The sequence below is a fragment of the Cellulosimicrobium sp. CUA-896 genome, from assembly GCF_001942335.1.
In the GTDB taxonomy this organism is placed as follows: Bacteria; Actinomycetota; Actinomycetes; order Actinomycetales; family Cellulomonadaceae; genus Cellulosimicrobium.
Genome location: NZ_MKKH01000079.1, coordinates 57,672 through 110,841 on the forward strand (window position 1 = coordinate 57,672; position 53,170 = coordinate 110,841).

A 53,170-nucleotide genomic window follows, 5' to 3' on the forward strand; every position below is an offset into this window, starting at 1 on the left:
GGTCGAGCAGGACGACGCGGCGCCCCGCCGCGGTGAGCTCGCCGGCGGCGACGAGCCCGGCGAGGCCCGCACCGACGACGACGACGTCCACCGGCCCGGCCACCTCGGTGTGATCGGTGTCACTCATGGGCGAAGACTAGAGGACGGGCGGCGGCGAGGGCAGGGGCGTCGCGGTGGACACGTAGACGCGCAGGTTCAGCGGCTCGAGCACGACGACGTCGCCCGGCCGCGCGAGCCCGTCGCCGTCGACGTCCGCGCGGTCGCCGGGATGCTCCCACGCGGAGTCCCAGGCGAGCGTCCACCGCTCCGGCTCGCCGCCGGCCGCGGCGCGGAGCCCCGGCAGCGTGACGTCGACCGGGTCGAGGCCCCCCGCCAGGACGACGAGCACGTCGCTCGCGCCGGGGGCGGGCGCGGTGCGCAGCATCTGGAGCGTGCGCACGCCCGGGTCGTGCCACGTCGCGTGGTCGAGCCCGGCGCCGTCGGCGCCGAACCAGGCGAGGTCAGGCACGCCGTCCGGGACGCCACCGGGCCCGGTCGGCCGGGGGCGCCCGGTGTAGAACGCGTCGGGGCGCAGCGCGGCGTGCTCGCGGCGCAGGGCGAGCAGGTGCCGGGCCGTGGCGAGCAGGTCCTTGCGCCACGGCGACAGGTCCCAGGACACCCACGACGTCTCGTCGTCGACCACGTAGGCGTTGTTGTTGCCGCGCTGCGTGCGGCCCATCTCGTCGCCCGCGGTGATCATCGGCGTCCCCGCGGAGAGCAGGAGCGTCGCGAGGACGTTGCGGATCGAGCGGCGCCGCAGCGGGGCGATCTCGAGGCCGGGCCCCGCGGCTCCCGGTGCGTCGTCCGGGAGCGCGTCGACGGCGTCCCCCACGGGCCCCTCGAGCCCGTGGTTCCACGACCGGTTGTCGTCCGTGCCGTCGCGGTTGCCCTCGCCGTTGGCCAGGTTGTGCTTGTGCTCGTACGCGACGAGGTCGGCGAGCGTGAAGCCGTCGTGCGCCGTCACGTAGCTGATCGAGGCGACGGGGCCGCGCAGCAGCGGGGGGTCGCTGTGCCCGAAGAGGTCCGCCGACCCGGCCAGTCGCGTCGCGAGGTCGCGCACGCCGTGCCCGGCGCGCCCGTGCGCCGCCTCGCGCGCGTCCGCGAGCCAGAACTGGCGCACCGCGTCGCGGAACCGGTCGTTCCACTCCCCGAACGGCGGCGGGAACTGCCCGGTGCGCCACCCGCCCGGCCCGACGTCCCACGGCTCGGCGACGAGCTTGAGCCCGCACAGCACGGGGTCGGTCTGGAGCGCGACGAGGAACGGGTGGTGCGCGTCGAAGCCGTCGACCCCACGCCCCAGGGTCACGGCGAGGTCGAAGCGGAACCCGTCGACGCCCACGACCTGCGCCCAGTACCGCAGCGAGTCCAGGGCGGCGCGGACCACGGCCGGGCGGCGGAAGTCCAGGCTGTTGCCCGTCCCGGTGACGTCCGCGAGCCGCGCGGGCGATCGGCCGTCGTGCAGGTAGTACAGCGGGTTGTCGAGCCCCCGCCACGACAGGTGGTAGCCGTCCGGGCCGCCCTCGCACGTGTGGTTGTGGACGACGTCGAGCAGCACCTCGATCCCCGCCTCGTGCAGCAGGTGCACCATGCCGCGCACCTCGTCGAGCACGGCCTCCGGGCCCGCCTCCCGGGCGGCGCGCGTCGCGTACGCGGCGTGCGGCGCGAAGAACCCGAGCGTCGAGTAGCCCCAGTAGTTGGTGCGCCCGGCCGCCAGCAGGTGCGGCTCGGGGACGTTCGCGTGGATCGGCAGGAGCTCGAGCGTCGTGACGCCGAGCTCGCGCAGGTGCGCGATCGTCACCGGGTGCGCGGCGCCCGCGTACGTGCCGCGCAGGTGCTCGGGGAGCGCCTCCAGGCGCTGCGTCAGGCCGCGCACGTGCGCCTCGTACACCACGGTCCGCGACCAGGGCACCCGGGGCCGCGGTGCGAGGGGAGCCGTCGGCTCCGGCACGACGACGGAGTGCGGCACGTACGGCAGCGAGTCCCGGTCGTCCGCCGGCCCGTCCGCGTCCGGGCCGGCGTGGCCGCGGATCGCCGGGTCGTCGACGAGCTCGCCCACGAGGCCGCGCGCGTACGGGTCGACGAGCAGCTTGGCCGGGTTGTGCCGCAGCCCCGCCGCCGGGTCCCACGGCCCGTGCACTCGGAACCCGTACCGCTGCCCCGGCCGCACGCCGGTCACGTGCGCGCGCCAGACCCCGTACGCCGGGCCCGACAGCGCGACGCGGCGCTCGCGGAAGCGCGCCGGGGCGCCGTCGTCCCCGGTGCCGTCGACGGCCTCGTCGACCTCGTCCAGGCGGTCGACCAGGCACAGCTCGACGGCGGTCGCGTGCGACGCGAGGACCGCGACGTCGACGCCGTCGCCCGCGAGGTGGACGCCGAGCCGCGGCTGGGGCGCGTGCCGGTCGGTCTCGGGCGGCGTCCCGGCGTCTGCGCCGGGCGCGGGGGTCGCGGGGAGGTCGGGGTCCGGGCGGTGAGGTGGAGCGTGCACGTGTCCATTGTGGCCGCAGTCACCGACCTGTCACCGACCAGGCCCCGCGCCCGCCGGTACGCTGCCCTGAGCGGACCCGGCGCGCCGCCGTTTCCGACGGCCAGGCGCACCGGCCACGTCACCGTCCACCGACCTGCCCACAGACCGCCAGCACAGGGAGCGAGCCCGATGCGGATCGTCGTCGCCGTCAAGTACGTCCCGGACATCCACGCCGACCGGGGCTTCGAGGGCGGGCGCGTGGTCCGCCGGCCCGACGAGGGGACGCTCAACGAGCTCGACGAGAACGCGGTCGAGGCGGCCCTGCGGCTCGTCGAGTCGCTGCCGGACGACGAGCGTGCGGCGAGCGAGGTCGTCGTCGTGACGGTCGCCGGCCCCGACGCCGACGCCGCGGTGAAGAAGGCCTTCCAGCTCGGTGTCGACCGCGGGGTGCGCGTGAGCGACGACGCGGTCGCGGGCTCGGACTACTTCGGCACCGCGCGCGTGCTCGCCGCCGCGGTGCGCCGCCTCGCGGAGGAGAGCCCCGTCGACCTCGTCGTGACGGGCATGGCGGCGCTCGACGGACTCGGCTCGGTCGTCCCGACGCTGCTGTCCGCCGAGCTCGGCCTGCCGCAGCTCACGCTCGCGGGCCGGCTCGAGCTCACGGGCGAGCCCGGCTCGCGCGGCGCGCGCGTCACGCGCGAGCTGGACGGCGTCGACGAGGTGCTCGAGGCACCGCTGCCCGCGGTGGTCAGCGTGACCGACCACGCGAACGACCCCCGCTTCCCGAACTTCACGCTCATCATGGCCGCACGCTCCAAGCCCGTGGAGGCGTGGAGCCTCGCGGACGTGGGCGTGGACCCGGCGGACGTCGGGGACGCGGGGGCACGCACCCGCGTGCTCGACGCCGCGCCGCGCCCGCCGCGCCCCGAGGCCGAGATCGTCGTCGACAAGGGCGAGGGCGGGCGCGCGCTCGCCGACTACCTCATCCGCAACGACCTGGTCTGAGAGGACGCGACCGTGACCAGCACCCCTGAGACCACCTCCGTGGCCACCCCGGAGAGCACCGGCAACCGCACCGTCCTCGTCCTGCTCGACACGCCCGGGACCGAGCTGCGCTCGCCCTGCTCGAGCTCATCACCCTCGCGCGCCGGGTCGGCCGCGTCGAGGCGGTCGCGCTCGAGGCCCCGAGCCTCGAGGTGCTCGCCCAGCTCGGCGCGTACGGCGTCGGGACGGTGCGCCAGGCCGAGCCCTCCGCCGACGGGCACGCCGTCACGGGCGACGCCCTCCACCTCACGCCGGTCGTCGCGGAGGCGCTCGCCGCCGCGGCGCGCACCACGGGTGCCGACGCCGCCCTGCTCACCTCGTCGTTCCCGAACAAGGAGGCCGCGGCGCGGCTCGCGCACCTCACGGGCGCGGGGCTCGTGATCGACGCCTCCGGCCTGCACGACGACGGCACGCACCTCGTCGCGGACAAGCGCGTCTTCGCCGGCTCGTGGGACGTGCGCAGCGCCGTGACGACGGAGCTCGCCGTCCTGACGGTCCGCGCGAACGCCGTCGTGCCCGAGCCGGCGCCCGAGGCGGTCGCGGTCGAGGTCGTGGGTCTCGGCGTCGAGGTCTCGGCGGCGGCGACCGCGGCGCGGGTCGTCTCTCGCACCGCGCACGAGACGTCGGGCAGCGGCCGTCCCGCGCTCGGGGAGGCCGCGATCGTCGTCACGGGCGGGCGCGGCACGAACGGCGACTTCGCCCCCGTGGTCGAGCTCGCCGACGCGCTCGGCGCCGCGGTCGGGGCCACGCGTGACGCCGTGTACGAGGGCTGGCACGACCAGTTCGTCGGGCAGACCGGCGTCACCGTGGCCCCGCGCCTGTACATCGGCGCGGGCGTCTCGGGCGCGCCGCACCACCGGGGCGGCATGCAGGCGGCGCAGGTCGTCGTCGCGGTGAACAACGACCCGGAGTGCCCGCTGTTCGAGATCTCCGACTTCGCGGTCGTGGGGGACCTCGCCGAGGTGCTGCCCCAGGCCGCGCAGGCGATCCGCGAGCACCGGTCGACGCCGCGGTAGCCGCCCTGCCGCACAGCGCGCGCCCAGAGTTCACCCGCTGGTCGCCCGGCGGCCGGGGTGGCGTCATCCGACGTCCCTAGCGTGCGGGGCAGCTCCTCGGCCGCGAGGAGTCCCCCCACCTCGTGGAGACGACCGATGACGACCACTCCCGCCCCCGAGCAGCGCTCGCTGCTGCCCCTCGCCCCCCACGCGCGCGGCAAGCGCAGCCCCGTGACGTGCCGGCTCAAGTGCGCCGACGCGTGCTCGCACGCGGCGCCGAACGCGAGCGACAACGAGTACTTCCGCGACGTCGCGGGCCGCGCGCTGTCCCGCCGCGCGCTGCTCGGCGGTCTCGCCGTGGGCGCGGCCGCGTCGTGGTCGGCGCGCAGACGGTCGCCGCACCGCCTGCCGCGGCCGAGGGGGCGGTCGCGACCGGCCGTGGCCACGGGCACGGCCACGGCCGCCCGCCCCGCGGCCTGGCCTTCGGTCCGATCGCGCCGCAGGCCGCCACGACCGACGCGCTGGTCGTGCCGGACGGCTACGCCTGGCGCCCGATCATCCGGTGGGGCGACCCGATCCTGCCCGGGGGCGAGGACTTCGACGTCGCACGTCAGACACCGGAGCGGCAGGCCCGCCAGTTCGGCTACAACAACGACTACCTCGACATCCTCCCGCTCGAGCGCTCGCACCATCTCGCCAACTGCCGCACCCCCGGGCGCGGTCCCGGCCGTGGCACGCGCGGGCTCCTCGTGACCAACCACGAGTACACGAACCCCGCGATCATGTTCGACGACTCCTACGACGCCCCGACGCGCCGCGCCATCGAGCGCGCCGCGCACGGCATGTCGGTCGTCGAGGTGCGCCGCCGCCGCACGGGCGAGCCGTGGGAGCACGAGCGCCGCAGCCGCTTCAACCGTCGCGTGCACCTGGGCACCGAGTTCCGCATGACGGGGCCGGCGGCGGGCTCGGACCTGCTGCGGACCGTCGCGGACCCGACCGGCACGCGCGTGCTCGGCACGCTGAACAACTGCGCCGGCGGCACGACCCCGTGGGGCACGGTGCTGTCGGGCGAGGAGAACTTCCACGGGTACTTCCGCACCGCAGGCCAGGCGCCGACGCGCGCTACGGCCTGCGGGACGCCCCGACGGGCTACGGCTGGGAGCTCGACGACCCGCGCTTCGACGCCCGCAACCCGGGGTACGAGAACGAGCCGCACCGCTTCGGCTGGGTCGTCGAGATCGACCCGTACGCGCCGGACGAGCCGCCGGTCAAGCACACGGCGCTCGGCCGCTTCAAGCACGAGGGCGCGAACGTCATCCTGTCGCGCCGAGGCCACGCCGTCGCGTACATGGGCGACGACGAGCGCTTCGACTACGTGTACAAGTTCGTCTCGTCGCGGACGATGCGCTCCGGCACCAGCGCGTGGGCGCGCCGGCACAACAAGGCGCTGCTCACCGAGGGCTCGCTGTACGTCGCGCGGTTCCGCGGCGACTCGCCGGCGGTGGAGATCGACGGCTCGGGCCGGCTGCCGTCCGACGGCGCGTTCGACGGTCGCGGCGAGTGGCTCCCGCTCGTCGTCGACGGGCGCAGCGCGGTCGAGGGCATGTCGGTCGAGGAGGTGCTCGTGCACACGCGCCTCGCGGCCGACCGGGTCGGGGCGACGAAGATGGACCGCCCCGAGGACGTCGAGCCGAACCCGGTGACCGGACGCGTGTACGTGGCGTGCACCAACAACACGGCGCGCGGGCCGGCGGGCGCGGAGGCCGCCACCGAGCCGAACCCCCGGAACGCCAACCGCGACGGCCACGTGGTGGAGATCGTCGAGGACCGTGACGACGCCGCCTCGCGCACGTTCTCGTGGAACCTGCTGCTCGTCGCGGGCGACCCGTCGACCAACGGCTCGACCTACTTCGCGGGCTACCCGACGGACAAGGTCTCGCCGATCTCGTGCCCCGACAACCTCGCGTTCGACGCCGAGGGAAACCTGTGGATCTCCACCGACGGCCAGCCGGGCACGATCCAGAGGTGCGACGGACTGTTCAAGGTGCCGCTCACCGGGCGCGAGCGCGGGCACGTCCAGCAGTTCCTGTCCGTGCCGCGCGACGCCGAGACGTGCGGCCCCGTCGTCGACTCGCAGGACCGCATGGTGTACGTCGCGGTCCAGCACCCGGGGGAGGACGGCACGTTCGCGGCCCAGACCTCGTACTTCCCCGACTACGTCACGCCGGGCGCGCCGGTGCCGGCGGGCGCGTTCGCCGGGCCGCGGCCCGCCGTCGTGCAGGTCTGGCAGGACTGACGGGACCGACGGGAGGCTCAGCCGTCGCAGAGCCCGATCTGCTCGAGCCACGCCACGGCGGCCGCTCCCTGGGCGCGCTGCGAGGCACGCAGGTGCGGCAGGCCCGGTGGGGCGGGCCGCCGCGCGTGGTGCAGGTAGTACCCCGCGAGGCCGGCGACGACGGACCGGACGTCGGCCGGGTGCACGCCGCGCCCGAGCGGGTGGGCGTCGAACGTCGCGGCGGCCCACGCACCACCGCGGGCGCGCCGCGCCGCGTCCGCGGTGACCGGCACCGGCTCGACGACGTCCGCGACCCCCTGCACCACGACGCCCGGCAGGAACATCGCCAGGTCGAGCCACGGAGCCCCGCGCGAGGCGTACGCCCAGTCGACGAGGAGGGCGGACGACGGCGTCAGCACGAGGGTGTCGGCGCGCACGTCGCCGTGCACGAACGACTCGCCCTCGCACGCGACGAGCACGCCGCGCTCCGCCTCGACGAGCGCGTCCAGGTGGTCCGCCGCCCACGGCACGAGCCGGGCGAGGTCGGGCTCCGGGTCGTCGCGCAGGGAGCGCCACCCGGTCGCGAGGTCGGCGAGCTCGGGGCCGGCGGGCGCCAGCCGCGCCTCGCGCGCGCCCGGGAGGGAAGCCGCCGTCTCGAGCGCCACGAGGACGAGGTCGAGCTCGTCCGGGTCCCACGGCGTGGCCGGCGCGCGTCCGTCGACGACCTCGAACGCCACCATCCCCCAGTCCTCGTCGCGCAGCGCCCACGCCAGGCGCGGGGTGGGCATGGCCCGCGGCAGGTGCCGGGCCACGTAGACCTCGGCGCGGTAGCGGGCGATGACGGCGGGGCTGTCCGTCACCCGCGTCGCCTTGACGAAGTACCGGGCGCCGTCCTCCAGCTCGAGGAGCGACGCCACCTGCGACACCGACGACGCCGGGTACGGCGTCTCCGCGACGACCCGGGCCCCGGCCGTGGCCTCGATCTCGGCGCGCACCGTGGGCGGCAGGTCGCTCCAGCGCAGCACGCGGTGGCGCGCGAGCGGGACGTCGTCGGCCTCCTCGACGGCGGTCGAGAGCTCGTCGGACATGGTGGTGGTGCTTTCCTCGGTCGATGGCTCGGCGTGCCGGCGCCCGCCGGGCGGAGCAGGTCGCGCGGCGGTCGGGCGTCGCGGCTGCCGCGGTCCCGGCGCCGTGCCCGCCGGGTCGCGGCCGGGCACAGACCCCTGACAAGGTAGCGCGTCCACGACGGATGTCCAGCACCGGTCCGGGCGCCCGGAGCGCGTCGCGCCGGGGGCTCCGTAGACTGGGTGACCGTGACCCTGCCTTCCGGCCCGTCGCGCCGTGCGACGAGCGGGCCGCGGCCCGCACCGCGCGTCGCGTACCTCGACCACGCCGCGACGACCCCCCTCACGGACGCGCCCGCGACGCCCTCGTCGAGGAGCTCTCGCGCACCGGCAACCCCTCCTCCCTGCACGCCGCCGGGCGGGCGGCGCGACGCACCGTCGAGGAGGCGCGCGAGGCGGTCGCGACCGCGCTCGGGGCGCGCCCGAGCGAGGTCGTCCTCACGGCGGGCGGGACGGAGGCGGACAACCTGGCCGTCAAGGGTCTGTTCTGGGGCCGCAGGACCACCGACCAGCGTCGCCGGCGGATCGTCGTCTCGGCGGTCGAGCACCACGCGGTGCTCGACCCGGCGTTCTGGATGGCGGAGCACGCCGGCGCCGAGATCGTCCTGCTCCCCGTCGACCACCTCGGCCGGGTGGACCTCGACGCGCTGCGGGCCGAGCTGGCCGAGCACGCCGAGGAGATCGCGCTCATCTCCGTCATGTGGGCGAACAACGAGGTCGGCACACTCCAGCCGGTGCAGGAGGTCGTGCAGCTCGCACGGCCCCACGGCATCCCCGTGCACTCCGACGCCGTGCAGGCCGTCGGGCAGGTCCCTGTCGACTTCGCCGCGAGCGGTCTCGACGCGATGACGGTCTCGGGCCACAAGCTCGGCGGCCCCGTCGGGGTCGGCGCGCTCGTCGCGCGCCGCGACGCCCCGCTCACGCCCGTGCTGCACGGCGGCGGCCAGGAGCGCGGCGTGCGCTCGGGGACGCTGGACGTCCCGGCGATCCGCGCGTTCGGCGTGGCGGTCGCGACGCGGTCGTCCACCGCGAGGAGCGTGCGCGCCACCTCGCCGCCCTGCGCGACGAGCTCGTCGCGGGCGTCCGCCGACGGGTCCCGGACGCGGTCCTCAGCGGGCCCGAGCCCGCCTCGACGGACACGGACGGCACCGCCGGCGTGCTGCCCCCGCGCCTGCCCGGCAACGCGCACTTCACGTTCGCCGGTGCCGAGGGCGACTCGCTGCTCTACCTGCTCGACTCCGCGGGGGTCCAGGCGTCCACCGGCTCGGCCTGCCAGGCCGGCGTGCCGCAGCCCTCGCACGTCCTGCTCGCCATGGGCGTGCCCGAGCCGGTCGCGCGTGGCGCGCTGCGGTTCTCGCTCGGGGTCACGTCCACGGCCGACGACGTGGCCCTCCTGCTCGAGGCGCTGCCCGCCGCCGTGGACCGCGCGCGGGCGGCCGGTCTCGCGTCGTCGGGCACGTCGCGCGCCGTCGCCGCCGGCATGGCGGGAGGTGCCGCATGAGGGTACTGGCCGCCATGTCCGGGGGCGTGGACTCGGCCGTCGCCGCGGCGCTCGCGGTGGAGGCCGGGCACGACGTCGTGGGCGTGCACATGGCCCTGTCGCGGAACCGGGACCAGTTCCGCACCGGCTCGCGCGGGTGCTGCTCGATCGAGGACGCGGGCGACGCGCGGCGCGCGGCCGACGTGCTCGGCATCCCGTACTACGTGTGGGACCTGTCGGAGCGCTTCGAGGACACCGTCGTCGCCGACTTCCTCGCGGAGTACGAGGCGGGCCGCACCCCCAACCCGTGCGTGCGGTGCAACGAGCACATCAAGTTCGAGGCGCTCCTCGACAAGGCGACCGCGCTCGGCTTCGACGCCGTCGCGACCGGGCACTACGCGCGCGTCGTCGAGCGCGACGTGCGCGAGCTGCACCGCTCGCCGAACACCGCGAAGGACCAGTCCTACGTCCTCGCCGTCATGGGGCCGGGGCGGCTCGCGCGCGCGATGTTCCCGCTCGGGGACTTCGCGTCGAAGGACGAGGTCCGCGCCGAGGCGGCGCGGCGCGGCCTGTCGGTCTCGGCGAAGCCCGACTCCTACGACATCTGCTTCGTCGCCGACGGCGACACGCAGGGCTTCCTGCGCGAGCGCCTCGGCTCCCGCCCGGGCGAGGTCGTCGACGTCGACGGCCGCGTGCTGGGCGAGCACGACGGCGCCTACGCGTACACGGTCGGCCAGCGCAAGGGCCTCGGCATCGACCGGCCCGCGCCGGACGGGCGGCCGCGCTACGTCCTGGACGTCCAGCCCGCGGCGAACCGTGTCGTCGTCGGCCCTGCCGAGCTCCTCGGCGTCGACCGGATCGAGGCCGGGGGAGCCGTCTGGTTCGACGGCGTGCTCGACGGCCCGGGTGCCGTCGCGGCCCCCGGCGAGCCGTTCGACGCGCAGGTGCAGGTGCGGGCGCACGGGAGCGCCGTCCCGGCCCGCGTGCGCGCGACCGCCGGGCCCGCCGGCGAAGCCCTCGCCGAGGTGGAGCTCACGGGCGACCCGCTGCGCGGCGTCGCCGCGGGCCAGTCCCTCGTCGTCTACGCCGGGACACGGGTGCTGGGCCAGGCCACGGTCGACCGCGCGTCCCGGGCGCGCCGGGGCGGGGCGGACGGCGGGGACGCCGCCCGCGCCCCTCAGCCGGCGCGGACGTGACCCGGCGGCGCCGCGAGCGCGCGGACGAGCGCGGCCTCGTCCCGCACGCACCAGTGCTCGGCCTCGCGCCCGTCCGCGAAGCGCAGGACGTGCATCTCGCGCACCGTGAACCGGCGACCGGTCGGCGGCACGCCCCGGTAGTAGCCGGTGTGGCGCGCGCTCAGCTCGAGGTGCAGGGCGACGAGGTCGCCCTCGGCGATCGCGTGCCGCACCTCGACGCGCTGGTCGGCGAACGCGTCGGAGTACCAGTGCATCGTCGCGAGCAGGCTCTCGACGCCGCCGGCGCGCCCGTGCGCCGGGTCGTGGTCGTGGAAGCCGGGCGCGAGCAGCGTCGTGAGGGCTTGCGCGTGGTTGCCGGGGATCGCCTGGGTGTGCACCGCGATCGCGACCGCCTTGTTGTCCGTCATGTCGACCTCGTCCGTGCGCAGGGCGAGCCGTGCGGCCCCCGGGCCCCGGCGGGGCCCCGGCGCGGCTGCGTTCCCCGAGTTCCTCAGGAGAGAGGAGAGCGGTCCGTGCTCCGTGACACCGACACCGACACCGACAGCGACACCGACGCCGACAGCGACACCGACACCGGTGCGACGCGTGCCGTCGCGGCGAGGCAGGGGGCACGATGCCCGCGGTGAGCGGGCTCGGCCCGTGGCCCGGCGGCCAGGACGCCGACGCCCTGCAGGCACAGCTCACGGTGCTCGGCGACCTCGCCGAGCTGCCCACGGGCGTGCGCGGCGTGCCGTTCCTCGTCCAGCTGCCCGCGCGCGGGCCCGGCGCCGACGCGACCGGTCGCGCCGCCGCGCTGCTCCCGGGCATGCCGGTGGAGCTCGGGCCGCACGGCTGGAAGCTCGCCGACCACGCCGGCGCGGACGAGCGCCGGGCAGAGGCGTTCCGCCGCGAGGACCTCGAGGCGCTGGCCATCGCCGCCGCCGGGTACGCGGGACCGCTCGCGCTCGCCGTCCGGGGGCCGTGGACGCTCGCGGCGGAGCTGTACCTCGCGCGCGGCGACCGCGTGCTGTCCGACCACGGCGCGGTGCGCGACCTCGTCGAGGCGTTCGCGGCCGGCGTCGCCGACCACGTCGGCGAGGTGCGCCGCCAGGTGCCGGGCGCGGACGTCGTCGTGCAGCTCGACGAGCCGCTGCTCGCCCAGGTCGCGCCGGCGTCCTGCCGACGTTCTCCGGCTACGCGCGCCTGCGCGCCGTCCCGGGCCCCGACCTCGTGGACGGGCTGCGACCCGTGCTCGACGCGGCGCGCGGTGCCGGCGCGACGACGGTCGTCCACGTGGGGCCGGCACGGGCGGGTCTGGCCCCGGCCGTCCTCGCGGGCGCCGACGCCGTCGGCCTCGCCCCGGGGGCGTGGGACGAGCGCCTGTGGGAGCTGATCGCGCGGGCGTCCGAGCGGGGCGTCGGGCTGTGGTTCGCCCTGCCGCCGGCGCGGGTCTCGCAGTGCGCCGGCCCGGCGCTCGGCGAGCTCGCCGACCTCGTCGCGTCCCGTGGCGCCGCATCGGCCTGCCCGCCGCCGCGCTCGACGACGTGACCCTCCTCACCGCGCCGCGCGACGTCGGGGCAGGTCCGGCTCGCACCGTGGCCGGGACGCCGGACGAGCACCGCGCGCTGCTCGCGAACCTCGGCCGTGTGGCCGAGGCCCTGGGGGAGCGTGCGCACGCCTGACGCGCTTTCACCGTGGGCTCCGGCGTGCGTACGCTTGTCCCGGGTCGCGAGCCGCTGCCGCGGGCCGACCTGTGTCCCGTGCGGGACCCCCGTCACCCCTCTCCACCGCGAAGGACCTCTGCCCGTGCTGCGAGCCGTGCTCTTCGACCTCGACGGCGTGCTGACGCCGACCGCCGCCCTGCACATGCGCGCCTGGGAGCGGCTCTTCGCCCCCTTCGGCGCCGCGCGCGGGCTCGCTCCCTACACGGAGGCGGACTACTTCGCCCACATCGACGGCAAGCCGCGCTACGACGGTGTCGCGACGTTCCTGGGCTCGCGCGGCGTGGAGCTGCCGTGGGGCGAGCCGACGGACGCGCCCGGCGAGGACACGGTCTGCGCGCTCGGGAACCGCAAGGACGAGATCGTCAACCGCATGTTCGCCGAGGAGGGCATCGCGCCCTACCCCGGATCCGTGCGCTTCCTCGACGACGTGACCGCGGCGGGCGTGGAGGTCGCCGTCGTCTCGTCGTCGCGCAACACGCCGACCGTCCTGGAGGCCGCGGGCCTCGCCGCGCGCTTCGAGGTCGTCGTGGACGGCAACGTCGCGGCGCGCGAGCACCTCGCCGGCAAGCCTGCCCCGGACACGTACCGGCGCGCCGCCGACCTGCTCGGCGTGCCGGCGGCCGAGGCGGTCGTCGTGGAGGACGCGATCTCGGGCGTCCAGGCCGGTGCGGCCGGCGGCTTCGGCCTCGTGGTCGGCGTGGACCGCGGCGTCGGCGCCGAGGCCCTGCGCGCGCACGGCGCGGACGTCGTGGTGAGCGACCTCGGCGAGCTGGACGTGACGGTCCTCGAGGGCGGCCGTCGCCACGAGGAGGCCGGCGCGTGATCCGCAAGACCGCCGACGAGAAGAGCACGGTCGACCGCACGCGCTTCCCCGCGGACCCGTGGCGCCTCGTCGAGGCGCGCTTCTCGGCCGACGACCTCGGCGTGACCGAGACGCTGTTCGCCGTCGCCAACGGCTACCTCGGCATGCGCGGCAACGTCGAGGAGGGGCGCGAGTCCCACACGCACGGCACGTTCGTCAACGGCTTCCACGAGACGTGGCCCATCCGCCACGCCGAGGAGGCGTACGGCTTCGCCCGCGTCGGCCAGACGATCGTCAACGTCCCGGACGCGAAGGTCATCCGGCTCTACGTCGACGACGAGCCGCTGCTGCTGCCCGTCGCGGACCTCGTCGACTACGAGCGCTCGCTCGACCTGCGCGACGGCGTGCTGCGCCGCGAGCTGCTGTGGCGCACGCCGTCGGGCAAGCGCGTGCAGGTGCGCTCCGAGCGCATGGTGTCGTTCGCCGAGCGGCACCTGGCCGTCATGACGTTCGAGGTGACGCTGCTCGACGACGCGGCCCCCGTCGCGATCTCGTCGCAGATCCTCAACCGCCAGGACGGCCAGGACGAGTACCACGTGCGGTCCGCGTCGCTGGGGGAGGGCTTCGACCCGCGCAAGTCGAACCAGTTCGCGGGGCGCGTGCTCGAGCCCCGCACCCAGTGGGGCGACGACGAGCGCCTCGTGCTGTCGTACCGGTGCCACAACTCCGGCATGACCCTGGCGGTGGCGGCCGACGACCACCTCGAGACCGAGAACGAGTGGGACGTGCGCACGCAGGTCGACGAGGACCTCGCCAAGCACGTCTTCCGGGTCCACGCCGAGCCCGGCAAGCCCGTCCGCCTGACGAAGACGGTCGCCTACCACACGTCGCGCGGCGTGCCCTCGCGCGAGCTCGTCGACCGGTGCCGCCGCACCCTCGACCGCGCGCGGACGCGGGCACGGCGGCGCAGCTCGCCGAGCAGCGCGCCTGGCTCGACGACTTCTGGGCCCGCTCCGACGTCGAGATCGGCGGCCAGCCGGAGATCCAGCAGGCGGTGCGCTGGAACCTGTTCCAGCTCGCGCAGGCCACGGCACGGGCCGAGGGCAGCGGGGTGCCGGCGAAGGGCCTCACCGGCTCCGGGTACAGCGGGCACTACTTCTGGGACACCGAGATCTACGTCCTGCCGTTCCTCACGTACACGAGCCCGCGGTACGCGCGCAACGCGCTGCGGTTCCGCTACCAGATGCTCGACGCCGCCCGCCGGCGCGCGCGCGAGCTGTCGCAGAAGGGCGCCCTGTTCCCCTGGCGCACCATCAACGGCGAGGAGGCCTCGGCCTACTACGCCGCGGGGACCGCGCAGTACCACATCGACGCGGACATCAGCTACGCGCTCGTGCAGTACGTGCGGGCGACGGACGACCGCGACTTCCTGCGCCGCGAGGCCGTCGACATCCTCGTCGAGACGGCGCGCATGTGGGAGGACCTCGGGTTCTGGCGCGCCAACGGCGACGACAACTTCCACATCCACGGCGTGACCGGGCCCGACGAGTACACGACCGTCGTCAACGACAACCTGTTCACCAACGTGATGGCCCGGTTCAACCTCCGCGCCGCCGCGTACGTCGTCGAGCGGCTGCGCGACGAGCACCCCGAGGACCACGCGGCGCTCGTCGAGCGCCTGCAGCTCGGCGTGTCCGAGGCGACGGAGTGGAGGCGCGCGGCGGACCACATGTCCATCCCGTTCGCCGAGGGCATCGGCATCCACCCGCAGGACTCGCACTTCCTCGAGCGCGAGCTGTGGGACCTCGCCCACACGCCCGCGGACAAGCGCCCGCTCCTGCTGCACTACCACCCGCTCGTGATCTACCGCTACCAGGTGCTCAAGCAGGCCGACGTCGTGCTCGCCCTCTTCCTCCAGGGGCACCACTTCACCGCCGAGGAGAAGCTCGCCGACTTCGAGTACTACGACCCGCTGACCACGGGCGACTCGACCCTGTCCGGCGTCGTGCAGTCGATCGTCGCCGCCGAGGTCGGCTACCACGAGCTCGCGCTCGAGTACTTCGTCTCGTCCCTGTACGTGGATCTCGCGAACCTCCACGCGAACGCGTCCGACGGCGTGCACGTCGCCTCCGCGGGCGGCACGTGGTCGGCGCTCGCGAGCGGGTTCGGCGGCATGCGCGACTACAACGGCGAGCTGACGTTCGACCCGCGCCTGCCGCAGTCCTGGGAGTCGCTCACGTACCGGGTCACGTGGCACGGGACGCGCCTGCGCGTCACGGTGCTGCCCGACGCGCTGGAGATCGAGGCGGAGACCGGCGAGGGCACGCACGTGGGCGTGCGCGGCGAGCAGGTCAAGGTCGTCCCGGGCGAGGTGACGCGCGTCCCGCTGGACGGCCAGGGTCCGGTGCGCCCCGGCCGCCCGAGCCTGCGCGCGCTGTCGGGCAACCGCCGCGACGACGGCACGCTCATCACCGCGACGGTCCCGCACTCCTGAAGCTCTCGCCCTGCGGTACCGGGGTCGTCGACCGCGGTACCGCAGGACTGGGACCGAGCGCGGAGCGGGGACGGGCGGGTGCGGGTCGTGGCGGGTCTGGCGGGAACCCGCGAGGGACGAGCGGGCGGATGGTAGACCCGCACCCGCCCGTCCCTGATCCGCGCGGACCGTGCGACAACCTCAGGCGAGGCGCTCGGCGAGGAAGCGGTAGTGCACCGTCGCCATGTGGGCGGCCTGGGCGTTGTTGGCGGAGCCGCCGTGGCCGCCCTCGACGTTCTCGTAGTAGGTGACGTCCTTGCCGGCCTGGAGCATGAGCGCGGCGAGCTTGCGCGCGTGGCCCGGGTGGACGCGGTCGTCCTTGGTCGACGTCGTGAACAGCACGGGCGGGTAGTCGCGCTCGGGGTCGAACAGGTGGTACGGCGAGAACGTGCGGATGAACGCCCACTGGTCCGGGTCGTCGGGGTCGCCGTACTCCGCGGCCCACGACGCCCCGGCGAGGAGCTGCGTGTAGCGGCGCATGTCGAGCAGGGGCACGCCGACGATGACGGCCGCGAAGAGCTCGGGGTACTGCGTGAGCATGTTGCCCGCCAGCAGCCCGCCGTTGGAGCGTCCCTCCATGCCGAGGTGCTCGTGCGTCGTGATGCCGCGCGCCACGAGGTCGCGCGCGACGGCGGCGAAGTCCTCGTAGGCGCGGTGGCGGTCGGCCTTGAGCGCGGCCTGGTGCCACGCCGGGCCGTACTCGCCCCCGCCGCGGATGTTCGCGACGACGTGGACGCCGCCCTGCGACAGCCACGCGCGCCCGAGGGTGCCGGAGTAGCCGGGCGTGAGGGACACCTCGAACCCGCCGTACCCGTACAGCAGGGTGGGTGCGGCGCCGGTGCCCTCCACGAGGTCCGCCCGGCCGACGACGAAGTACGGCACGCGCGTGCCGTCGTCGGACACGGCGAAGTGCTGGGCGACGGTCATCCCCGACGCGTCGAAGAAGGCCGGGTTGGACCTGAGGACCTCGGGCTCCTGCGCCTCGCCGGGACGGTCCCCGAGCCGCAGGAGCGACAGCGTCGTGGGCGTGAGGTAGTCGGTCGTGACCAGCCACAGGTCGTCGGACGCGACCGGGTCGACGGCGCTGACGCCGACGGTGCCGAGCGCGGGCAGCCCGCCGATCTCGCTGCGCACCCACGGAGCGTCGCCCGCCGTGCCCTCGGGCGGCGTGAGGACGTGGAGGCGGTTCTTCACGTCCTCGAGCACGTTGACGACGAGGTGGTGGCGCGTCCACGTGGCGCCCGCGAGCGACGTGCTCGGGGTCGGCTCGAACAGCACCGTGAAACCGCGGCCGCCGGCGAGGAAGTCGTCGAACCGGGCGGCGAGCAGCGAGCCCGCGCGGTAGGTGGTGCCCGCGGCGTCGCCCACCGTCCAGTCCTCGCGCAGCTCGACGAGCATCCACTCGCGGCGCACGCCGACCTCGGCGGAGTCGGGCACGTCGATCTTCGTCAGGCGCTGCTCCGGCGTGCCGACGTCCTCGGCGAGGTACAGCTCGTCGGAGTAGAAGGCCTTGGAGCGGTGCACGAGGTCGCGCTCGAACCCGGGCGTGTGCGAGCGCCACGCCGAGATGTACATGTCCTCGTCGGTGCCCTCGTAGACCGTGACCGCGTCCGCGAGCGGCGTGCCGCGCGTCCAGCGCTTGACCACGCGGGGGTAGCCCGACGGCGTGAGCGTGCCCGGCCCGAAGTCGGTGTAGACGTAGACGGTGTCGGCGTCGACCCAGCCGAGCGACCCCTTGGCCTCCGGGCGGTGGAAGCCGCCGTCGGCCGGGTCGACGAACCGCTTCTCCACGAGGTCGAACTCGCGCGTGACGTCGGCGTCGGACCCGCCGGGAGAGAGCTCGACGAGCGCGTGCCGCCAGGGCTCGCCCGCCGCGAGCTGCTCCGGCGTCGGGCGCAGCACGCTCGCGCCGTGCCACACCCAGCTCCGGTCCTCGGCGGCCGCGAGCGCGTCGAGGTCGAGGACGGTCTCCCACGCGGGCTCGGGCGTGCGGTAGGACTCAAGGGTGGTGCGGCGCCACAGGCCGCGCTCGTGCGTCGCGTCGCGCCAGAAGTTGTACAGGTGGTCGCCGATGCGTGAGACCTCGGGGATCTTCGCGTCGGAGTCGAGGACCTCGCGGATCGCGGACTCGGTGGCGGCGAACCCCTCGTGGGTCTCGAGGGTCGCGGCGACCTCGGCGTTGCGGGCACGCACCCAGGCCAGGGACTCGTCGCCCTCGACCTCCTCGAGCCAGAGGTACGGGTCGGTGTCGCTGGTCGCCGGGGTGAGGGCGTCCGTCACGTGCTCGGTCGTCATGGGCCCACCCTACGGGGACGGGCGACGGCCCGCGGGGCGGCCTCGTCGCCGGGGAACGAGGACCGGTGCGGCGGGGATCGCGGGGCCGGTCGGCGTGGTGGACCGGTGCACCGGTGTGCCGGTCGGCGGGTGTCGGCGGCTCACGCGATGATGGCTCGGTGACCGAGAGGACCGACGCACCCGCCGACCCGACCGCCCCCGACCGTGCTGCTGCGCCCGGTGCCGCGGCGCCCGGTGCCGCCGCGCTCGACGAGGCGGCGGCGCAGCGCCGGTGGGTCGAGCTGGTCGCGCAGGTCGAGCAGGACCAGCGCGCGTACTACGAGCAGGACCAGCCGGTCTCCTCGGACGCCGAGTACGACGCGCGGATGCACGAGCTCCAGGAGCTCGAGGCCGCCCACCCGGCGCTCGCGTCGCCCGAGTCCCCGACCCAGCGCGTCGGCGGGCGCGCCGCCGCGGGCTTCGCGACGGTGGCGCACCTCGAGCCGATGCTCTCGCTCGACAACGCCTTCGGCGCCGAGGACCTCGCGGCGTGGGCCGCGCGCGTGCACCGCGACCTGGGCGTCGCGCCGGACGCGGGCGTCGAGTACCTGTGCGAGGTGAAGATCGACGGCCTCGCGATCGCCCTGCTGTACGAGAAGGGCCGCCTCGTGCGCGCCGCGACGCGCGGCGACGGCCGCACGGGCGAGGACGTCACCGCGAACGTGCGCACCATCGGCTCGATCCCGCAGCAGCTCGCCGGCGACCCGGCCACCCACCCGGACGTCATCGAGATCCGCGGCGAGGTGTTCATGGGCGTGGAGGACTTCGCGCGCCTCAACGAGAGCCTCGTCGCCGCGGGCCAGGACCCGTACGCCAACCCCCGCAACACCGCGGCGGGCTCGCTCCGCCAGAAGGACCCGGCCGTGACCGCGAGCCGCAACCTGCGGATGTACGCGCACGGCGTCGGCGCCCTCCAGTGGCGCGAGGGCGAGCACGCCGAGCTCGGGCGGCAGTCCGACGCGTACGCGCTGTTCGAGGGGTGGGGCGTGCCGGTCTCGCCGCACAACCGGGTCGTCCCCGGCCTCGACGGCGTGACCGAGATGATCGCGTACTTCGGCGAGCACCGGCACGACATCGAGCACGAGCTCGACGGCATCGTCGTCAAGGTCGACGAGCTCGCGCACCAGCGACGGCTCGGCGCGACGAGCCGCGCGCCGCGCTGGGCGATCGCCTACAAGTACCCGCCCGAGGAGGTGAACACGCGCCTGCTCGCCATCCAGGTGGGGGTCGGGCGCACGGGCCGTGCGACGCCGTACGCCGTCATGGAGCCCGTCAAGGTCGCCGGCTCGACCGTGCGCCAGGCGACGCTGCACAACCAGGACGTCGTGCGTGCCAAGGGCGTGCGCATCGGCGACATGGTCGTGCTGCGCAAGGCCGGCGACGTCATCCCCGAGATCCTCGGCCCGGTCGCGGCGCTCGCCGACGACGGGTACCCGCGGCAGGACTTCGTCATGCCCGCCGAGTGCCCCGAGTGCGGCACCCCGCTGCGCCCCATGAAGGAGGGCGACGTCGACCTGCGCTGCCCGAACGCCGAGTCGTGCCCCGCGCAGGTGCGCGGCGCGTCGAGCACATCGGCTCGCGCGGCGGGCTCGACGTCGAGGCGCTCGGCGAGGTCACCGCGGCCGCGCTCACCCAGCCGTACGAGCCCGCCGAGCCGCCGTTGCGCACGGAGAAGGACCTGTTCGGCCTCACCGTCGACCAGCTCGCCCCCATTCGCGTCGTCGTGCGCGATCCCGAGACCGGGCTCCCGCGTCCGAGCGACGGCAGGGGAGAGGCGGCCGAGGTGACGATGTCCGACGGATCGGTGCTCAGCGCGAAGGTGGTGCGCCCGTTCCAGAAGGTCGTCAGCCGGACCTACCCGCCCGGGTACGAGGACGCGACGGCCGCCGAGCGCCGCGCGGCCGGGGTGCGCAAGGACTTCCCGGTCTACGGGCCGTCGAGCACCGCCGAGACGCTCGTCGCCGAGCTCGAGCGGGCGAGGACGAAGGAGCTGTGGCGCATCCTCGTGAGCCTCAACATCCGGCACGTCGGGCCCGTCGCGGCCCGGGCGCTCGCGGACTGGTTCGGCTCCCTGGACCGGATCCGCGCGGCGTCGCGCGAGGATCTCGCGGCCGTCGAGGGCGTGGGCCCGGTGATCGCCGACGAGCTGATCGCGTGGTTCGAGGTCCCCTGGCACCGCGAGATCGTCGAGGCCTGGGCCCGCGCGGGCGTGCGGTTCGAGACACCGGGCCATCCGGGGCCGGAGACGATGGCCGAGCAGGCGGCGGCCGGGCCGACCGGTCCGCTGGCCGGGCTGACGGTCGTGGTCACCGGTGGGCTGGAGGGCTTCAGCCGGGACGGTGCGAAGGAGGCGATCCTCGCGGCGGGCGGCAAGGCGTCGGGCTCGGTCTCGAAGAAGACGGACTACGTGGTCGTGGGGGAGAACGCCGGGTCCAAGGAGGCGAAGGCGCGCGAGCTGGGCCGGCCGATCCTCGACGAGGAGGGATTCGTCGCCCTGCTCGCGGGCGGGCCCGGGGCGGTCGCGCACCTCGTCGCCGGGGGCGACGCCGCCGGCACCGCCGCCGGCACCGCCGCCGACGACGGTGCCGCCGCTCCCGGCGGTGACGCCGGGGCGCCGGACTGACCTGCCGGACCGGGCCGGGTCAGCGCGCGGCCCAGAGGATCCCGCGCTCGACGAGGGTGCGGACGGCCGGGATCTCCAGGTCGGCGAGCTGGTGGCCCACCGTGCTCACGAAGACCCGCCCGGCGCCCCAGCGCCGCGTCCACACGGCGGGGGAGACCACGGGCTCGTGCCACGGGTCGCCCTCGCGCGCCCGGATCGTCGTCGTCGCGAGCACGTCGTTGTAGGAGTCGGCGAGCACCCAGTACTGCTCGGAGTGGAGCGAGATCGTCCCGATGCCCGCGACGACCTCGTGGTCGGCGCGCTCCGGGACCACCTCGACCGTGTGGTCCACGAGGTCGTGCGGGTGCGCGGCGAACTGCCCGCCGACGAGCTGGAGGTAGTCGGTCGCGAGCCGGAACGAGTCGACGATCCCGCCGTGCCACCCGGCCAGCCCCGTGCCGTTGGCGACGGCGGTCCGCAGGCCGCGCATCTCGTCGGGCAGGATCTCGCCCATCGTCCAGCTCTGGAGGACCAGGTCGACCTGCTCCATGAACGCCGTGTCGGCGTACGCCTCGAGCGACCCCTCGAGGGTCACCTCGAACCCGGACTCCTCCAGGAAGGGGACGAACAGCTCCGCGGCCTCCTCCGGGGCATGTCCCGGCCAGCCGCCACGGACCACGAGCGCCCGACGGCCCCGCTCGGTCATGCATCCTCCTCGTGCATCGTCACACTGGTGCGCCGTCCGGTCGCCGTGGGCGTCCGGACGGTCGGGCGACCGCCTCAGGAGATGAGGGCGTCGATCGCTGCGGGAGACAGTACGTGATCGACCGCCATGGCGCTCGCACCGAGGACGGCGGCCTGGCCCCTGGCCTGGGAGGTCACGATGCGCAGGTGCTGCGTCGCGAGGGGCAGCGAACGCTGGTAGACGATCTCGCGGATCCCGGCGATGAGGTGCTCGCCGGCCTCCGCGACGACGCCTCCGATGACGATGAGCGAGGGGTTCAGGAGACTGACGCACGCGGCGAGGACCGAGCCGATGTCCCGGCCCGCCTGCCGTACGGCCTGGCTCGCCGCGAGGTCGCCGGAGCGCACCAGGGACACGACGTCGCTGCTCGAGGTCGCGTCCAGGCCTGTCTTCGCGAGGGCGTGGGCGACGGCCTGACCGCTCGCGACGGCCTCGAGGCAGCCGACGTTGCCGCAGCGGCAGGGCACGTCGGCCGCGCTCGGCACCGCGACGTGGCCGATGCGCCCGCGGCGCCCTGCGCGCCGCGGCGGAGCTCTCCGTCGGCGATGATCCCGGAGCCGATGCCGGTCGCGACCTTGACGAAGAGCATGTCGGTGACGTTCGGCCAGGCCGTGCGGTGCTCACCGAGCGCCATGATGTTGACGTCGTTGTCCACGAGGACGGCGGCGCCCAGGCGCTTCGCGAGGATCCCGGGCACGTCGACGTCGTCCCACGTGGGCATGATCGGCGGGTTGATGGGGCGACCCGTCGAGTGCTCGACCGGACCCGGCAGTCCCACGCCGACGCTCACGAGGTCGTCCATCGTGCGGCCGGCGGTCGCGACGAGCTTCTCGCCCGTCTGCGCGACCCATGACAGGACGACGTCCGGCCCGTCCGCGATGGCGAGCGCCGCGTCCGTCTCCGCGAGGACGTTCGAGCCGAGGTCGGTGACCGCGAGGCGGGCGTGCGTGGCGCCGAGGTCGACGGCGAGGACGATGCGCGCGCCCGGGTTGAACGCGAAGGTGACCGGCGGGCGCCGCCGGTGGAGCTCGCCTCACCCGCGGGCGCGATGAGCCCGGAGGCCATCAGGAGGTCGATCCGGGCGGCGATGGTCGACCGCGCCTGCCCCGTGACGGCGGCGAGGTCCGCGCGGGTGCGCGGCTGCCCGTCCCTGAGCAGCTGGAACATGTCGCCCGCACCGGTCGGCCGCGGCGCGAACTTCAGGAGCTCCTCCATGGGCACAGTGAATCACGAAGCCTCTCGTCGATCGTCTGCTCAGCAGGGTGACAACGTCGTCTTTTGCTTGACGATCGACAAAAGGTACCACTACGCTCCCCGGTCAAGGCGACACTGCGGTCGCCTCTCCGTCCGGAGGCCGGCCAGCCGGTCTCCCGTCCGGCGCTGGACGCCCACCGAGCACGCCAGGCACTGCGAAACCTCTCCGGCCGTCGCGCATCGTCGTCGCTCCCTGATCTTCAATCTCGCACCCTCGTGACTTTTGACATCACGAACGCGTAACAGTGCGGGCGTTGCGCATCTTCTGCTTGACGTCCGTCAAAAGGTCCCCTAGGTTCACGGACATGGTCAACGCAGACCCTCCCCAGCCGCTCCTGCACATGCAGGGCATCGTCAAGGTCTTCCCCCGGCGCGCGAGCGCTCGACGGGGTCGACCTCGAGATCCTGCCCGGTGAGGTCCACTGCCTCCTCGGCCAGAACGGCGCCGGCAAGTCGACCCTCATCAAGGTCCTCGCCGGTGCTCACCAGCCGACCGAGGGGCGCATCCTCCTCGACGGCGAGCCCATCACCATTTCCAACCCCGTCGCGGCCCTGAGCCACGGCGTGGCGACGATGTACCAGGAGCTCGACGTCGTGGACGGGCTCACGGTCGCGGAGAACGTGTACCTGGGTCACGAGCTCTCGACGATGGGCTTCTCCCAGCGTCGCGAGGCGACCAAGCACACGCGCGACATCCTGCGCCGTCTCGGCCACCCCGAGATCTCCCCGCGCCAGGAGGTGGGCAACCTCTCGGCCGCGGGGAAGCAGATCGTGTCGATGGCGCGCGCCCTCTCGCACGACGCGCGCGTCATCATCATGGACGAGCCGTCCGCGGTGCTGGACTCCGAGGAGGTCGCGAACCTCTTCCGCGTGGTCAAGGAGCTGACCTCGGCGGGCGTCGCGGTCGTCTACATCTCCCACCGCCTCGAGGAGATCCGCGAGATCGGCGACCGCATCACCGTGCTCAAGGACGGCAAGACGGTCGCGCAGAACCTCCCCGTGTCCGAGACGCCCACCGCCGAGCTCATCACCCTCATGACCGGCCGCAACGTCGAGTACGTGTTCCCCGAGACGGACGGTGTGCCGGACGAGGCGCCGGTGGTGCTCGACGTGGAGGGCCTCGCGCTGCGCGGCGTGTTCGAGGACGTCAGCCTCACCGTGCGCGCGGGCGAGATCGTCGGGCTCGCCGGGCTCGTCGGCTCGGGGCGGTCCGAGATCCTCGAGACCGTCTACGGCGCGCGCAAGGCGAGCGCCGGCAAGGTCCACGTCGACGGCCGCCGGCTGCGCGCGGGCTCCGTCGCCGGCGCGGTGGGGGCCGGCATCGGCCTCGCCCCCGAGGAGCGCAAGAGCCAGGGGCTGCTGCTCGACGAGCCGGTCTACCGCAACGTCACGCTGTCGACGTTCTCCCGCTTCGCTCGCGGAGGGTTCCTCGACGAGCGTGCCGAGCGGTCGGCCGCCGACGAGCAGGCGCGGTACCTCGACCTGCGCCCGAAGGGCGTCGACCGGGCCATCCGCACCCTGTCCGGCGGCAACCAGCAGAAGGCGATGCTCGCCCGCTGGCTCGTCCACGGGTGCCGCGTGCTGCTGCTGGACGAGCCGACGCGTGGCGTGGACGTCGGTGCCCGCGCCGAGATCTACGCGCTCATCCGTCGCCTCGCCGACGAGGGCGCCGCCGTCGTCGTCGTCTCCAGCGAGATCCCCGAAGTCCTGGGTCTGGCCGACCGCGTCCTCGTCGTCTCCGAGGGCCGCGTGGTGCACGAAGGACCCGCCGCATCGATCGACGAGCACCAGGTGCTCGACATGGTCATGGAAGGAAGTGTCGCGTGAGCGAGCAGAAGGTGTCGGTCGGGGATGCGGCGCAGCAGCCGCCGGCCGGCGAGTCGCACGACGCGGGGGGCAAGGACAACGTCCCGGCGTCCTCGTCACGCCGGAGCAGGATCACTGCCGGGTCCTTCGGTCGCAACGGGGGCCTCGTCCTGGCCCTCCTGGCCCTGTTCGCGGTGGGGTACTTCACCGCGGGCGACCGGTTCCTGAGCTTCAACAACTTCACGGTGATCCTCCAGCTCGCCGCGATCACCGGCGTCGTGAGCATCGGCATGACGTTCGTCATCACCGGTGGCGGCATCGACCTGTCCGTCGGGTCGGTGCTGGGTCTCGCGTCGGTGTGGGCGACGACGCTCGCCACGCAGGACATGGCCCGGGAGCTCGGCTGGTGGATCATGGTCCTCTGCGCGCTCGCCGTCGGCCTCGGGGCAGGCCTGATCAACGGCGTGCTCGTCGCCTACGGAAAAGTGGTCGCGTTCATCGCGACGCTCGCCATGCTCGTCTCGGCGCGAGGCCTGGCGGAGCTCATCGCGAACCGCCGGACGCAGATCGTCGACGTGGACTCCTTCGACGACACGTTCAAGGGCGACTTCCTCGGCCTGCCCAAGATCGTGTGGATCTTCCTCCTCGTCGCCGTCCTGGGCTGGTTCCTCCTGAACCGCACCACGTTCGGCCGTCGCACCGTCGCGGTGGGCGGCAACCCCGAGGCGGCTCGCCTGGCGGGCATCAACGTCAAGCGCCACACGATGTTCCTGTACGGGCTCTCGGGCCTGACCGCGGGGATCGGCGGCATCATGATCCTCGCGCTCACGACCGCGGGCTCCTCGACCAACGGCACGCTGCTCGAGCTCGACGCGATCGCCGCGGTCGTCGTCGGCGGGACGCTGCTCGCCGGCGGCCGCGGGACCATCGTCGGCACGGTGCTCGGTGTCCTCATCTTCGCGACGCTGACGAACCTCTTCATCCAGAACAACCTCGACAGCTCCGTCCAGGCCATCGCCAAGGGCGCGATCATCATCCTCGCCGTCCTGCTCCAGCAGCGTCTCGCGCGGCGCAGCTAGCTGCGCTCCCGAGGTCGCCGCCAGGCGTACCCCACCTCACCCACGGCCGGCGCCCGGACGCCGGGCACCGGCCACCACCGCACGACCGTTCCACCCAGTCCGCACCTGCGGGACCAGTATCGAAGGAGATCTCATGTCCGCACGCACCAGCCTGCGCCGCCGTTTCACGGTCGCCACCGTCACCGCCGCGTCCCTCGCGCTGCTCGCCACGGCGTGCACCTCGAACACCCCCGCGGACGAGGGCGAGGGCGACAACGGCGGCGGTGGCGGGACCAACCAGGCCGCGTCCGACAACGACGCCGCCGGCGACGAGGTCGTCATCGGCTTCTCGGCGCCGGCCGCCGACCACGGCTGGATGGGCGCGATCACGACCGCGGCCGAGGCCGAGGCCGAGAACTACGAGGACGTCGAGCTGCGCGTCGCCGAGGGCACCAACGACGTCGCCGTGCAGATCAGCCAGATCCAGGGCTTCATCAACGACGGCGTGGACGCGATCGTCCTGCTGCCGTTCGACGGCGCCGCGCTGACCGACGTCGCGACCCAGGCGATGGAGGCCGGCATCCCGGTCATCAACGTCGACCGCGAGTTCACCAGCCCGTTCGCGGCGCGCACCACGGTGCTCGGCGACAACTACGGCATGGGTGTGTCCGCGGGCACGTACATCTGCGAGCAGCTCGGCGACCAGCCGGACGCGGTCGTCGCGGAGATCGCCGGCATCGACTCGCTGCCGCTGACGCAGGACCGCAGCCAGGGCTTCGCGGACGCGCTGTCCGACTGCGGCCTCGAGGTCTCCAACCGCGTCGCGGCGGACTTCACGGTCCAGGGCGGCCAGGAGGCCGCCGCGAGCCTGCTCCAGGCGGCCCCGGAGATCGACGCCATCTGGAACCACGACGACGACCAGGGCGTCGGCGTGCTCGCAGCGATCGAGAGCGCGGGCCGCGACGAGTTCTTCCTCGTCGGCGGCGCCGGCTCGGCCAACATGATGCGCGAGATCCAGGAGGGCGACTCCGTCGTCCAGGCGACCGTCATCTACCCGTCCACGCAGGCGGCCGACGGCATCAAGCTCGCGCGTCTCGTCGCGCAGGGCAAGAGCATGAGCGACCTCGCGTCCTCCACGGTGCCGCGCCAGGTGCAGCTCTACGCGCCCGTCGTGACGGCGGACAACGTCGAGGAGTTCCTGCCGCTCGCGTTCGAGTCCTGATCGCGTAGCGCACGAACCACGTCGCGTCGACGGCCCCGTTCGGGCCGGCCCACCGTGCCCGGACGGGGCCGTCGGCGCGCGTACCGGAAGGATCGAGATGGCAGAGAAGAACGGCGCCTCGCTGGGCGTCGGCATGGTCGGGTACTCGTTCATGGGGGCAGCGCACTCGCAGGCCTGGCGGACTGCCCCCCGGTTCTTCGACCTCCCCCTCGTCCCCGAGATGCGGGTCCTGGGGGGACGCAAGCCCGAGGCCGTCGCGGCGGCCGCGGACCGGCTCGGCTGGCAGTCGACCGAGACGAGCTGGCAGGCGCTCGTCGCGCGCGACGACGTCGACCTCGTCGACGTGTGCACGCCCGGTGACACGCACGCCGAGATCGCGATCGCCGCGCTCGAGGCCGGCAAGCACGTGCTGTGCGAGAAGCCGCTCGCGAACTCGGTGGCCGAGGCGGAGAAGATGGTCGCCGCGGCCGAGGCCGCGGCGCAGCGCGGCGTCGTCGCCATGGTGGGCTTCACCTACCGCCGCGTCCCGGCGATCCAGCTCGCGCGCCAGCTCGTCGCGGACGGGCGGATCGGCACGATCCGTCACGTGCGGGCCCAGTACCTGCAGGACTGGATCGCCGACGAGGACGCCCCGCTGTCCTGGCGCCTCGACAAGTCCAAGGCGGGCAGCGGCGCGCTCGGGGACATCGGCGCGCACGTCATCGACCTGGCGCAGTTCATCACCGGCGAGCGGATCACGGGCGTCAGCGGACTGCTCGAGACGTTCGTCAAGGAGCGCCCGGTCGCGACCGACTTCGCCGGCCTCTCCGGCAGCGGGGGCACGGAGCGCGGGCCGGTGACGGTCGACGACGCCGCCCTGTTCCTCGCCCGCCTGTCCGGCGGGGGCATCGGGTCCTTCGAGGCGACGCGGTTCGCGCACGGCCGCAAGAACGCGATCCGGATCGAGATCAACGGGTCGAAGGGCTCGCTGGCCTTCGACTTCGAGGACATGAACCTCCTGCACTTCTTCGACGCGTCGGAGGACCCGGCGACGGCGGGCTTCCGCCGCATCGTCGTCACCGAGCCGCAGCACGCCTACGTCGGCCACTGGTGGCCGGCAGGGCACGGGCTCGGGTACGAGCACGCGTTCACCCACCAGGTCGTGGACCTCGTCGAGGGCATCGCGGCGGGGACGCACCCGGCCCCGACCTTCGCCGACGGGCTGGCCGTGCAGCGGGTGCTCGACGCGGTCGAGCGCAGCGCGGCGACCGGCGGCTGGGTCGAGCCGTAGCCAGACCTCGGGGCGGGGCCGGAGACGGCCTCGCCCCGGTGCCCCTCCCGCTGACGTGAGGGGACGACGTCCTGAGATCGACAGGAAGGAGGCCCACGGCACGCCCGGTGACGGGTGTGGGTGCCCGGCGGAGCACGGATCGTCCGCCACGTCCGGGACGGCAGGAAGGCCGACGACGCCCGTCCCGCGGAGCGCAGCACAGTTCCTGATCTCGACGAGGAGACCTTGTGAGAAACGTGCTAGGAGGATCGCGCGCGACGAAGCGCGCGGTCGCGGCGCTCGCCGCGACAGCAGTCGCCCTCCCTCTGACCCTGGCCACCGCGGCGTCGGCCACGGCCGCCCCCGGTGACGCGCTCGCCGCGGCACCCGTGGCGGCCGCTGCGGAGACCGAGCCGTTCGACGTGCTCGTCTTCAGCAAGACGGCGGGCTTCCGCCACGGATCCATCCCCGCGGGCATCGCGGCGATCCAGCAGCTCGGCGCCGACAACGGCTTCTCCGTGACCGCCACGGAGGACGCCGGCGCCTTCACCGACGACAACCTCGCCCAGTACGAGGCCGTCGTGTGGCTCTCCACGACCGGCGACGTGCTGAACGACGACCAGCAGGCCGCGTTCGAGCGGTACGTCCAGAACGGCGGCGGGTACGCCGGCGTCCACGCCGCGTCCGACACCGAGTACGACTGGCCGTGGTACGGCGAGCTGGTCGGCGCCTACTTCAACAGCCACCCGCAGAACCAGGACGCGACCATCAAGGTCGAGGACCAGGTGCACGAGTCCACGGCGCACCTGCCGGCGCGCTGGGACCGCTACGACGAGTGGTACAACTTCCGCACGAACCCGCGCGACACCGTGCACGTGCTGGCGAGCCTCGACGAGTCCTCGTACGACGCCGGCTCGGGCGCCATGGGTGCGGACCACCCGACGGCCTGGTGCCAGTCTACGACGGCGGTCGCTCCTGGTACACCGGCGGCGGGCACACGAACGAGTCGTTCGCCGAGCCGGAGTTCCTGCAGCACCTGCTGGGCGGCATCCAGACGGCGGCCGGCGTCGTCGACTCCGACTGCACCGCGACGCAGACGTCGAGCTACGAGCAGATCCCCCTCGACACCGACACCCAGAACCCGATGATGCTCGACGTGGCGCCGGACGGTGCGGTCTTCTACGCCGAGCGCGACGGCCGCATCCGGGTGATCGACCCGGAGACGAGCACGACGAGCACGGCGACGACCCTGCCGGTGACGACGGCCAACGAGGACGGTCTCCTCGGTCTCGTGCTCGACCCGGACTTCGCCGACAACGGCTGGGTGTACGCGTACTGGGCCCCGTCCGAGACGGGCGAGGACGGTCCGCACAACCGCGTCTCGCGCTACGTCTACGACGCCGCGACCGGGACGATCGACCAGAGCACCGAGCAGAAGATCCTCACCGTCACCACGCAGCGCAACACGTGCTGCCACGCCGGCGGCGACATGGTCTTCGACGGCGACGGCAACCTCGTCCTCGTCACGGGTGACAACACCAACCCGTTCGAGTCGGGCGGCTACACGCCGATCGACGAGCGCTCCGGGCGTCAGGACTTCGACGCGCAGCGCTCCTCGGCCAACACGAACGACCTCCGCGGCAAGGTGCTGCGCATCCACCCGGAGGACGACGGGACGTACACGATCCCCGAGGGCAACCTCTTCGACGAGGCCGCGGACACGGAGGACAAGACCCGTCCGGAGATCTACGGCATGGGCTTCCGCAACCCGTTCCGCGTCGGTGTCGACCCGTACTCGGGCAACATCCTCGTGGGCGACTACGGTCCCGACGCGGGCTCGTCGAGCCCGACCCGGGGCCCGGGCAACACCGTCGAGTGGAACGTCCTGAGCGAGCCCGGGTTCTACGGGTGGCCGTACTGCACGGGGGCGAACACCAACTACATCGACTACGACTTCGCGACCGGCCAGTCGGGCAGCGCGTTCGACTGCGGCGCGGGCCAGGTCAACGACTCCCCGAACAACACCGGCCTGACGGAGCTGCCGCCCGCGATCGAGGCGGAGATCTGGTACAACTACGCCGGCAACCCGGAGTTCCCGGAGATCGGCGGCGGAGGCGCCCCCATGGGCGGCCCGGTGTACCAGTACGACCCCGAGCTCGACTCGGACGTCAAGTGGCCGGAGTACTGGGACGGCAAGGCGTTCCTGGGCGAGTGGAACCAGGGCAGGCTGTACTCGATCCAGCTCACCGGCGAGAACCGTGACGAGATCGTCGACATCAACCGTGTCCTGCCGGGGATCTTCGACCCGAGCGCCGGGTTCTACCGGGCGATGGACTTCGACTTCGGTCCGGACGGGGCGATGTACGTCGTCGACTGGGGCTCCGGCTTCGGCGGCAACAACGACTCGAGCGGCATCTACAAGGTCAGCTACGTCCAGGGCAACCCGACGCCGATCGCCCGCGCGAGCGCGGACGTGACGAGCGGGCCCGCCCCGCTCACGGTGCAGTTCTCCTCGGAGGGCACGCGCCACCCGTCGGGCGAGGAGATCGCCCTCCAGTGGACCTTCGGCGACGGGTCCGAGCCGTCCAGCGAGGCGAACCCGACCCACACCTACACGGAGAACGGCGTCTACACCGCCCAGCTCACGGCGACGGACGCCGCGGGCGAGGTCGGCGTCGCCAACGTCACCGTGGTGGTCGGCAACGAGGCCCCGACGATCTCCATCACGTTCCCGGACAACGGCGGCTTCTTCGAGTGGGGCGACCAGGTCCGCTACGAGATCCAGGTCGACGACCCGGACGGGGAGGTGGACTGCTCGAACGTCGAGCTCTCCACGTCGCTCGGGCACGACGCGCACGCCCACCCCATGGACGTGCTCGAGGGCTGCGAGGGCTCGTTCCAGACGCTGCGCGACGAGGGCCACGGCATCGAGTCGAACATCTTCTGGGTGATCGAGGCGTCGTACACCGACGACGGCGGGGAGGTCGGCTCGCCGCTCACGGCGAACGACCTGCAGATCCTGCAGCCGAAGCTGCTCCAGTCGGAGTTCTTCACGTCCACCGGGCGTCTCGAGGGCTCGACGAGCACGGGCGACCCGGGCGTGCAGACCGAGACCACGGGTGACACCGCGGGTGGCGGGCTGAACATCGGCTACATCGAGCCCGGCGACTGGTGGGCGCACGAGCCCGTCTCGCTCTACGACGTCGACTCGATCACGCTGCGCGCGGCCTCCTCGAGCGCGGGCGCGACGATCTCGCTGCGCTGGGACGACCCCGAGGGGCCGGAGATCGGCAGCGTGACGGTCCCGGTGACAGGCGACTGGCAGGTCTACACCGATGTCACGGCCGAGCTGCACGACGTCCCCGAGGGCACCGGGACGCTCTACCTCGTCCAGACCGAGGGCGGCTCGAACGTCAACTGGATGGTCGTCAACGGTCGCGGCGTGACGGACAACGTGCGTCCGACCATCGACTCCTTCGAGGTCACGCCCACGTCGGGCACGGCGCCGCTCACGGTCACCGCGACCGCGACGGCGACCGACCCGGAGGACGAGGCGGTCACCTTCGCCTGGGACGCGGGTCTCGGTGAGGGCTTCGTGGACGGCACGGACGCGTTCGAGGTCACCTACGACGAGCCGGGCACGTACCGGCTCCAGGTCCGTGCCACGGACGAGCGGGGCGCGTACGCGGTCGAGTACACGACGGTGACCGTGGAGGCGCCGGAGACGGGCCCGGGGCTGTGCTTCGCGGGTCGTTCCGACGACTTCCTCGGTGCCGAGCTCGACGAGGACCGCTGGACGGTGCTCAACCGTGACCAGAACCTCGCGACCGAGGACGGTCACCTCGTCCTGCCCACGACGACGACCGACTTCTACGGGACCGACAACACGACGGTGCCCAACCTGGTGCTCCAGGACCTGCCGGACGGCCCGTTCACGGCCACCGCGAAGCTGACGCTGCCGGCACGCCAGCAGTACCAGCAGGCGGGTCTGCTCATCTGGGAGGACCAGGACAACTACGCGAAGATGGTGATCCAGGGCCGGTCGCAGGCGGCCGACCCGGCGACGCGCATCTTCCAGTTCATCCGCGAGGAGAACGCCCAGCCGAACGAGGTCGGCGAGTCGAACAGCGCGGCGCTCGGGGCCGACTACCCCGACACCGTGTACGTGCGGTTCGTCAGCGACGGCGAGTCCCTCCAGGCGGCGTACTCGGCCGACGGCACCGACTTCACGACGATGCCGCAGACCAAGTCCATCGCCGACCTGGAGAACGCGCAGATCGGGCTCGTCTCGCTCAAGGGCAACGGCACCGCCTCGCCGGTGCTCGACGCGCAGTTCGACTGGTTCCACATCACGCCCGACGACACGGCGCCGGCCCCCGGGCCCGACGACGAGTTCGACGGCGACGCGCTCGACACGTGCCGCTGGTCGATCGTCAACGAGGACCCGACCGGGTACCGCGTGACGGACGGCTCCCTGCAGATCGACACGACCCCGACGGACATCTACGGGACGGACAACCGCCCGGTGCCGAACATCGTGCTGCAGGACCAGCCGGCCGACGAGTGGACGGTCGAGACCGTCGTCGACGGCTCGGCGTTCGACCGCCAGTACCAGCAGGGCGGTCTGATCGTCTACGGCGGCGACGACGACTACGTGAAGCTCGACTTCGTGGTCGACAACCAGGCCGGCCAGGCCCGGGCGTCGCGGATCGAGCTGCGCAGCGAGGTCGGCGGGGTCGTGCAGAACCCGCAGCCGCAGACGGGCAACCTCGAGGGCGACGTCTGGCACCTGCGCCTGACCCGCTCGGGTGACACGTTCACCGGTGCCTACAGCGCCGACGGCGAGTCCTGGACGACGTTCGACGAGGCCGTGACGAACGCGCCCGCCGCGGACGCGCCCGTGGGCCTGTTCGCGCTGGGGGCGTCCGCCGACACCGGGGCCCCGGCGTCGTTCGACCGCTTCCGGGTGGTCGAGGACGAGGTCGAGGCTCCCGCGGTGACCGTCACCGTGCAGCCGCGCTGCATGGGCGGCAAGGTCTACCTCGCCGTCCGGGCGTCCAACGACGACGAGGTCCCGCTCGCCGTCACCCTGGAGACGCCTACGGCGAGAAGTCCTTCGCGGACGTCGCCCCGGGCTCCTCGGCCTACCAGGCGTTCGCGACGCGTGCGGCCGCCGTGGAGGCAGGCTCCGTGACGGTGACCGCCACCGACGCCGAGGGGAGGACCTTCTCCGAGACGGTGGACCACGCCGCGCAGAGCTGCGCCTGACAGACCCCCGGCGGCCGGTGACGCACCGGCCCGCCGGGCAGGGCGCTCGACGCGCGGTCGGCGACGGACGGACGGCCCTCGGCCGGGCCGCCCGTCCTGAGTCCGCTCGACGAGCACCACGGCGACCGCGAGGTCGCCCGGCCCCGCGCCGGGTACCGCGCTCCGGCCGGACGCCGGGGCACACCCCGGGAACCGACGAGCTCCCCGACCTGACGACCCCGACCCCTCCGAGACGACGAGGTGACCAGCACATGACCCGACACGAGACGCCGGACCCGCGCGCGGGACGAGCGGTGGCCGGCATGCGCCCGCGCGCACGGGCGATCCACGGCCTCGTCGTCGCGGCCCTCGCCGCAGCCCTCGCGCTGCTGGGACTCGCGGCCCCGGCGGCCGCGCACGGCGGGCCGATCGTGATCTCCGTGGGCACCGACGGCGCCGGCGGCATCACGGCGAACCTGACGTACCACAACGACGGGCACCCGGTCGAGGAGTCCGCGGACGTCTCGGTCACCGCGGTGTCCGACACGGGGGAGAGCGTCGGACCGGTCGCGCTGCGGTCGGCGTCCGAGGGCGTCGGCTGGTACGTCTCCGACCCCGGCCTCCTCGCGGAGGGCCACTGGACCCTCACCGCGACCATGACGACGCCGGCCGAGGCCACCGCGACCGCCGAGGTCGACGTCGTCCCGCTGCCCGAGCCGCCCTCGGACGACACAGCCGGCTCTGGCGATCCCGCCGGCGACGCCCAGGACGCGGCCGGCGACGTCGACGACGCCGGTGCCACGGCGGGCGCGACGACGGCGGGGCGACCGCCGCCGACGCGGGCTCCGACGACGGCTCCACGACGTTGCTGTGGGTCGTCCTCGCCGTCGTGCTCGCCGCCGCGGCCGCCCTGGCTGCCGTGCTCGCGCGGCGCCGCTCCCGCACCCCCGCCGCGCGTCGGTGACGCGTACCCGCACCGTTCCTGACCCGTTCCAGAACCAGCACGTCCGCCCGGCGACCCCGGGGGAGAACCGAGATCGACGAAGGAGACCGACCATGGCACGACCGATCACCCTCTTCACCGGGCAGTGGGCCGACCTGCCCTTCGAGGAGGTGGCCCGGCTCGCCTCGGGCTGGGGCTACGACGGGCTCGAGATCGCCTGCTGGGGCGACCACCTCGACCCGTGGCGCTGGGACGACGACGCGTACGTCCAGGGCAAGCTCGACCTGCTCGCGAAGTACGACCTCAAGGTCTACGCCATCTCCAACCACCTCAAGGGCCAGGCGGTCTGCGACGACCCCATCGACCAGCGCCACCGCGACATCCTGCCCGACGTGGTCTGGGGCGACGGCGACCCGGAGGGCGTGCGCCAGCGCGCCGCCGAGGAGATGAAGCACACGGCGCGCCTCGCGGCGAAGCTCGGCGTGAAGACCGTGGTGGGCTTCACCGGGTCCGCGATCTGGAAGTACGTCGCGATGTTCCCGCCGGTGTCCCAGGAGGCGATCGACGCGGGCTACCAGGACTTCGCCGACCGCTGGAACCCGATCCTCGACGTCTTCGACGAGGTCGCGTCCGGTTCGCTCACGAGGTGCACCCGAGCGAGATCGCCTACGACTACTGGACCACGGTGCGCACGCTCGAGGCGATCGGGCACCGGGAGGCGTTCGGTCTCAACTGGGACCCGAGCCACATGGTGTGGCAGGACCTCGACCCGGTGAGCTTCCTGTGGGACTTCAAGGACCGCATCTACCACGTGGACTGCAAGGACACGAAGAAGCGGATGCACAACGGCCGCAACGGCCGCATGGGGTCGCACCTGGCCTGGGCCGACCCGCGCCGCGGCTGGGACTTCATCTCCACCGGGCACGGGGACGTGCCGTGGGAGGACGCGTTCCGCATGCTCAACACCATCGGCTACGAGGGTCCGATCTCGGTCGAGTGGGAGGACGCCGGCATGGACCGCCTCGTCGGCGCCCCCGAGGCCCTCGAGTTCGTCAAGAAGTACGCGTTCGACGCGCCCGACGCCGCGTTCGACGCCGCCTTCTCGACGAAGTAGGCGCGCCGGCCGCCCTCGCGGCCGCCACGACGTCCGACGCGGCACCGCCCTCCTCCGGGAACCGGGGGAGGGCGGTGCCGTGTTCGCTTCTGATTTGTTTTACCGGGCGCTTTATCGAAACGAGATGGTGAACTTTCGGCTTTTGCTTGACCCCCGTCAGAAGCGCCCCTACGTTGTCAGCCATGCGAGCCGATGACGACGCGCAACACCGTGCTGTCCCTGCACCGGAGCAGGACGCACACCACACCCGAGGAGCCGCCACGGCCCTCGCCGACCCCGACAGCCGACCCGCCGCGGTCACCGTGCCACCCGCGCCCGCCGGCGCTCCCGCGACCTACCGCGCCGGCATCGTCGGCGTCGGGTTCATGGGCGGCGTCCACGCCCGCGCGGTGCGGACGTCGGGCGGCACGGTGTCGCTCGTCTCGGCGTCCGACGTCGAGACCGCGCGCGACGCGGCCGGACCGCTCGGTGCGCGCGGCGTCGCCGGCTCGGTCGACGAGCTGCTCGACTCGCCGGACGTCGACGTGGTGCACGTGTGCACGCCGAACCACCTGCACGTGCCCATCGCCCGCGCAGCGCTCGCGGCGGGCAAGCACGTCGTGTGCGAGAAGCCCCTCGCGGTCGACGCCGAGGGAGCGGCCGAGCTCGCCGGGCTCGCGGCACGAGCCCGTGCGGCCGACGGTCGCGTCGCGGTCGTCCCCTTCGCCTACCGGTTCCACCCCATGGTGCGCGAGGCGCGCGAGCGGGTGCGCCGGGGCGACGTCGGCACGGTCACCCTCGTCCACGGCTCCTACCTCCAGGACTGGCTGCTGCGCGCGTCCGACGACAACTGGCGGGTCGACCCCACGCTCGGCGGCGCGAGCCGCGCCTTCGGAGACATCGGCTCGCACCTGTGCGACCTGCTCGAGTTCACGACCGGGCACCGCATCGTGCGGTTGTCCGCCCGGTCGGCGACGGTCAACCCGCGGCGCCACGGCGTCGACGGGGTCGAGCGCGCGGTCACGACCGAGGACGCCGTGACGCTGCAGTACGAGACCGACGGCGGAGCGCTGGGCGCCGCCGTCGTCTCCCAGGTCTCGCCCGGACGCAAGAACCGGCTCCACCTCGAGATCTCGGGCACCGAGTCGACGCTCGCCTTCGACCAGGAGCAGCCCGAGCGGCTCTGGGAGGGGCGTCGCGACGCGTCGCGCCTGCTCGTGCGCGACCCGGAGACGCTCTCCCCGGCCGCCGCGCGGTACTCGCGGGTCCCGGCCGGCCACCCGCAGGGGTACCAGGAGTGCTTCGACGCGCTCGTGGCCGACACGGCGGCGGCGATCCACGGGGCCGCGCCCGACGGCCTGCCGACCTTCGACGACGGCCTGCGGGCGGCGCGCCTCGTCGCCGCCGTCGGCGCGTCGGACCGCACGCGGTCCTGGGTGGAGGTGCCCGCATGACCGCCACCACGACCCACGAGCCGCGGACGCCCGCACCCGGCGGGGGCGACGGCGAGCCGGTGCTGCGCCTGCGCGGCGTCGGCAAGGAGTTCTTCGGGAACTCGGTGCTGCGCGACATCGACCTCGACGTGCGTGCGGGCGACGTGCACGCGCTCGTCGGCGAGAACGGCGCGGGCAAGTCGACGCTCATGAAGATCATCGCCGGCGTCCACCGGCCCGACGGCGGCACGATCGAGCTCGACGGGCAGGTCACGACCTTCTCCTCGCCCCTCGCCGCCCAGCACGCCGGCGTCTCCACGGTGTTCCAGGAGTTCAACCTGCTGCCGGAGCGCTCGGTCGCCGAGAACGTCTACCTCGGGCGCGAGCCGCGCCGCGGCGGCCTCGTCGACCGTCGGCGCATGAACGACGACACGGACCGGCTCCTCGCGGACCTCGGGCTGTCGTCGCTGGCGGCGACCCAGCGCGTGGGCTCCCTGTCGGTCGCGCAGCAGCAGGTCGTCGAGATCGTCAAGGCCGTGTCGTACGACGCCCGGATCATCTCGATGGACGAGCCCACGGCGGCGCTCGCCGACCAGGAGGTCGAGCTGCTCTACGAGCTCGTGCGCCGGCTCTCCGGGCGCGGCGTGGCGATCCTCTACGTCTCCCACCGGCTCAAGGAGATCTTCGACCTCTGCGACACCATCACGGTGCTCAAGGACGGCAACCACGTCCTCACCACCCCCACGGTCGACATCGACCCGGACGGCCTCGTGCGCACGATGGTGGGCCGCGAGTTCGCCGGCTACTTCCCGGACAAGGACGCGGCGGTCGTGCCGGGCGACGTGCGGCTCGCGCTCGAGGGCGTCGGCAACGGCCAGGTCGACGACGTGACGCTCGCGGTGCGCGCGGGCGAGATCGTCGCGCTCGCCGGGCTCCAGGGCTCGGGGCGCACGGAGGTGGCCCACGGCATCTTCGGCATCGACGCGTTCACGCGCGGCCGAGTGCTCGTGGGCGGGCGGCCGGTCGACGTGCGCTCGCCGCGCCAGGCGGTCCGGGCCGGACTCGCTCTCGTCACCGAGGACCGCAAGGCGGAGGGCCTCGCGCTCGGCCAGTCGATCCTCGCCACGCGCGGCTCGTCCTCGACTCCGTCCTGCCGGGGTCCGCCGACCGCCGGGCACGCCGGATCCCGGGCATCCTGTCCTCGCTCGAGCTCGTCGCGAGCTCGCAGGAGGCGGAGGTCCAGTTCCTGTCGGGCGGCAACCAGCAGAAGGTGGTCCTGGCGAAGTGGCTCGTCACCGACCCGCAGGTCATCGTCCTCGACGAGCCGACGCGCGGCATCGACGTCGGGGCCAAGCGCGCCGTGTACGACCTCATGCGCGAGCTGACCGCGAACGGTGTCGCCGTCCTCATGATCTCGTCCGAGCTGCCCGAGGTCGTCGCCATGGCCGACCGGATCCTCGTCATGCGCGACGGGCGACTCGCCGGGGAGCTGCCCCACGGCAGCGACGAGGAGACCGTCATGGCGCTCGCCACCGGGGCGGGCACGACGTCGGGGGAGCATCTCGCGGTGGACCTCGCCGCGGCCGCGCGCACCGACGACCTCCCCGGACACGACGCCCGCGCCGGCGCGCCGGACGGCACCGACCGCACCCAGGAGGACCGATGAGCACCGCGGTCGCGACCGCCCCGCCCGCCGCACGCCCCGCCTCGCGGCGCCGGCGCCGGATCGGCTCGACGGAGATCGTCTACCTCGCCCTCGTGGGCATCGTCGTGGTCGCCGGCGTGCTCGTCGCGCTCGGCGGCGGCAACCTGTTCAGCACGGCGAACACGGCCTACATGCTGACCCAGACGAGCCTGCTCGGGTTCGTCGCCATCGGCCAGACGTTCGTCATCCTGTGCCGGTCGCTCGACCTGTCCGTCGGGTACGTCGTCGCGCTGTGCTCGATCGTGGGCGCGACGACCATGGCCGGGGACCCGGCCCGCGCGTGGATCGGCGTGCTCGCGGCGCTCGGCGTGGCGGCGCTCGTCGGGCTCGTCAACGGCCTGGCGATCACGAAGCTGCGGGTCAACCCGTTCATCGCCACGCTCGGCGTCGGCCTCATCGTCAAGGGCTACCTCGACACGCAGTTCAAGGGACCCGCGGGCGACGTCCCGGCGTCGTTCCAGATGTTCGGCTACACGCGCATCGGGCCCGTGCCGGTCTCGACGGTCGTCATGCTCCTCGTGGCCGCGGCCGGCGTGGTGCTCCTCGCCCGCACCCGCTCCGGGTACCACATGTTCGCGGTCGGGGGGAACGCCGACGTCGCGCGCCTCTCGGGCATCCGGACCGACCGGACCGTGCTCCTCGCGCACGTGCTGTGCTCGATGTGCGCGGGCGTGGCCGGCCTGCTCATCGCGGCGCGCTTCGGGACGGGCAACGCGCTCGTGTACTCCTACGGCCTCGACCTCGACTCGATCGCCGCGGTGGTGCTCGGCGGCACCCTGCTCCTGGGCGGCCGCGGGTCGGTCGTCGGCACGGTCGGCGGCGTGCTCATCCTCGCGGTGCTCGACACGGTGTTCAACGTCCTCGACGTCGACCCGTTCTTCAAGGACGTGCTGCGCGGCGTGGTCATCATCGCCGCCGTCGCCCTGTACGCCCGCCGGCAGATCGACCCGGCGAGCAGCCGGACGCGGTTCGGCGCCGGTGGACGAGGAGCGGCGCCACCCGGGCCCGGGACCTCCCGGACCGACGCCCCGACGACCACCGCAGGAGGTGCGTCCGCATGACCACCGACGCCCCGCGCCGCACCATCCCCGCGCGCGCACCCCGTGCCGGCCTCCTCGAGCGGCTCACGGCCGGCGGGAGCTGGACGGTCTTCGCGCTGCTCGTGCTCGTGTTCGCCGTCATCCTCGTGATCAACCCGTCGTTCGGCGAGCCGATGTCGCTCATGGCGTTCGTCAAGAAGGCCGCGCCGCTCGTCATCCTCGCGATCGGCCAGTACTTCGTCATCGTGTCCGGCGAGTTCGACCTGTCGGTCGGGTCCCTCGTCGGTGCCCAGGTCGTCATCGCCGCCAAGCTCATGGACGGCCAGGACTCCATGACCTGGCCGGTCATGGCGCTCATGCTGCTCTTCGGTCTCGCCGTGGGCCTCGTCAACGGCCTCGTCACGACGCTCCTGCGCGTGCCGTCGTTCATCACGACGCTCGGCATGATGCTCGTGCTGTACGGCGCGATCCGTCTCTGGACCGGCGGCGCGCCGACGGGTGCGCTCACCGAGGGGTTCCGGCAGTGGGGGCGCGGGGGTCTGCCCGACACCCCGGGCCAGTTCCAGGTCCCGTGGGCGCTCATGATCGTCGTGGTGCTCGGTGTGGCGGCCGCCGTGCTCATGCGCCGACCGTTCGGCCGGACCCTCGTCGCGACGGGGGACAACGACGTCGCGGCGTCCTACTCGGGGTCGGCCGTCTGGTGGGTGCGCACCCGTGCGTTCCTCCTCTCCGGCTTCATGGCGACGGTCGCCGCCGTGCTCATCGGCGGCTACGCCGGCGTCACGGCGCAGGTCGGCCAGGGCCTGGAGTTCATGGCGATCACGGCGGTCGTGCTGGGCGGGGTCGTGCTCGGCGGGGGGCGGGGGACCGTCGTCGCGGCGATGGCCGGAGCGCTCACCCTCGAGGCGCTCTTCACGCTGTTCAACCAGCTCAGCCTGCCGTCGACCATCCGCCCCGCCGTCCAGGGGGTCATCATCATCGCCGCCGTCGCCTACGCCGCACTGCCGCGGCGGTCGCGCCGGCGTCCGTCCACGGGGGCACCGCCCGCCGCGGGACGCCCCGCCGAGCCGAAGGAGCCCGCCCCCGCGACCGTCTGACGCCAGACCCGAGATCCCTCGACAGCACCACGACCTTCCCCCGCACCCGCGGGACGACGACGTCTCACCAAGGAGAGAAGGACATGCGACGTACACGAGCACTCCTCGCCGGCGCGGCAGTGGCCTCACTGCTCGCCACGGCGGCCTGCACGACGGACACCCCCACCGACGCCCCCGAGGGCGGCGGCGAGACCTCCGCCGAGGAGACCCAGGACGGCGAGGAGACCGGCGGCGCCGACTCCGAGTGGTTCGTCCAGGCCGACTACGACCGCCAGCTCGCGCAGCGCGACGTCGAGCCCGAGGGGCCGGCCGACCAGCCCTGGCTGCAGGCCATCGAGCCCGAGTACGTCGACACTGCGGAGTTCGCGAGCGAGGGCGGCGGCAAGACGCTGTGCTTCTCCAACGCGTCGGTCTCCAACCCGTGGCGCGTGACCGGCTTCATCACCATGGAGCAGCAGGTCCAGGTCCTCCAGGACGAGGGCGTCATCGGCGAGTTCCGCGTCTCCGACGCGGCGGACGACGACAACAAGCAGATCTCCGACATCCAGGCGTTCGTCGCCGCCGGGGACTGCGACGCGATCATCGTGTCGCCGTCGACGACCGCGACCCTGACCCCGGCGGTCGAGGCCGCGTGCGAGTCGGGCAAGCCCGTCATCGTGTTCGACCGCGGCGTCAACACCGACTGCATGGTGACCTTCATCCACCCGATCGGCGGCTACGCCTACGGGGCGGACGGCGCCGAGTACCTCGTCGACAACCTGGACGAGGGCTCGACGGTCCTCGCGCTGCGCATCCTCCCGGGCGTCGACGTCCTGGAGAACCGGTGGGCCGCGGCCGACAAGATCTTCTCCGAGTCGGGCCTCGAGGTCGTCGGGCAGGAGTTCACGGGCGGCGACGCCGCGCAGATCAAGGACATCGTCACGCAGTACCTGCAGCGCGGCGACGTCGACGGGATCTGGATGGACGCGGGCGACGGCGCCGTCGCGGCCGTCGAGGCCTTCGAGGACGCCGGCAAGCCGTACCCGGTGTTCATGGGCGAGGACGAGATGAGCTTCCTGCGCAAGTGGCAGGAGACGGACATGAACGCCATCGCGGCGGTGTACTCCAACTTCCAGTGGCGCACGCCGATCCTCGCGGCGCAGATGATCTGGGCCGGCGAGCAGGTGCCCGAGGAGTGGGTCCTGCCGCAGGAGCCCATCGAGGCGGACGAGCTCGACGCCTACCTGGAGGCGAACGCCGAGATGCCGTCGCTGCACTACGCGAAGTTCGGCGGCGAGGACCTGCCCGGCTACCCGCAGGCCTGGACCGACCGCTGACGTTCGTCGGACCGCTCCCCGTCCCTGCGTGGGACCGGGGAGCGGTCCGGCCGGACCGCCGTCCCGTGGCCCGCCCGACGAGAGAGAGCGACGTGGCTCTACCCGACCGCCCCCGCCTGCGTCCGCGCGCCGTCGGCGTCAACACCTGGGTGTGGGCGTCCCCGCTGACCGACACCGCGCTGCGCGAGATCGCACCGCGTGTCGCCGCGTGGGGCTTCGACGTGATCGAGCTCCCGGTGGAGCACCCCGACGACTGGGACCCGGACCTCGCGGCGCGCGTGCTCGCGGAGCACGGCCTGACGGCGAGCGTGTCGCTCGTCATGGGCGACGGGCGCGAGCTCGTCGCCGCCGACGCGGCGACGGTGCGGTCCACGCAGGACTACCTGCGCCGCGTCGTCGACGCCGCGGCGACGGTGGGCGCACCCGTGATCGGCGGGCCGGCGTACGCGTCGGTCGGCCGCACGTGGCGTCTGCGTCCCGACGAGCGCGAGGCGGCCTACGACGAGCTCGCGGAGCACCTCGGCCCCGTCGTGGAGCACGCGGTCGCCGCCGGCGTCGTCGTGGGCCTCGAACCGCTCAACCGGTACGAGACGAGCCTCGTCAACACGGTGGACCAGGGGCTGGAGGTCGTCGGGCGCCTTCCCGCGGAGGGCATCGGCCTCATGCTCGACGTCTACCACATGAACATCGAGGAGGCGGACCTGCCGGCCGCGATCGCGCGCGCGGGCGAGCGCATCGCGCACGTCCAGGTGTGCGGCAACGACCGCGGCGCACCGGGCGCCGACCACCTCGACTGGCCCGCGATCCTCGCGGCCCTCGACGGCGCGGGCTACGACGGCCCGCTCGTCATCGAGTCGTTCACGGCCGAGAACGCGACGATCGCGACGGCCGCCTCGATCTGGCGGCCGCTGGCGCCGACCCAGGACGCCCTCGCCGTCGACGGCCTCGCCTACCTGAAGGGACTGATGCCCACGCCGGAGCCCTGACAGCCGTAGTCGTAGCACGACCGCCGGCGCCGGCACGCCGCGGGATGACGACCACCCTGCCCGGACGACGACGTCCGGGCCCGCACGTCATGCCCCTGGAGGCACCATGATGACCTCGCGACGTCCCCGCAGGGGGAGGTCCGTCGCGGCCCTGACCATCGGCGCGCTGGCGTTCACGCTCGCACCCGCCGCGATGGCCACGGCCGACGTCGTACCGAGCGAACCCGACGACGAGCACAAGGTGCTCATCTTCACCAAGACGACCCAGTTCCGGCACACCGAGGCGATCACGCAGGGCACCCCGGTGCTCGAGGCGGCGTTCGCCGAGGCGGGCATCGAGTCCGACCACACGGAGGACTCGACCGTCTTCACCGACGAGAACCTCGCGCAGTACGACGCGCTCGTCATGTTCCAGACCTCGGGCGACCCGTGGGACGCGGACCAGAAGGCGGCGCTCGAGCGCTACCAGCAGGCGGGCGGTGGCATCGTCGCCATCCACAACGCCACCGACATGCGCGGCAGCTACGACTGGTGGGACGAGATGATCGGCGCGCTGATGCCCGGTCATGCCGCCACCGGCTCCAGCCCGGGCCTGCCGGGCACGGTGCGGGTCGAGGACCGCACGCACCCGTCCACCGAGCACCTGCCGCAGCGCTGGGACCGTGCGGACGAGTGGTACAACTTCTCGGCGAACGTGCGCGGTGAGGCGCACGTGCTCGCGACGATGGACGAGTCCACGTACGACCCGGGCGGCAACGCCATGGGCTACGACCACCCGATCTCGTGGTGCAAGCCCTACGACGGCGGCCGAGCCTGGATGACGGGCATGGGCCACTTCGGCGCGCACTACACGCAGGAGCCGGAGTTCGTCCAGCACATCGTCGGTGGCGTGGAGTGGGCCGCGGGCATGGTCGAGGGCGACTGCGGCGGCACCGACTGGGGCCAGTTCGAGAAGATCGCGCTCGACACGAACACGAGCGCGCCGTTCGGCATGGACGTCGCGCCCGACGGCCGCGTGTTCTACACCGAGCTCGTGCGCGGGCAGATCCGCGTCTACGACCCGCAGACGCAGAACACGACGACGGCGCTGACGATCCCCGTGTACTCCGGCGGCGAGGACGGCCTGCTCGGGCTCGCGCTCGACAAGGACTTCGCCACCAACGGGTACCTGTACCAGTACTACTCGCCGGCGAGCGACGACGACACGGACCCGGCGAACTTCGTCAGCCGCGTCTCCCGGTTCACCGTGACGTCCGACGGCCCCGGCTCGACGGCGATCGACCCGGCGTCCGAGGTCGTGGTCATCGAGATCCCGGCCGGGCGCCTGCCCGACGAGCCGGGGCACACCGGCGGCGGTCTCATCGTCGACCCCGCGAGCGGTGACCTCTACATCGGCGTGGGCGACGACGTGAACCCGCACTCCGAGCCCTCGGGCGGCTACGCGCCGCTGTCGGAGCGTCCCGGACGCCTGCACGACGCGCGCGCGACGTCGGCCAACACGAACGACCTGCGCGGCAAGGTCCTGCGGATCCACCCCGAGGCGGACGGCACGTACTCGATCCCCGAGGGCAACCTGTTCGACGAGTCGGCGGACACGGCGGACAAGACCCTGCCCGAGATCTACGCGATGGGCTTCCGCAACCCGTTCCGCTTCACGGTCGACCCCTCGACGGGCAACCTCGGCGTCGCCGACTACTCGCCCGACAACGGGTCGGACAACCTGGCGAACCGCGGCCCGGCGGGCATCGCGGAGTGGAACTACGTCACGGAGGCGGGCAACTTCGGGTGGCCGCTGTGCATGGGGAACAACGAGCCGTTCCGTGACGTGGACTACCGGACGAGCCCGGTGACCGTCGGCGACTTCTTCGACTGCGACGCCCCGGTCAACGACTCGATCCTCAACACCGGCCTGACGGAGCTGCCTCCCGCGCAGCCCGCCGACCTCTGGTACGGCTACCAGCGCTCGTCGGTCCCGGGCGCCATCACGCCGGTGGCGGCCTGGCCCCCATGGGCGGCCCGTTCTACCAGTTCGACCCCGAGCTCGAGTCGGACACGAAGTTCCCCGCGTACTACGACGGCAAGCCCTTCTTCTACGAGTGGGCGCGCAACAAGATGTACTCGATCGACCTCGTCGAGGGCGGTGCCGGGACCGGCGCCACGGACGTCGAGAAGGTCAACCCGTTCCTCCCGGAGGAGGAGTTCCTCGCGCCGATCGACTCGAAGTTCGGGCCGGACGGCTCCATGTACGTGCTCGACTGGGGCGGCGGCTTCGGCCGTGACAACCCGAGCTCGGGCCTGCACCGCATCGACTACGTCTCCGGCTCGCGGTCCCCGGCCGCGGTGCCGACGGCGACCCCCGACTCCGGCATCGCGCCGCTCGAGATCGCCTTCGACGGGTCGGGCAGCACCGACCCCGAGAACGAGACGCTCACGTACGCGTGGGACTTCGACGGCGACGGCGAGACGGACTCGACCGACGTCGCCCCGACGCACACGTACACCCAGAACGGCGTCTACGACGCCCGCCTCACCGTGACCGACCCCGCGGGGAAGACCGGGACCGCCACGGTGCCGATCACCGTGGGCAACACCCGGCCCGAGGTCGACTTCGGCCTGCCGCCGACCGGGTCGTTCTTCAACTTCGGCGACGCGATCACGTGGGACGTGTCGGTCACCGACGCGGAGGACTCGCCGGACGGCGACACGATCGACGACGAGCAGGTCATCATCCAGCCGGCGCTCGGTCACGACGCGCACGCGCACCCGGCGGAGCCGCTGCACGGACGCACGGGCACGATCCAGACCAGCCTGGGCGGCGGTCACAGCGAGGACATGAACGTCTTCTACGTGATCGACGCGCGCTACACCGACGACGGCGGCGAGGGCGGCGTGCCCGCGCTCACCGGCTCGGACACGACGCTCATCTTCCCGAAGAAGCGCGAGGCCGAGTTCACCGCGGCGAGCGAGGGCACGACGACGATCCCGAGCCGTGACGTCGAGGGTGGCGGTTCCGTCATCACCGGCGCCGACGGCGCGTGGGCGTCGTACGACCCGGTGAGCCTGTACGGCGTCGAGGCGCTGAACCTGCGCGTCGCCGCGGCGGACGCGGGCACCGTCGAGCTGCGTCGCGGCGCGGCCGACGGCGAGCTCCTCGGCACCGCCGAGGTGCCGCAGACGGGGCTCGGGACGTTCACCGACGTCCGCGTCGAGGTCACCGACCCGATGGAGCCGTTCACGCTCTACGTGGTCTTCCCCGGCGCGGGCGAGCGCCGCCTCAACTTCATCGAGGCGGACGGCAAGGCCGTTTCCGACACGACGCGCCCGAAGGTCCGGATCACCGCGCCCGAGGCGGGTGTCCAGCTCGAGCAGGGCGAGATCACGGTGGCGGCCGAGGCCGAGGACACCGAGAACACGGTGACCGAGGTCGAGTTCTTCGTGGACGGCACCTCGATCGGCACGGACACCGAGGCGCCGTACGAGGCGACGTGGGAGGTGACGGCGGACAACACCTACGAGCTGACCGCGGTCGCCACCAACGACAAGGGCCTGTACACGCGCTCGCGCATCGTGGTCGCGCAGGTCGGCGACCTGTTCGCCGGGATGTCGACCTTCACCAACGCGAACGGGACGTTCGAGCAGCTCGCCGAGGGCAGGTACCTCATCACGTCGGGCGGCGCGAACATGTGGCAGGGCACCAACGAGTACTCGACCATCTACCGCGAGCAGGACGCCGACGCGAACTGGTCGGCGACGGTGCGGATCAACAGCCAGGGCAACTCGAACGGGTCCGCCAAGGCGGGGATCATCGTCCGCAACGACGTCGCGCAGACGAGCGGTTCGCTCGGCTACGCCGCGCTGGGCATGCGTCCGAGCGGGGGCTTCGAGTGGCTGCGCGGCAACGCGAGCGGTCAGCTCGCGACGTCGAGCAGCGCGAGCACGACGAGCTATCCCGCGTGGGTGCGCATCGTGCGCGACGGCGACCTGTACACGGCGTTCTGGAGCAAGGACGGCGCGACGTTCACCCAGATCGGGGAGCCGCAGACCCTCCCGGGGGCGGCGGCGGTCCAGGACGTCGGCATGTTCGTCACCGCGCACTCCACGACGGCGACGAGCGCGGTCGAGTTCCAGGACTTCGTGTTCGACGACGACCCGGTCGCGCCCGAGGAGCCCGGCGACGACGTGCCGCCGCAGTGCCTCGCGCACGCGTCGGACGAGTTCGACGGCGACGACTCGACGCCCGGTGGACCACGGTCCGCCAGGCCGAGGGCGCGGCGATCTCGGTCGCGGACGGCCACGCGGTCCTGCCGGTGGTCCAGGGCGACATCAACGAGGCCGCGGCCGGTCCGATCAGCTACCTGGGACAGCCGGCCCCGGCCGGCGCCTGGACGCTCGAGACGAAGCTCGACGTGCCGCTCACGCGGCACTGGCAGCACGCCGGTCTCCTCGTCCACGTGGACGACGACGAGTACACCAAGCTCGCGTCACGAAGAACCAGAACGGTGCCCGCTTCCTCGAGTTCCAGACCGAGACCGGCGGGACCCGGACGTGGCACGGGCAGGAGGACGTCGCCGAGGACTTCCCGACGACGATCCACCTGCGCCTCGTCTCGGACGGCGAGCAGATCACGGCGGCCTACTCGGCCGACGGCGAGACGTGGACCGACCTCGACGGGGCCGCCCCGGTGAAGGACGGTGCGACGTTCGGCGTCATGGCCGGCGGCGACACCGCGACCGGGGACACCGTCGCGGAGGTCGACTGGGTCCGCGTCTCGGGCGCGGAGCCGGACGACGGCGTGCGCGAGCCGGGCGACGAGTTCGAGGGCGACGCCCTCGACGGCTGCCGCTGGGACGCCGTCACGCGGTACGACGAGTCCGAGGTCGCCGTCGCCGACGGCGAGCTGCGCATGACGACGCAGCCGGGCGACATCAACGGCACGGACAACGGCGACCCGCGCAACCTCGTCCTCCAGAAGGCACCGGAGGGCGACTGGGTGGCCGAGACGCGCATGAAGGCGCCGCTCGCCCACCGCTGGCAGCTCGCCGGGCTGCTCGCGTACGGCGACGACGACAACTACGTCAAGCTCGACGTCGTCGCCCGGAACGAGCCGGGCGCGCGCTGGACCTCGGCGCGGAGCTCGTCTCCGAGAAGGACGCCCAGTTCGGCAACGGTGGCAACCGTGCGCTGGACATCGCGGACTCCACGGAGTCCGGGTACTGGTACCTGCGCCTGGCGAAGGTCGGGGACACGTACCAGGGCTGGGTCAGCGACGGCGGCGTGAGCTGGCAGTCGCTGGGCGAGCCGGTGACCAACGACGTGCCTCTCACGTCGGTCGGCCTCATGGCGATCGGCCCGGAGCAGGAGACGCCGGTCACCGTGGCGTTCGACTGGTTCCGGCTGACGTCGGGCGACGAGGAGCCCGAGGTCGCGGTCGACGCCGAGGTCTCCGTGCGCTGCCTCGCCGGCAAGGCGTACGTCGCCGTCCGGGCGACGAACGCCGACGAGGAGGCCGCGGCGATCACCCTCGCCACGGCGTACGGCTCGAAGGAGGTCGCCGACGTCGCGGTCGGGGCGAACGCGTACCACGCGTTCGCCGTGCGGGCCGCGGAGGTCGCGGCCGGCGCCGCGACGGTCACGGCCACGATCGGTGACCGGACGGCCACCGTGGAGGCGCCGTACGACGCCGTGAGCTGCGGCTGACGGCAGGCCGGCGGCGGGCACCCGGCGTGCCCGCCGCGGCCGCGCCCGTCCGCGTCACGCGGACGGGCGCGGACCCACCGGACCACAGGACGAGGAGCACCAGATGGCACGGCGGACCGGCGCACGACAGGCGCCCCGGGACGGTCGAGGACCGGCACCGGCACGGCGGCGCGCCCCGTGGGCCGGGCGACGCCTGCGGCGTCCGCCCGCTCCCGTCCTGACGACCGGGGCGGTGCCGGCCGTCCCGAGCCTCGGCCGCCGGCGCACGTCCGCGTGCGCCGGTGGCTGCAGGCGCTCGACGCGCGCGGCCGGGTGCTCCTCGGGGCCGCGGCGCTCGCGGTCGTCGTCCTCGTCGCCGTGCTGGTGGTCACGCTCACGCGCGGCGCCGGGCAGGGCCCCGCGGACGACGCGCTCGCGGTGGACCCGGCTCGCGTCGCCGAGCTGGAGGCCGCCGAGGAGGCGCGGGACGCCGAGAACCTCACCGCCTCGATCGAGCACGCCCAGGCCCTCCAGGCCGAGCTCGTCCCCGTGCTGCACGACCTCCACGGCGTCCTGCCGGTCGACGGCACGACCGCGACGCCGCCCACGGCGGAGGAGGTCGCCGCGTGGCGCACCGTCGTCGACGGGCTCGTGGCGGAGACGGAGTCGCTCGCGACCGGGTCGTCCGAGCACAACATCGTCCGCAACGGGATGCTGACGTCGCTGGAGCTGCTGGGCGACACGGTCGACGCCGTCGACCTCGCCCGGGCCGCGGACGCGAGCACCGCGCCGGACCTCTACGCCCTCGCGGGCGGGCTGCGCACGCGCGCCGTCGACACGTGGGGGCTCGCCGCGATCCAGCTCGACCTGCGCTCGACCTCCGGCGGACAGGGGCACGTGCACGTCTTCCTGCCGGTCCGCCCCGGCGACTCCCTCGAGGGAGGCCTTGACGGGCACGGCAGCGGCGAGCAGGAGCCGGCCCACGAGGACGGCGACGGTCACGACCACTGACCGCACGCGTCACGCCCGGTGCGCCGTCGTGCCTCAGGCGCTGTGCACCATGACGACGTCGCTGTGGCGCTCGCCCCCGACGACGTACGTCCGCTCGCCCACGAGGACGAACCCGTGCTTGCGGTAGAAGGCCTGCGCCCGCGCGTTGAGCCCGTTCGTGCCGAGCCAGAGCGTGCGGCCCGGTGCGAGCACGGTGGCGGCGTCGAGCGCCGCGCCCAGGAGCGCACCGGCGACACCGGTGCCCTGCGCGTCCGGGTGGACGTAGATCTTCGACAGCTCCACGACCTCGTCGCGCCCGACGGCGTCGGCGACGTCCGCGTCGTCCGGGACGCCCACCACGAGCAGCGCGTACCCGAGCGGGCGCGCGGGCGGACCGGGCTCCTCGACCACCAGCAGCGCGTGCGCGGCGCTCGCGGCCCAGGCGCGGAACCGGTCGGGCGAGAGCTGCGTGGCGACGTGCGCGGCGATCGCGTCGGCCGACGCGCCCGGCGGGCACGCGAGCGGGAACGTCAGGGCGGCGAGCCCGGCGAGCGCCTCGGCGTCGTCGGACGTCGCCGCGCGCACGCGCGTCGTGGACAGGTCGAGGTGGGTCACGCCCGCGAATCTACGCCTGCGCGCCATGATGGGGGAGTGACCCGTATCGATCTCAACGCGGACCTCGGCGAGGGCTTCGGCCGCTGGACGCTCGCCGACGACCAGGCGCTGCTCGGCCTGGTCTCCAGCGCGAACGTGGCCTGCGGGTTCCACGCGGGCGACGCCAGCACGATGCGTGCGGTGGTGCGCGACGCGGTCGCGGGCGGGGTGAGCGTCGGCGCTCACGTGAGCTACCGCGACCTGGCGGGCTTCGGCCGGCGCTTCCTCGAGGTCCCCCCGGCCGAGCTCGCGGACGAGGTGGTCTACCAGGTCGCCGCGCTCGACGGTTTCGCACGGCTCGCGGGTGACCGCGTGCGCTACGTCAAGCCGCACGGCGCCCTCTACAACGCGGTGGTCCACCACGAGGAGCAGGCGCGCGCCGTCGTCGACGCGGTGCGCGACTACGACCCCGGGCTCGCGCTCGTCGGGCTGCCGGGCTCGGTCGTGCTGCGGCTCGCGGAGGAGGCCGGTCTGCCCACGGTGCACGAGGCGTTCGCCGACCGCGGCTACCTCCCGACCGGGGCGCTCGTGCCGCGCGGGCACCCGGGCGCCGTCCTGCACGACGCGGAGGAGGTCGCCGCGCGCGTCGTCGAGCTGGTGACGGGCGGGACGGTCCTCGCCGTGGACGGGACGCGCGTGCGGGTCGACGCCGCGTCCGTGTGCGTCCACTCCGACACACCCGGGGCGGTGGGGCTGCTCGTCGCGGTCCGGCGCGCGCTCGAGGAGCTGGGGGTCGGCGTGCAGCCGTTCGCGGGCACGGGCCGCTCCGCATGAGGCGAGGGCTGGCCGACGGCGCGTCCGCGGTCCGCCCGTACGGCGAGACGGCGTTCCTCGTCGACCTGCCGGGGCTCGACGCCGTGCGGACGCTCCACCGGGAGCTCGTCGCCGACGCCCCGGACGACGTCCTCGACGTCGTGCCGGCGGCCCGGACGGTGCTCGTGACGTACGCGCGGTCGCACGGGGCCGCGGCCGTCCGGGCCTGGCTCGACGCGGCGCTCGACCGGGCCCGGAGGACGACGGGCCCGGCGGACGACGCTCCGGCCCGGCGCGGTGCGCCCGTCGAGATCCCCGTCGTCTACGACGGCGCGGACCTCGCCGACGTCGCGGCGTGGGCGGGCGTCAGCGTGGACGAGGTCGTCGCGCGGCACACCGGGCGCACGTACGAGGCGGCGTTCGGGGGCTTCGCGCCCGGGTTCGCGTACCTCACCGGCGTCGACCCGGTCATCGCGGCGCCGCGGCTGGCCACGCCGCGCACCCGGGTGCCTGCGGGCGCGGTCGCCCTCGCCGCCGACCTCACGGCGGTCTACCCCTCGGCCTCGCCCGGGGGATGGCGGCTCCTGGGCAGTACGGACCGCCAGATGTTCGACGTCGACCGGGACCCTCCCGCGCTCGTCGCCCCCGGTGACCTCGTGCGCTTCCGCACGGTCCGCGGCACCGCACGAGGGGGTGCGGCACCAGCCGTCGACGGCCGGTCCGCGGCGCGCGGGGTGGGCGAGGCGCGGACGCATGGGGTGGGCGAGACGCAGGGACGCGACGGACGCGCGCTCACGGTGCTCTCGCCGGGACCGCTGACGCTGGTCGAGGACGAGGGGCGCCCCGGGTGGGCGGCGATCGGTGTCGGACGGTCGGGTGCGGCGGACCGGGGCTCCGCCGCGCTCGCCAACCGTGTCGTGGGCAACTCCCCGGACGCCGCTCTGCTCGAGGTGACGTTCGGCGGGCTGGTGCTGCGCGCCGACGCCCGGCGGTCGTCGCGCTCGCGGGAGCCGTCGTGCCCGCGACGGTCGACGGCGTGCCCGTCGGGCAGGGCGCTGCGCTGCGGCTCGCGGGAGGTTCCGTGCTCCGGCTCGGAGCGCCCGAGCACGGTCTGCGCACCTACGTCGCGGTGCGCGGGGGCGTGCTCGTCGAGCCGGTGCTCGGCTCGCGCGCGCACGACGTCCTGTCCGCGCTGGGGCCTCGCCCGCTGCGCGCCGGCGACGTGCTCGGCGCGGGACCTCCGCCGCCCCCGTGGCCCCTCGACGACCCGACTCCGGTGCGGTTCCCGGCGGGAGCTCGACGACCGGGGGAGCGGGACGCGACGGTGCTGCGTGCGCTCCCGGGCCCGCGCCCGGACTGGTTCACCCCGCAGTCCTGGCGCGCACTCGCGGTCCCGCGGTCGGTCAGCCCGGAGAGCAACCGCGTCGCGCTGCGGCTGGACGGCCCGACCGTGCCGCGGGCGACGGGCGAGCTGCCCTCCGAGGGGCTCGTGCGCGGGGCGATCCAGGTGCCGCCCGACGGGCGACCGGTCCTGTTCCTCGCCGACCATCCGGTCACCGGCGGGTACCCGGTCGTCGCCGTCGTGCCGGAGGACGACGTCGACAGGGCGGCGCAGCTGAGGCCCGGGGACGCGGTACGGCTCCGGCCGGAGGGCGTCCCGGCCGGGGCCGGGGGACCGACGGGCGGTGAGCCGGGTCACCACCGACCGGCTTGACCCTCGTCCGCGAGGGCGCGTAATGTTCTCGAGGTCGGCCCGACAGGGAGGAACAGACACCGCGACGGTGGCTGGTCCCGAGGCCGGAATCCTTCTCCACCGAGAGGCCTTGAGCCTCTCGCTCGGAGACCTCACAGCACGACCACCACGCGAGCAACCGGGGTTGAGAAGCCGTGAGGGATCGGGTAGGGTTGAGAAGTTGCCCCAAGCGAGGTTGGGCCGGTTGGTCCAGCTGAGTTGGTGTGTGTCGGTTGTTTGAGAACTCAACAGTGTGCTTGTTAGTCAATGCCAAATTTTTTGTCCTCGTGGGCATGGCTGGCTGGTTGCTCCCGTCCGGGGGTGGTGGTTGGTCGTGTCTGGGGATTCCTTTGGTTGATTTCGGAGAATGATCGTCGGATTGTTTTTCGTGTAGCCAGTTTTGTGAACCTGTTGGGTTCGCTTCGTATGGATTGTCTGCTGCCGGCTTCGTGCTGGTGGTGGGCGTTGTTCTTTTACGGAGAGTTTGATCCTGGCTCAGGACGAACGCTGGCGGCGTGCTTAACACATGCAAGTCGAACGATGAAGCCCAGCTTGCTGGGTGGATTAGTGGCGAACGGGT

Annotated in this window: 29 protein-coding genes, 1 rRNA gene and 10 pseudogenes (1 of these 40 running past the window's edge); 32 read left to right on the plus strand and 8 right to left on the minus strand. The window is 73.6% G+C overall.

Annotation, left to right across the window (positions count from 1 at the left end; genetic code table 11):
- Positions 1-127, minus strand: partial view of an FAD-binding dehydrogenase gene (locus BJF88_RS17685; RefSeq protein WP_075829752.1) — the 5' end (the start) only. Its footprint begins 1,628 nt before the window's first position; 127 of the gene's 1,755 nt are visible here — the first part of the coding sequence; the start codon lies at positions 125-127; its stop codon lies off the left edge, out of view.
- Between the two features lie 9 nt (positions 128-136).
- A complete protein-coding gene (gene glgX / locus BJF88_RS17690) occupies positions 137-2,524 on the minus strand; it encodes a glycogen debranching protein GlgX (protein ID WP_083649260.1) in 2,388 nt (795 codons plus the stop codon).
- 168 nt (positions 2,525-2,692) lie between these two features.
- Between glgX and BJF88_RS17695 the strand changes: the two genes are divergently transcribed.
- From BJF88_RS17695 to BJF88_RS17705, 3 genes and pseudogenes are all read left to right on the plus strand, one after another.
- A complete protein-coding gene (locus BJF88_RS17695) occupies positions 2,693-3,508 on the plus strand; it encodes an electron transfer flavoprotein subunit beta/FixA family protein (RefSeq protein WP_075829753.1) in 816 nt (271 codons plus the stop codon).
- 128 nt (positions 3,509-3,636) lie between these two features.
- Positions 3,637-4,563 carry an electron transfer flavoprotein subunit alpha/FixB family protein gene (locus BJF88_RS17700; RefSeq protein WP_369824680.1) on the plus strand — a complete coding sequence of 309 codons (927 nt, stop codon included), beginning with the start codon at positions 3,637-3,639 and terminating at the stop codon, positions 4,561-4,563.
- Between the two features lie 135 nt (positions 4,564-4,698).
- Positions 4,699-6,838: pseudogene (locus tag BJF88_RS17705) on the plus strand (PhoX family phosphatase).
- A 17-nt stretch (positions 6,839-6,855) separates the two neighbouring features.
- On the opposite strand, the gene BJF88_RS17710 reads toward BJF88_RS17705, so the two are convergent.
- Positions 6,856-7,905, minus strand: a complete 1,050-nt coding sequence (locus BJF88_RS17710) for a phosphotransferase (RefSeq protein ID WP_083649261.1) — start codon at positions 7,903-7,905, stop codon at positions 6,856-6,858.
- A gap of 231 nt (positions 7,906-8,136) precedes the next feature.
- Between BJF88_RS17710 and BJF88_RS17715 the strand changes: the two are divergent.
- Positions 8,137-9,442, plus strand: a pseudogene (locus BJF88_RS17715) (cysteine desulfurase family protein).
- Positions 9,439-10,617 (plus strand): tRNA 2-thiouridine(34) synthase MnmA, encoded by a 1,179-nt coding sequence (gene mnmA, locus BJF88_RS17720; RefSeq protein WP_075829754.1) that lies wholly within the window; start codon positions 9,439-9,441, stop codon positions 10,615-10,617. Before BJF88_RS17715 ends, mnmA begins: the two are co-directional and overlap by 4 nt.
- On the opposite strand, the gene BJF88_RS17725 is transcribed toward mnmA, so the two are convergent.
- The gene (locus BJF88_RS17725; RefSeq protein ID WP_083649262.1) at positions 10,599-11,024 is read right to left on the minus strand and encodes an ester cyclase; all 426 of its coding nucleotides are present in this window, start codon (positions 11,022-11,024) and stop codon (positions 10,599-10,601) included. The two genes, mnmA and BJF88_RS17725, sit on opposite strands and share 19 nt — an antisense overlap.
- Positions 11,025-11,230: 206 nt before the next feature.
- On the opposite strand from BJF88_RS17725, the gene BJF88_RS17730 reads away from it, so the two are divergent.
- The 4 genes and pseudogenes from BJF88_RS17730 (at position 11,231) to BJF88_RS17740 (ending at position 15,616) form a co-directional block, all read left to right on the plus strand.
- Positions 11,231-11,989, plus strand: a complete 759-nt coding sequence (locus tag BJF88_RS17730; protein WP_083649263.1) for a hypothetical protein — start codon at positions 11,231-11,233, stop codon at positions 11,987-11,989.
- A gap of 151 nt (positions 11,990-12,140) precedes the next feature.
- Positions 12,141-12,278 (plus strand): hypothetical protein, encoded by a 138-nt coding sequence (locus BJF88_RS23995; protein ID WP_369824676.1) that lies wholly within the window; start codon positions 12,141-12,143, stop codon positions 12,276-12,278.
- Positions 12,279-12,396: 118 nt separating this feature from the next.
- Positions 12,397-13,143, plus strand: a complete 747-nt coding sequence (locus BJF88_RS17735; RefSeq protein WP_075829779.1) for an HAD family phosphatase — start codon at positions 12,397-12,399, stop codon at positions 13,141-13,143.
- Positions 13,140-15,616: pseudogene (locus BJF88_RS17740) on the plus strand (glycoside hydrolase family 65 protein). The gene BJF88_RS17735 and the pseudogene BJF88_RS17740 overlap by 4 nt, the downstream one beginning before the upstream one ends.
- A gap of 180 nt (positions 15,617-15,796) precedes the next feature.
- Here the strand turns inward: BJF88_RS17740 and BJF88_RS17745 are convergent.
- Positions 15,797-17,950: a prolyl oligopeptidase family protein gene (locus BJF88_RS17745; RefSeq protein WP_075829755.1), complete on the minus strand. Its 2,154-nt coding sequence runs from the start codon at positions 17,948-17,950 to the stop codon at positions 15,797-15,799.
- Between the two features lie 158 nt (positions 17,951-18,108).
- Here BJF88_RS17745 and ligA point away from each other — a divergent pair.
- A pseudogene (gene ligA, locus BJF88_RS17750) lies at positions 18,109-20,612 on the plus strand (NAD-dependent DNA ligase LigA).
- Between the two features lie 19 nt (positions 20,613-20,631).
- Here the strand turns inward: ligA and BJF88_RS17755 are convergent.
- Entirely contained in the window at positions 20,632-21,297 is a 666-nt protein-coding gene (locus BJF88_RS17755) for a ThuA domain-containing protein (protein ID WP_075829756.1), read from the minus strand.
- A gap of 74 nt (positions 21,298-21,371) precedes the next feature.
- Positions 21,372-22,551, minus strand: a pseudogene (locus BJF88_RS17760) (ROK family protein).
- A 444-nt stretch (positions 22,552-22,995) separates the two neighbouring features.
- On the opposite strand from BJF88_RS17760, the gene BJF88_RS17765 reads away from it, so the two are divergent.
- The 19 genes and pseudogenes from BJF88_RS17765 to BJF88_RS17845 all read left to right on the plus strand — a co-directional run bounded on the left by BJF88_RS17765 (position 22,996) and on the right by BJF88_RS17845 (position 49,472).
- Positions 22,996-24,417, plus strand: coding sequence for a sugar ABC transporter ATP-binding protein (locus BJF88_RS17765; protein WP_255372158.1), 1,422 nt, complete (start codon positions 22,996-22,998; stop codon positions 24,415-24,417).
- Complete coding sequence (locus BJF88_RS17770) at positions 24,414-25,475, plus strand: ABC transporter permease (protein WP_083649265.1); 1,062 nt, start codon at positions 24,414-24,416, stop codon at positions 25,473-25,475. The genes BJF88_RS17765 and BJF88_RS17770 overlap by 4 nt, the downstream gene beginning before the upstream one ends.
- A gap of 133 nt (positions 25,476-25,608) precedes the next feature.
- Positions 25,609-26,676, plus strand: a complete 1,068-nt coding sequence (locus BJF88_RS17775) for a substrate-binding domain-containing protein (RefSeq protein WP_075829757.1) — start codon at positions 25,609-25,611, stop codon at positions 26,674-26,676.
- Between the two features lie 97 nt (positions 26,677-26,773).
- Complete coding sequence (locus BJF88_RS17780) at positions 26,774-27,946, plus strand: Gfo/Idh/MocA family protein (protein WP_075829758.1); 1,173 nt, start codon at positions 26,774-26,776, stop codon at positions 27,944-27,946.
- A gap of 227 nt (positions 27,947-28,173) precedes the next feature.
- Positions 28,174-29,073, plus strand: coding sequence for a ThuA domain-containing protein (locus tag BJF88_RS22680; protein WP_255372155.1), 900 nt, complete (start codon positions 28,174-28,176; stop codon positions 29,071-29,073).
- Positions 29,073-33,119, plus strand: coding sequence for a PQQ-dependent sugar dehydrogenase (locus BJF88_RS17785; protein ID WP_255372159.1), 4,047 nt, complete (start codon positions 29,073-29,075; stop codon positions 33,117-33,119). The genes BJF88_RS22680 and BJF88_RS17785 overlap by 1 nt, the downstream gene beginning before the upstream one ends.
- Before the next feature lie 325 nt (positions 33,120-33,444).
- Positions 33,445-34,158 carry a hypothetical protein gene (locus BJF88_RS17795; protein WP_075829760.1) on the plus strand — a complete coding sequence of 238 codons (714 nt, stop codon included), beginning with the start codon at positions 33,445-33,447 and terminating at the stop codon, positions 34,156-34,158.
- Between the two features lie 70 nt (positions 34,159-34,228).
- Positions 34,229-35,229, plus strand: a pseudogene (locus BJF88_RS17800) (sugar phosphate isomerase/epimerase family protein).
- 302 nt (positions 35,230-35,531) lie between these two features.
- On the plus strand, positions 35,532-36,662 hold the full coding sequence (locus BJF88_RS17805; protein WP_075829761.1) for a Gfo/Idh/MocA family protein: 1,131 nt from the start codon (positions 35,532-35,534) through the stop codon (positions 36,660-36,662).
- Positions 36,659-37,666: pseudogene (locus tag BJF88_RS24000) on the plus strand (sugar ABC transporter ATP-binding protein); the annotation flags it as partial. The gene BJF88_RS17805 and the pseudogene BJF88_RS24000, both read left to right, overlap by 4 nt.
- Before the next feature lie 347 nt (positions 37,667-38,013).
- Positions 38,014-38,307 (plus strand): hypothetical protein, encoded by a 294-nt coding sequence (locus BJF88_RS24005; RefSeq protein WP_369824677.1) that lies wholly within the window; start codon positions 38,014-38,016, stop codon positions 38,305-38,307.
- Positions 38,304-39,407: an ABC transporter permease gene (locus BJF88_RS17815; RefSeq protein ID WP_075829762.1), complete on the plus strand. Its 1,104-nt coding sequence runs from the start codon at positions 38,304-38,306 to the stop codon at positions 39,405-39,407. The genes BJF88_RS24005 and BJF88_RS17815 overlap by 4 nt, the downstream gene beginning before the upstream one ends.
- Positions 39,404-40,483 carry an ABC transporter permease gene (locus tag BJF88_RS17820; RefSeq protein ID WP_083649267.1) on the plus strand — a complete coding sequence of 360 codons (1,080 nt, stop codon included), beginning with the start codon at positions 39,404-39,406 and terminating at the stop codon, positions 40,481-40,483. Before BJF88_RS17815 ends, BJF88_RS17820 begins: the two co-directional genes overlap by 4 nt.
- 83 nt (positions 40,484-40,566) lie before the next feature.
- Positions 40,567-41,799: a substrate-binding domain-containing protein gene (locus tag BJF88_RS17825; protein WP_075829763.1), complete on the plus strand. Its 1,233-nt coding sequence runs from the start codon at positions 40,567-40,569 to the stop codon at positions 41,797-41,799.
- Between the two features lie 92 nt (positions 41,800-41,891).
- Entirely contained in the window at positions 41,892-42,785 is an 894-nt protein-coding gene (locus BJF88_RS17830) for a sugar phosphate isomerase/epimerase (RefSeq protein ID WP_255372156.1), read from the plus strand.
- Between the two features lie 193 nt (positions 42,786-42,978).
- Positions 42,979-44,574 (plus strand): annotated as a pseudogene (locus BJF88_RS17835) (ThuA domain-containing protein); the annotation flags it as partial.
- 452 nt (positions 44,575-45,026) lie between these two features.
- Positions 45,027-46,298 (plus strand): annotated as a pseudogene (locus BJF88_RS24010) (Ig-like domain-containing protein); the annotation flags it as partial.
- A 1,195-nt stretch (positions 46,299-47,493) separates the two neighbouring features.
- Positions 47,494-48,063 (plus strand): hypothetical protein, encoded by a 570-nt coding sequence (locus BJF88_RS24015; RefSeq protein ID WP_187346255.1) that lies wholly within the window; start codon positions 47,494-47,496, stop codon positions 48,061-48,063.
- A 692-nt stretch (positions 48,064-48,755) separates the two neighbouring features.
- Complete coding sequence (locus BJF88_RS17845) at positions 48,756-49,472, plus strand: hypothetical protein (protein WP_075829766.1); 717 nt, start codon at positions 48,756-48,758, stop codon at positions 49,470-49,472.
- 33 nt (positions 49,473-49,505) lie between these two features.
- Here BJF88_RS17845 and BJF88_RS17850 read toward each other — a convergent pair whose 3' ends face one another.
- A complete protein-coding gene (locus BJF88_RS17850) occupies positions 49,506-50,066 on the minus strand; it encodes a GNAT family N-acetyltransferase (protein ID WP_255372157.1) in 561 nt (186 codons plus the stop codon).
- A 36-nt stretch (positions 50,067-50,102) separates the two neighbouring features.
- Here BJF88_RS17850 and BJF88_RS17855 point away from each other — a divergent pair, with 36 nt between their 5' ends.
- The 3 genes and pseudogenes from BJF88_RS17855 to BJF88_RS17865 form a co-directional block, all read left to right on the plus strand.
- Positions 50,103-50,879 carry a LamB/YcsF family protein gene (locus tag BJF88_RS17855; protein WP_075829768.1) on the plus strand — a complete coding sequence of 259 codons (777 nt, stop codon included), beginning with the start codon at positions 50,103-50,105 and terminating at the stop codon, positions 50,877-50,879.
- Positions 50,876-52,572, plus strand: a pseudogene (locus BJF88_RS24020) (5-oxoprolinase/urea amidolyase family protein). Before BJF88_RS17855 ends, BJF88_RS24020 begins: the two are co-directional and overlap by 4 nt.
- Positions 52,573-53,062: 490 nt before the next feature.
- A 16S ribosomal RNA gene (locus BJF88_RS17865) occupies positions 53,063-53,170 on the plus strand; the annotation flags it as partial.

What these genes read in the sequence shown, in the direction of transcription:
- BJF88_RS17815 (WP_075829762.1), top strand. Translation starts at nt 38,304, where the DNA reads ATGAGCACCGCGGTCGCGACCGCCCCGCCCGCCGCACGCCCCGCCTCG.
- mnmA (WP_075829754.1), top strand. Translation starts at nt 9,439, where the DNA reads ATGAGGGTACTGGCCGCCATGTCCGGGGGCGTGGACTCGGCCGTCGCC.
- BJF88_RS24015 (WP_187346255.1), top strand. Translation starts at nt 47,494, where the DNA reads ATGGCCGGCGGCGACACCGCGACCGGGGACACCGTCGCGGAGGTCGAC.
- BJF88_RS17730 (WP_083649263.1), top strand. Translation starts at nt 11,231, where the DNA reads ATGCCCGCGGTGAGCGGGCTCGGCCCGTGGCCCGGCGGCCAGGACGCC.
- BJF88_RS17745 (WP_075829755.1), bottom strand. Translation starts at nt 17,950, where the DNA reads ATGACGACCGAGCACGTGACGGACGCCCTCACCCCGGCGACCAGCGAC.
- BJF88_RS17695 (WP_075829753.1), top strand. Translation starts at nt 2,693, where the DNA reads ATGCGGATCGTCGTCGCCGTCAAGTACGTCCCGGACATCCACGCCGAC.
- BJF88_RS17775 (WP_075829757.1), top strand. Translation starts at nt 25,609, where the DNA reads ATGTCCGCACGCACCAGCCTGCGCCGCCGTTTCACGGTCGCCACCGTC.
- BJF88_RS17780 (WP_075829758.1), top strand. Translation starts at nt 26,774, where the DNA reads ATGGCAGAGAAGAACGGCGCCTCGCTGGGCGTCGGCATGGTCGGGTAC.
- BJF88_RS17755 (WP_075829756.1), bottom strand. Translation starts at nt 21,297, where the DNA reads ATGACCGAGCGGGGCCGTCGGGCGCTCGTGGTCCGTGGCGGCTGGCCG.
- BJF88_RS24005 (WP_369824677.1), top strand. Translation starts at nt 38,014, where the DNA reads ATGCGCGAGCTGACCGCGAACGGTGTCGCCGTCCTCATGATCTCGTCC.
- BJF88_RS17725 (WP_083649262.1), bottom strand. Translation starts at nt 11,024, where the DNA reads ATGACGGACAACAAGGCGGTCGCGATCGCGGTGCACACCCAGGCGATC.
- BJF88_RS17785 (WP_255372159.1), top strand. Translation starts at nt 29,073, where the DNA reads ATGCTCGACGTGGCGCCGGACGGTGCGGTCTTCTACGCCGAGCGCGAC.
- BJF88_RS17710 (WP_083649261.1), bottom strand. Translation starts at nt 7,905, where the DNA reads ATGTCCGACGAGCTCTCGACCGCCGTCGAGGAGGCCGACGACGTCCCG.
- BJF88_RS17820 (WP_083649267.1), top strand. Translation starts at nt 39,404, where the DNA reads ATGACCACCGACGCCCCGCGCCGCACCATCCCCGCGCGCGCACCCCGT.
- BJF88_RS17825 (WP_075829763.1), top strand. Translation starts at nt 40,567, where the DNA reads ATGCGACGTACACGAGCACTCCTCGCCGGCGCGGCAGTGGCCTCACTG.
- BJF88_RS17795 (WP_075829760.1), top strand. Translation starts at nt 33,445, where the DNA reads ATGACCCGACACGAGACGCCGGACCCGCGCGCGGGACGAGCGGTGGCC.